At 36.6% G+C, this 57671-nt stretch carries 54 protein-coding genes (1 of these 54 running past the window's edge); 36 read left to right on the forward strand and 18 right to left on the reverse strand.

What is annotated here, in order from left to right; genetic code table 11:
• The 14 genes from dnaA to IGK77_RS00070 all read left to right on the forward strand — a co-directional run.
• Window positions 1-1335, forward strand: a 1335-nt coding sequence (gene dnaA, locus IGK77_RS00005; RefSeq protein WP_023518857.1) for a chromosomal replication initiator protein DnaA, incomplete at its 5' end; no start/stop codon positions are given.
• Window positions 1336-1532: 197 nt separating this feature from the next.
• Window positions 1533-2663 carry a DNA polymerase III subunit beta gene (dnaN, locus tag IGK77_RS00010; RefSeq protein ID WP_019723042.1) on the forward strand — a complete coding sequence of 377 codons (1131 nt, stop codon included), beginning with the start codon at window positions 1533-1535 and terminating at the stop codon, window positions 2661-2663.
• Between the two features lie 207 nt (window positions 2664-2870).
• Window positions 2871-3113 (forward strand): S4 domain-containing protein YaaA, encoded by a 243-nt coding sequence (gene yaaA, locus IGK77_RS00015; RefSeq protein WP_019723041.1) that lies wholly within the window; start codon window positions 2871-2873, stop codon window positions 3111-3113.
• Window positions 3100-4215 carry a DNA replication/repair protein RecF gene (gene recF / locus IGK77_RS00020; RefSeq protein ID WP_071867654.1) on the forward strand — a complete coding sequence of 372 codons (1116 nt, stop codon included), beginning with the start codon at window positions 3100-3102 and terminating at the stop codon, window positions 4213-4215. The genes yaaA and recF overlap by 14 nt, the downstream gene beginning before the upstream one ends.
• 6 nt (window positions 4216-4221) lie before the next feature.
• Window positions 4222-6168 (forward strand): DNA topoisomerase (ATP-hydrolyzing) subunit B, encoded by a 1947-nt coding sequence (gene gyrB, locus IGK77_RS00025; protein ID WP_071867653.1) that lies wholly within the window; start codon window positions 4222-4224, stop codon window positions 6166-6168.
• A 19-nt stretch (window positions 6169-6187) separates the two neighbouring features.
• Window positions 6188-8683, forward strand: coding sequence for a DNA gyrase subunit A (gene gyrA, locus IGK77_RS00030; protein WP_074801125.1), 2496 nt, complete (start codon window positions 6188-6190; stop codon window positions 8681-8683).
• 239 nt (window positions 8684-8922) lie between these two features.
• On the forward strand, window positions 8923-9222 hold the full coding sequence (gene rpsF, locus IGK77_RS00035) for a 30S ribosomal protein S6 (protein ID WP_019723039.1): 300 nt from the start codon (window positions 8923-8925) through the stop codon (window positions 9220-9222).
• Window positions 9223-9269: 47 nt separating this feature from the next.
• Entirely contained in the window at window positions 9270-9791 is a 522-nt protein-coding gene (gene ssb / locus IGK77_RS00040) for a single-stranded DNA-binding protein (RefSeq protein WP_010734556.1), read from the forward strand.
• Between the two features lie 25 nt (window positions 9792-9816).
• The gene (gene rpsR, locus IGK77_RS00045; protein WP_010734555.1) at window positions 9817-10053 is read left to right on the forward strand and encodes a 30S ribosomal protein S18; all 237 of its coding nucleotides are present in this window, start codon (window positions 9817-9819) and stop codon (window positions 10051-10053) included.
• Window positions 10054-10219: 166 nt separating this feature from the next.
• The gene (locus tag IGK77_RS00050; protein ID WP_074801123.1) at window positions 10220-12193 is read left to right on the forward strand and encodes a DHH family phosphoesterase; all 1974 of its coding nucleotides are present in this window, start codon (window positions 10220-10222) and stop codon (window positions 12191-12193) included.
• A 5-nt stretch (window positions 12194-12198) separates the two neighbouring features.
• Window positions 12199-12651 (forward strand): 50S ribosomal protein L9, encoded by a 453-nt coding sequence (rplI, locus tag IGK77_RS00055; protein WP_010734553.1) that lies wholly within the window; start codon window positions 12199-12201, stop codon window positions 12649-12651.
• 189 nt (window positions 12652-12840) lie between these two features.
• Window positions 12841-14208, forward strand: a complete 1368-nt coding sequence (dnaB, locus tag IGK77_RS00060) for a replicative DNA helicase (protein WP_010734552.1) — start codon at window positions 12841-12843, stop codon at window positions 14206-14208.
• Between the two features lie 376 nt (window positions 14209-14584).
• On the forward strand, window positions 14585-15877 hold the full coding sequence (locus IGK77_RS00065; RefSeq protein WP_071867650.1) for an adenylosuccinate synthase: 1293 nt from the start codon (window positions 14585-14587) through the stop codon (window positions 15875-15877).
• Window positions 15878-16257: 380 nt separating this feature from the next.
• Complete coding sequence (locus IGK77_RS00070; RefSeq protein ID WP_010734550.1) at window positions 16258-17121, forward strand: DegV family protein; 864 nt, start codon at window positions 16258-16260, stop codon at window positions 17119-17121.
• Between the two features lie 71 nt (window positions 17122-17192).
• Here the strand turns inward: IGK77_RS00070 and IGK77_RS00075 are convergent, their stop codons facing one another.
• Window positions 17193-18815: an ABC-F family ATP-binding cassette domain-containing protein gene (locus tag IGK77_RS00075; protein WP_010734549.1), complete on the reverse strand. Its 1623-nt coding sequence runs from the start codon at window positions 18813-18815 to the stop codon at window positions 17193-17195.
• A 235-nt stretch (window positions 18816-19050) separates the two neighbouring features.
• Here IGK77_RS00075 and IGK77_RS00080 point away from each other — a divergent pair, with 235 nt between their 5' ends.
• Window positions 19051-19572 carry an HdeD family acid-resistance protein gene (locus IGK77_RS00080; RefSeq protein ID WP_074801120.1) on the forward strand — a complete coding sequence of 174 codons (522 nt, stop codon included), beginning with the start codon at window positions 19051-19053 and terminating at the stop codon, window positions 19570-19572.
• Between the two features lie 100 nt (window positions 19573-19672).
• On the opposite strand, the gene spxB is transcribed toward IGK77_RS00080, so the two are convergent.
• Window positions 19673-21415, reverse strand: coding sequence for a pyruvate oxidase (gene spxB / locus IGK77_RS00085; RefSeq protein WP_074801118.1), 1743 nt, complete (start codon window positions 21413-21415; stop codon window positions 19673-19675).
• A 159-nt stretch (window positions 21416-21574) separates the two neighbouring features.
• Here spxB and IGK77_RS00090 point away from each other — a divergent pair, with 159 nt between their 5' ends.
• The gene (locus tag IGK77_RS00090; RefSeq protein ID WP_074801116.1) at window positions 21575-22552 is read left to right on the forward strand and encodes a Gfo/Idh/MocA family protein; all 978 of its coding nucleotides are present in this window, start codon (window positions 21575-21577) and stop codon (window positions 22550-22552) included.
• 97 nt (window positions 22553-22649) lie between these two features.
• The gene (locus IGK77_RS00095; protein WP_019722681.1) at window positions 22650-23468 is read left to right on the forward strand and encodes a ZIP family metal transporter; all 819 of its coding nucleotides are present in this window, start codon (window positions 22650-22652) and stop codon (window positions 23466-23468) included.
• 79 nt (window positions 23469-23547) lie between these two features.
• Here the strand turns inward: IGK77_RS00095 and IGK77_RS00100 are convergent, their stop codons facing one another.
• Entirely contained in the window at window positions 23548-23745 is a 198-nt protein-coding gene (locus IGK77_RS00100; protein ID WP_065096712.1) for a hypothetical protein, read from the reverse strand.
• Window positions 23746-23939: 194 nt separating this feature from the next.
• On the opposite strand from IGK77_RS00100, the gene IGK77_RS00105 reads away from it, so the two are divergent.
• Window positions 23940-24518 (forward strand): TMEM175 family protein, encoded by a 579-nt coding sequence (locus IGK77_RS00105; RefSeq protein WP_071867646.1) that lies wholly within the window; start codon window positions 23940-23942, stop codon window positions 24516-24518.
• A 637-nt stretch (window positions 24519-25155) separates the two neighbouring features.
• On the opposite strand, the gene IGK77_RS00110 is transcribed toward IGK77_RS00105, so the two are convergent.
• Window positions 25156-25605 (reverse strand): hypothetical protein, encoded by a 450-nt coding sequence (locus IGK77_RS00110; protein WP_019722679.1) that lies wholly within the window; start codon window positions 25603-25605, stop codon window positions 25156-25158.
• A 471-nt stretch (window positions 25606-26076) separates the two neighbouring features.
• Here IGK77_RS00110 and IGK77_RS00115 point away from each other — a divergent pair, with 471 nt between their 5' ends.
• The gene (locus IGK77_RS00115; RefSeq protein ID WP_071867644.1) at window positions 26077-27105 is read left to right on the forward strand and encodes an FUSC family protein; all 1029 of its coding nucleotides are present in this window, start codon (window positions 26077-26079) and stop codon (window positions 27103-27105) included.
• Window positions 27106-27157: 52 nt separating this feature from the next.
• Here IGK77_RS00115 and IGK77_RS00120 read toward each other — a convergent pair whose 3' ends face one another.
• From IGK77_RS00120 to IGK77_RS00135, 4 genes are all read right to left on the reverse strand, one after another.
• Complete coding sequence (locus IGK77_RS00120; RefSeq protein WP_019722677.1) at window positions 27158-28597, reverse strand: 6-phospho-beta-glucosidase; 1440 nt, start codon at window positions 28595-28597, stop codon at window positions 27158-27160.
• A 33-nt stretch (window positions 28598-28630) separates the two neighbouring features.
• Window positions 28631-29941 (reverse strand): PTS sugar transporter subunit IIC, encoded by a 1311-nt coding sequence (locus IGK77_RS00125; protein WP_019722676.1) that lies wholly within the window; start codon window positions 29939-29941, stop codon window positions 28631-28633.
• 145 nt (window positions 29942-30086) lie between these two features.
• On the reverse strand, window positions 30087-30833 hold the full coding sequence (locus tag IGK77_RS00130; RefSeq protein ID WP_019722675.1) for a MurR/RpiR family transcriptional regulator: 747 nt from the start codon (window positions 30831-30833) through the stop codon (window positions 30087-30089).
• Between the two features lie 87 nt (window positions 30834-30920).
• Window positions 30921-31238: a MazG nucleotide pyrophosphohydrolase domain-containing protein gene (locus tag IGK77_RS00135; protein WP_074801112.1), complete on the reverse strand. Its 318-nt coding sequence runs from the start codon at window positions 31236-31238 to the stop codon at window positions 30921-30923.
• 68 nt (window positions 31239-31306) lie between these two features.
• Between IGK77_RS00135 and IGK77_RS00140 the strand changes: the two genes are divergently transcribed.
• Both IGK77_RS00140 and IGK77_RS00145 read left to right on the forward strand, forming a co-directional pair.
• Complete coding sequence (locus IGK77_RS00140; RefSeq protein ID WP_074801110.1) at window positions 31307-31870, forward strand: TIGR00730 family Rossman fold protein; 564 nt, start codon at window positions 31307-31309, stop codon at window positions 31868-31870.
• A 449-nt stretch (window positions 31871-32319) separates the two neighbouring features.
• On the forward strand, window positions 32320-33147 hold the full coding sequence (locus tag IGK77_RS00145; protein ID WP_074801107.1) for a class I SAM-dependent methyltransferase: 828 nt from the start codon (window positions 32320-32322) through the stop codon (window positions 33145-33147).
• 169 nt (window positions 33148-33316) lie between these two features.
• Here the strand turns inward: IGK77_RS00145 and IGK77_RS00150 are convergent, their stop codons facing one another.
• Complete coding sequence (locus IGK77_RS00150) at window positions 33317-33781, reverse strand: helix-turn-helix domain-containing protein (protein WP_071867639.1); 465 nt, start codon at window positions 33779-33781, stop codon at window positions 33317-33319.
• A gap of 21 nt (window positions 33782-33802) precedes the next feature.
• Window positions 33803-34873: an ATP-binding cassette domain-containing protein gene (locus tag IGK77_RS00155; protein WP_229078051.1), complete on the reverse strand. Its 1071-nt coding sequence runs from the start codon at window positions 34871-34873 to the stop codon at window positions 33803-33805.
• Between the two features lie 1176 nt (window positions 34874-36049).
• Here IGK77_RS00155 and IGK77_RS00160 point away from each other — a divergent pair.
• From IGK77_RS00160 to IGK77_RS00185, 6 genes are all read left to right on the forward strand, one after another.
• Window positions 36050-37102: a radical SAM protein gene (locus IGK77_RS00160; protein ID WP_438712845.1), complete on the forward strand. Its 1053-nt coding sequence runs from the start codon at window positions 36050-36052 to the stop codon at window positions 37100-37102.
• 17 nt (window positions 37103-37119) lie between these two features.
• A complete protein-coding gene (locus tag IGK77_RS00165) occupies window positions 37120-37383 on the forward strand; it encodes a hypothetical protein (RefSeq protein WP_071867635.1) in 264 nt (87 codons plus the stop codon).
• A gap of 698 nt (window positions 37384-38081) precedes the next feature.
• Entirely contained in the window at window positions 38082-38825 is a 744-nt protein-coding gene (locus IGK77_RS00170) for an ATP-binding cassette domain-containing protein (protein WP_074801101.1), read from the forward strand.
• On the forward strand, window positions 38800-39471 hold the full coding sequence (locus tag IGK77_RS00175) for a methionine ABC transporter permease (RefSeq protein WP_062805922.1): 672 nt from the start codon (window positions 38800-38802) through the stop codon (window positions 39469-39471). Before IGK77_RS00170 ends, IGK77_RS00175 begins: the two co-directional genes overlap by 26 nt.
• A gap of 10 nt (window positions 39472-39481) precedes the next feature.
• Window positions 39482-40297 carry a MetQ/NlpA family ABC transporter substrate-binding protein gene (locus tag IGK77_RS00180; protein WP_074801098.1) on the forward strand — a complete coding sequence of 272 codons (816 nt, stop codon included), beginning with the start codon at window positions 39482-39484 and terminating at the stop codon, window positions 40295-40297.
• Between the two features lie 375 nt (window positions 40298-40672).
• The gene (locus IGK77_RS00185) at window positions 40673-41839 is read left to right on the forward strand and encodes a carbohydrate binding domain-containing protein (protein WP_074801096.1); all 1167 of its coding nucleotides are present in this window, start codon (window positions 40673-40675) and stop codon (window positions 41837-41839) included.
• Window positions 41840-42055: 216 nt separating this feature from the next.
• Here the strand turns inward: IGK77_RS00185 and IGK77_RS00190 are convergent, their stop codons facing one another.
• The 6 genes from IGK77_RS00190 to IGK77_RS00215 all read right to left on the reverse strand — a co-directional run bounded on the left by IGK77_RS00190 (window position 42056) and on the right by IGK77_RS00215 (window position 48255).
• Entirely contained in the window at window positions 42056-42709 is a 654-nt protein-coding gene (locus IGK77_RS00190) for a hypothetical protein (protein WP_074801093.1), read from the reverse strand.
• Window positions 42710-43822: 1113 nt separating this feature from the next.
• A complete protein-coding gene (locus IGK77_RS00195; RefSeq protein WP_074801090.1) occupies window positions 43823-44353 on the reverse strand; it encodes a DUF6568 family protein in 531 nt (176 codons plus the stop codon).
• Window positions 44340-44759 (reverse strand): thioredoxin family protein, encoded by a 420-nt coding sequence (locus IGK77_RS00200; RefSeq protein ID WP_074801087.1) that lies wholly within the window; start codon window positions 44757-44759, stop codon window positions 44340-44342. Before IGK77_RS00200 ends, IGK77_RS00195 begins: the two co-directional genes overlap by 14 nt.
• Before the next feature lie 8 nt (window positions 44760-44767).
• Window positions 44768-46843, reverse strand: a complete 2076-nt coding sequence (locus tag IGK77_RS00205) for a peptidase domain-containing ABC transporter (protein WP_438712846.1) — start codon at window positions 46841-46843, stop codon at window positions 44768-44770.
• A 2-nt stretch (window positions 46844-46845) separates the two neighbouring features.
• Window positions 46846-47979 carry a glycosyltransferase gene (locus IGK77_RS00210; protein ID WP_074801083.1) on the reverse strand — a complete coding sequence of 378 codons (1134 nt, stop codon included), beginning with the start codon at window positions 47977-47979 and terminating at the stop codon, window positions 46846-46848.
• A gap of 84 nt (window positions 47980-48063) precedes the next feature.
• On the reverse strand, window positions 48064-48255 hold the full coding sequence (locus IGK77_RS00215) for a hypothetical protein (protein WP_074801080.1): 192 nt from the start codon (window positions 48253-48255) through the stop codon (window positions 48064-48066).
• Between the two features lie 278 nt (window positions 48256-48533).
• On the opposite strand from IGK77_RS00215, the gene IGK77_RS00220 reads away from it, so the two are divergent.
• The 5 genes from IGK77_RS00220 (at window position 48534) to IGK77_RS00240 (ending at window position 52328) form a co-directional block, all read left to right on the forward strand.
• Window positions 48534-49376 (forward strand): hypothetical protein, encoded by an 843-nt coding sequence (locus IGK77_RS00220; RefSeq protein ID WP_074801078.1) that lies wholly within the window; start codon window positions 48534-48536, stop codon window positions 49374-49376.
• A 137-nt stretch (window positions 49377-49513) separates the two neighbouring features.
• Window positions 49514-50143, forward strand: coding sequence for a helix-turn-helix domain-containing protein (locus IGK77_RS00225; protein WP_074801075.1), 630 nt, complete (start codon window positions 49514-49516; stop codon window positions 50141-50143).
• A gap of 300 nt (window positions 50144-50443) precedes the next feature.
• Window positions 50444-51034 carry an RICIN domain-containing protein gene (locus IGK77_RS00230; RefSeq protein WP_074801072.1) on the forward strand — a complete coding sequence of 197 codons (591 nt, stop codon included), beginning with the start codon at window positions 50444-50446 and terminating at the stop codon, window positions 51032-51034.
• A 203-nt stretch (window positions 51035-51237) separates the two neighbouring features.
• Window positions 51238-51429 (forward strand): helix-turn-helix domain-containing protein, encoded by a 192-nt coding sequence (locus tag IGK77_RS00235; RefSeq protein ID WP_074801070.1) that lies wholly within the window; start codon window positions 51238-51240, stop codon window positions 51427-51429.
• Window positions 51430-51596: 167 nt separating this feature from the next.
• Entirely contained in the window at window positions 51597-52328 is a 732-nt protein-coding gene (locus tag IGK77_RS00240) for a hypothetical protein (protein WP_074801068.1), read from the forward strand.
• A gap of 115 nt (window positions 52329-52443) precedes the next feature.
• Here the strand turns inward: IGK77_RS00240 and IGK77_RS00245 are convergent, their stop codons facing one another.
• A complete protein-coding gene (locus IGK77_RS00245) occupies window positions 52444-53097 on the reverse strand; it encodes a hypothetical protein (protein WP_074801065.1) in 654 nt (217 codons plus the stop codon).
• A gap of 287 nt (window positions 53098-53384) precedes the next feature.
• Complete coding sequence (locus tag IGK77_RS00250) at window positions 53385-54329, reverse strand: helix-turn-helix transcriptional regulator (RefSeq protein WP_074801063.1); 945 nt, start codon at window positions 54327-54329, stop codon at window positions 53385-53387.
• A 110-nt stretch (window positions 54330-54439) separates the two neighbouring features.
• On the opposite strand from IGK77_RS00250, the gene IGK77_RS00255 reads away from it, so the two are divergent.
• The 4 genes in view from IGK77_RS00255 to yicI are tightly spaced (at most 47 nt apart) and all read left to right on the forward strand, a layout consistent with a single transcriptional unit that may run on beyond the window.
• Entirely contained in the window at window positions 54440-55720 is a 1281-nt protein-coding gene (locus tag IGK77_RS00255) for an ABC transporter substrate-binding protein (RefSeq protein ID WP_074801060.1), read from the forward strand.
• A gap of 47 nt (window positions 55721-55767) precedes the next feature.
• Entirely contained in the window at window positions 55768-56634 is an 867-nt protein-coding gene (locus IGK77_RS00260; protein WP_074801054.1) for a carbohydrate ABC transporter permease, read from the forward strand.
• Window positions 56631-57470 (forward strand): carbohydrate ABC transporter permease, encoded by an 840-nt coding sequence (locus IGK77_RS00265; protein WP_074801051.1) that lies wholly within the window; start codon window positions 56631-56633, stop codon window positions 57468-57470. The genes IGK77_RS00260 and IGK77_RS00265 overlap by 4 nt, the downstream gene beginning before the upstream one ends.
• 11 nt (window positions 57471-57481) lie before the next feature.
• Window positions 57482-57671: the 5' end (the start) of an alpha-xylosidase gene (yicI, locus tag IGK77_RS00270; protein ID WP_074801048.1), read on the forward strand. 2072 nt of this gene lie beyond the right edge of the window; only the first 190 of its 2262 coding nucleotides appear in the window; the start codon lies at window positions 57482-57484; its stop codon lies off the right edge, out of view.

Genomic DNA, 57671 nt, shown 5'->3' on the forward strand with positions numbered 1-57671 from the left:
ATGGTATCCCTCGATGCTTTATGGACTGAATTAAAAACGACTTATCAAAAAGAACTGTCTCCAGCAAGTTACAATACTTGGATCGAGACAGCACAACCTAAATCCTTAGAACAAAGCCAATTAGTGGTGACTGTTCCAAGCAAGATCCATAAGGAATATTGGGAAAAAAATCTCGCAACAAAGATTGTTGAGGTCGGCTACATGTTAACGGGAAAAGAAATCATTCCACGTTTTGTGACCGGTGAAGAAGCGGAACAAGAAGAAGTTGAAGAAATCAAAACAATGAAAGTTCCCCCAATCACACCAATCAAAAAAGCGATGTTGAATCCTAAGTATACCTTCGATACATTTGTAATCGGAAAAGGTAACCAGATGGCTCATGCCGCTGCCTTGGTCGTCGCTGAAGATCCTGGTTCGATCTATAATCCATTGTTCTTCTACGGTGGGGTCGGACTTGGTAAGACTCACTTGATGCACGCGATTGGTCATCAAATGTTGTTAAGTCAACCAAATGCGAAGGTCAAATATGTAAGCAGTGAGACGTTTGCCAATGATTTTATCAATTCGATCCAAAATAAAACGGCCGAAGAATTTCGCCAAGAATATCGAAATGTCGACTTACTATTAGTCGATGATATTCAATTTTTTGCTGAAAAAGAAGCAACTCAAGAAGAATTTTTCCATACCTTCAATGCGCTCTACAATGAAGGAAAACAAATCGTCCTAACGAGTGATCGTTTACCAAACGAAATCCCAAAATTGCAGGAACGTCTCGTTTCTCGCTTTGCTTGGGGACTTTCAGTAGATATCACGCCACCTGACCTTGAAACAAGAACAGCTATTTTGAGAAAAAAAGCCGCAGCAGAACGCCTAGAAATCCCTGATGATACTTTAAGTTATATTGCGGGACAAATCGATTCCAACATTCGTGAACTAGAAGGCGCTCTTGTACGTGTTCAAGCATTTGCTACGATGAACAGTGAAGATATATCAACTAGTTTAGCTGCTGATGCTTTAAAGACATTGAAATCTGGCAAAGGTCACCCGCAACTCTCGATTTTGCAGATCCAAGAAGAAGTTGCAAAGTATTACCATATTCAATTAAAGGATCTAAAAGGAAAGAAACGCGTCAAATCGATCGTTGTTCCTCGTCAAATCGCTATGTACTTGGCGCGGGAATTAACCGATAGCTCTCTTCCTAAAATCGGCGCTGAATTTGGTGGAAAAGATCACACAACTGTCATCCATGCGCACGAAAAAATCCAGCAGCTGATCGATTCAAGTGTCAGCATGCAAAATGAAGTATCAGAAATCAAAAATTTCCTATTAAACTAAAAAGATGCTTGATAGAAAGAAAAACACCTTGTGGATAAAATTAGAAATCATTCAAAAGTTATACACATATTTTCCACAGCTGTTTTTTCTTTTCTCTTCTGGCATTTTTATAGTTTTCCACAGTATCAACAGTACCTAATACTTTTATTACTTTATTTACTAATAATAAAATAAATATATGGCAAAGGAGATCTACAATGAAAGTAACCTTAAACCGCGCAACATTTATGCAAGAATTGCAAACTGTTCAGCGTGCGATTTCAAGTAAAACGACAATTCCTATTTTGACAGGGGTTAAAATCACCCTCAATCAAGAAGGACTGACTTTAACAGGTAGTAATGCAGATATTTCAATTGAGACGTTTCTATCTGTTGAAAATGAAAAAGCGCAAATGCAAATTGAAGCAACAGGAGCCATTGTTCTACAAGCTCGCTTCTTCAGTGAAATCATTCGTCGATTGCCCGAAGAAACCTTTACGCTAGAAGTGTTAGAAAACAAACAAGTGGCCATTACTTCAGGGAAAGCGAATTTCTTAGTGAATGGGTTAGATGCGGATAATTACCCTCATCTTCCTGTTGTAGAGAGTCACAACCAGATGAAATTGCCTGTACATGTATTGACCAAATTGATCAATGAAACAGTGTTTGCTGTTTCTCAACATGAAAGTCGCCCAATCCTTACAGGTGTTCATTTCATTTTGAAAGACAACTCGTTATTAGCAGTAGCAACTGACTCACATCGTTTGAGTCAACGAGTGATCCCGATCGAACAATCAGCTGATCAATTCGATATCGTGATTCCTGGAAAAAGTTTGACTGAATTATCACGTTCATTGACAAATGAAGAAGAAATCGTAGAAATCAGTATTATGGAAAACCAAGTATTGTTCAAAACTGAAAATATGTATTTTTATTCACGCTTGTTAGAAGGGAATTATCCCGATACGAATCGTTTGATTCCTTCAAGTTTCAATACCGAAGTTGAATTTTCTGTCCCAAGCTTTTTAGCAGCGATCGAGCGTGCCTCTTTGCTCTCACATGAAGGACGCAACAATATCGTTCGTTTGTCGATCCAGCCTGATTCTGTTGTTCTATACGGTAATTCTCCTGAAATCGGAAAAGTAGAAGAAAGCTTGAACTATACGACTAGCACCGGTGATCCGCTGGATATTTCCTTTAATCCGGACTATATGAAAGCTGCTTTGCGTGCATTTGGCGATATGAGTATCAAAGTAAAATTCATTTCTGCCATTCGTCCATTTACGTTAGAACCAACGGAAGATGGGGTACAATTCATCCAATTGATCACTCCAGTACGCACAAACTAAAATACTAATTGAAAATAAACTGAAAAATAAACCATTTTAAACAGAAGGCCCTAAAATCAATTTTAAGGCTTTCTGTTTCTTTTTGTTCAAATCACCTTTTTTCATTTAAATCCGCTCATATGGAAAAATATATGGATAAATTTGTTTTCTTGCGAAAAAAAGGGTATAATAAAGTATACTTTTAATAATGAAAATGAGGGATGAAGAGTGAAACAACAAGTCATTCTAAAAACTGAGTTTATGACGTTGGGTCAAATGCTGAAAGAAGTCACAGTCATCGGCAGTGGTGGACAAGCAAAATGGTATTTAGCAGAAAACACGGTTTTGGTTGATGGCGAGCCAGAAAATCGTCGTGGACGAAAGCTTTATCCCGGTATGATGATCGAAGTTCCAGAAGCAGGAACTTTTTTTATGGTAAAAAAAGGGAATAACGATAATGAGGCTGAATAAGCTGCACCTCAAAAATTATCGAAACTATCAAGAATTGCAAATTGATTTTTCCAAAAACCTCGTGATTTTTTTAGGAGAAAATGCCCAAGGAAAAACGAATCTTTTGGAAAGTATTTATGTGCTTGCAATGACAAGAAGTCATCGTACAAATAGTGAACAAGAGTTGATTGGATGGAACGATGAGCAGTCGATGATCCAAGGGGAGATCACCAGAGGAACCTCTAAGATTCCGTTAGAGATCCAACTGTCTAAAAAAGGACGAAAAACAAAGATCAATCATATCGAACAAAAGAAGTTGAGTAGTTATGTTGGACAATTGAATGTCATTTTATTTGCTCCTGAAGATCTTTCTTTAGTGAAAGGAAGCCCACAGATCCGACGCAAATTTTTAGATATGGAATTAGGTCAGATCAATCCAATCTATCTTTACGATCTTGTCCAATATCAAGCAGTCCTAAAGCAGAGAAATCAATATTTGAAGCAATTGAATGAGAAAAAACAAACGGATTTACTTTATCTTGATATTTTATCTGAACAACTAGCAGAATTTGGTAGCAAAGTACTAAAGGCAAGAGCGCAGTTTATCAAGCGTTTAGAATATTGGGCAAATTCTTTACATCAACAAATCACGCATCAAAGAGAACAGTTGGCAATCGAATATGTGACCGCCCTCTCTTCTTTAGACACTATGACAGTTCAAGAGATCCAGTCACAATTTTTAACGTTGCTCGAACAAAACAAAAAGAAAGATCTCTTTCGAGGGACAACGACTGTAGGTCCCCATCGAGATGACCTTTCTTTTTTTGTCAATGAAAAAAACGTGCAAAATTTTGGTTCTCAAGGTCAACAGCGAACAACGGCATTAAGTGTCAAATTAGCAGAGATCGATTTAATCAAAGAAGAAACAGGCGAGTATCCGATCCTATTACTGGATGATGTAATGAGTGAGTTAGACGACCAACGTCAACTCCATTTACTTGAAACGATTGAAGGGAAAGTACAGACATTCTTAACTACTACCTCCCTAGATCACGTTAAAAATAAAATGACTGTTGAACCTGAGATTTTTTATGTTCAGCAGGGAGAAATAAAAGGAGAATAAACATACATGACAGAAGAAAGAAGTTTAGTCGAGCGCGCAAAAGAATATGATGCCAGTCAGATTCAAGTGCTTGAAGGTCTTGAAGCCGTTCGGAAACGTCCGGGGATGTACATTGGTTCAACAAGTTCAGAAGGACTTCACCACTTAGTATGGGAAATCGTCGATAATTCGATCGATGAAGTCTTGGCAGGATTTGCGACAAAGATCCAAGTCATCATTGAGGAAGACAACAGTATCACTGTCATCGATGATGGTCGTGGGATTCCGGTCGATATCCAAGCGAAGACCGGTCGTCCAGCTGTAGAAACAGTTTTTACTGTCTTGCATGCGGGTGGTAAATTTGGCGGTGGCGGCTACAAAGTATCCGGTGGTCTTCATGGGGTTGGTTCGTCCGTTGTGAATGCACTATCGACACTATTAGATGTCAAAGTGTACAAAGATGGTAAGATCTATTACCAAGAATATCGTCGTGGGGCGGTAGTCGATGATTTGAAAGTCATCGGTGACACTGATTTAAGTGGAACGACCGTTCACTTCATCCCAGACCCAGAAATTTTTACAGAAACGACAACTTTCGACTTTAATAAATTAGCGACTCGTATTCGTGAGCTGGCTTTCTTGAATCGTGGGATGAAAATCTCAATTGAAGATCGTCGCGAAGAAAAGCCTGTCGTGAAAGAATACCATTATGACGGTGGAATCAAAAGCTACGTCGAATATTTAAATGCGAGCAAAACAGTGATTTTCCCAGAACCTGTTTATTTAGAAGGGGAACAACAAGAAATCACTGTCGAAGTTTCGATGCAATATACAGACGGTTATCATTCTAATATCATGAGTTTTGCCAACAATATCCATACGTATGAAGGCGGAACACATGAATCAGGATTTAAGACAGCTTTGACACGGGTCATCAATGATTATGCACGCAAGCAAAAATTGATGAAAGAAAATGATGATAATTTGACAGGTGAAGATGTGCGTGAAGGCTTGACAGCAGTCATTTCGATCAAGCATCCAGATCCTCAGTTTGAAGGACAAACGAAAACAAAATTAGGAAACTCAGAAGTACGTACGGTCACTGATCGTTTGTTCAGTGAGCATTTCATGAAATTCTTATTGGAAAACCCAAGTGTGGGCCGTCAGATTATCGAAAAAGGACTACTTGCCTCTAGAGCCCGCTTAGCGGCTAAACGCGCGCGTGAAGTGACGCGGAGAAAAGGGGCATTGGAAATCAGTAATCTACCTGGTAAATTAGCCGATTGTTCCAGCAATGATCCTGAAAAAAGTGAATTGTTCATCGTCGAAGGAGATTCAGCTGGTGGTTCAGCAAAACAAGGACGAAGCCGTGAATTTCAAGCGATTTTACCGATCCGTGGGAAAATCTTGAACGTTGAAAAAGCAAGTATGGATAAAATTTTAGCCAACGAAGAAATTCGCTCACTGTTTACAGCGATGGGTACAGGGTTTGGTGAAGATTTCGACGTGTCCAAAGCACGTTACCATAAATTAGTCATCATGACCGATGCCGATGTCGATGGTGCCCACATTCGTACGTTGCTATTGACGCTCTTTTATCGTTATATGCGCCCAATCGTGGAAGCTGGTTATGTTTATATCGCGCAACCACCGCTATACGGCGTTAAACAAGGAAAGAAAATCACGTATGTCCAACCAGGGAAAAATGCCGAAGAAGAGTTGAGAAAAGTCATCGAATCACTACCAGCAACACCAAAACCAAGTGTTCAACGATACAAAGGGCTTGGTGAAATGGATGATCATCAACTATGGGAAACGACGATGGACCCAAGCAAACGTATGATGGCTCGTGTCAGTGTAGATGATGCGATTGCTGCCGATGAAGTGTTTGAAATGTTGATGGGTGATCGAGTAGAACCTCGTCGTGCATTCATTGAAGAAAATGCTCACTATGTTAAAAATCTAGATATTTAATCATGAAGGAGGAAGAAAAATGAGTGAAGAAATCAGAGAAAACATCCATGATGTCAATCTAACCAGCGAAATGAAAGACTCCTTCATAGATTACGCCATGAGTGTCATTGTCGCTCGGGCTCTACCAGATGTTAGAGATGGATTAAAACCAGTTCACCGCCGTATTTTATATGGGATGAATGAACTAGGTGTCACACCAGACAAAGCACACAAGAAATCAGCCAGAATCGTGGGGGACGTCATGGGTAAATACCATCCCCATGGTGATAGTGCGATCTATGAGTCAATGGTTCGGATGGCGCAGCCTTTTAGCTATCGCTACATGTTAGTAGATGGTCATGGAAACTTTGGGTCAGTTGATGGAGATGGCGCAGCTGCGATGCGTTATACTGAAGCCAGAATGAGTAAGATCGCGACAGAAATGTTACGTGATATCAATAAAAATACGGTGGATTTCCAAAGCAACTATGATGATACGGAAAAAGAACCAGTTGTCTTACCTGCACGTTTTCCTAACTTATTAGTCAATGGTACGACAGGGATCGCAGTCGGAATGGCGACGAATATCCCCCCACATAATCTGACAGAAGTTGTAGCAGCGATTGATCTATTGATGGAAAATCCAGATGTGACAACCAATGAATTGATGGAAGTCTTACCTGGGCCTGATTTTCCTACAGGCGGATTAGTCATGGGGAAATCCGGCATTCGTCGAGCGTATGAAACAGGGAAAGGTTCAATCACTGTTCGAGCAAAAGTAGAAATCACGGAAATGCCAAATGGAAAAGAGCGGATCTTAGTCACTGAATTGCCATACATGGTCAATAAAGCGAAATTAATTGAGCGAATTTCAGAATTGCACCGTGACAAACGAATTGAAGGTATCACGGATCTAAGAGATGAATCTTCTCGTGAAGGAATGCGTATCGTGATCGATGTGCGTCGTGACGCGAGTGCCTCTGTTATTTTGAACAATCTCTACAAATTGACATCCTTACAAAACTCATTTGGTTTCAATATGTTAGCGATCGAAAAAGGCGTACCGAAAGTTCTAAGCTTGAAGCAGATCCTTGAAAATTATATCGAACACCAACGCGAAGTTATTACACGTCGTACGGTCTTTGAAAAGGATAAAGCAGAAGCAAGAGCACATATCTTAGAAGGACTACGAATCGCCTTAGATCATATTGATGAAATCATTGCGATCATTCGTGGGTCCAAATCAGATGAAGAAGCGAAAAACGCGATGATCGAACGCTTCGATCTTTCTGACCGTCAATCGCAAGCAATCTTAGATATGCGTTTGCGCCGTTTGACTGGTTTGGAAAGAGAAAAAATCGAAAATGAATACCAAGAATTATTGAAACTCATTGAAGATTTAGCTGATATTCTTGCTCGCCCTGAACGGGTAACAGAAATCATCCAAACCGAACTTGCTGAATTGAGTCAACGATTTGGCGACAAACGTCGTACAGAATTACTGGTCGGTGAAGTCTTGAGTTTAGAAGACGAAGATTTAATCGAAGAAGAAGAAATCGTGATCACATTGACGAATAATGGCTATATCAAACGTTTAGCCAACAACGAATTCCGCGCACAACGTCGTGGGGGTCGAGGCATCCAAGGAATGGGTGTTCATAACGATGATTTCGTGAAAAATCTTGTTTCTTGCTCTACACATGATACATTGCTGTTCTTTACCAATAACGGAAAAGTGTATCGTGCGAAAGGATACGAGATCCCAGAGTACGGACGTACAGCAAAAGGGATTCCGATCATCAACTTACTTGGCATTGATTCAAGTGAGAAGATCCAAGCAATCATCGCAGTAACTGGTGAAGCACAGGAAGGACATTACTTGTTCTTTACTACGCGACAAGGAACAGTCAAACGTACGACTGTCACTGCTTTTGCCAATATCCGTAGCAATGGGTTGATTGCGATTGGTTTGAAAGAAAATGATGAATTGGTCAACGTCTTATTGACTGATGGCAAATCAAACATCATTATTGGTACACACGATGGATATTCTGTGACTTTTGCAGAAGATGCCGTTCGTGATATGGGACGTACAGCCTCTGGGGTTCGTGGGGTTCGTTTGAGAGAAGACGATTACGTCGTTGGAGCAGCCTTGATGAGTGAGGATCATGAAGTCTTGATCATCACAGAAAAAGGTTATGGAAAACGTACCAAGGTTTCTGAGTACCCTGTCAAAGGACGTGGGGGTAAAGGGATCAAAACTGCGAATATCACTGAGAAAAATGGTCCATTAGCTGGATTGACGACGGTGACAGGCGAAGAGGACATCATGTTGATCACAGACAAAGGCGTCATCATCCGCTTCAACGTTTCAACGGTTTCTCAGACAGGTCGGGCAACGCTAGGCGTGCGCTTGATCAAGATGGAAGCAGAAACGAAAGTAGTGACCATGGCAGCAGTAGAACCAGAACCTGCGGAAGAAACGACTGTCGAAGCAGAGACAGTTGATGTGGAAACTGATACTACAGAAGAATAGAAAATAGGCGTAAAACAAAAGTGAACGTCCTAAAATCAAAACTCCCAAGAATAGGTAAAACTATCTTTGGGAGTTTTTGGTCGTCTCAAAAGAAAAATTTAGAAAACAAAGAACAGCAGCTTGCTTTTTTAGTGCGTTGCGTGTATAATTGAGGATTGTGAGTAGTCTAATTTATTAGAAAACTCTCCTTGCTCTTGGGAAAGCTGAGAGCCGAAAGTCCATAGGGAGGTGAAAAATCAATGGAAAACACGAAATATGAAATCATGTATATTATTCGTCCAAACATTGATGAAGAAGCAAAAACTGCTTTAATCGAACGTTTCGATTCAATCTTGAAAGATAACGGAGCTGAAGTTATCGAATCAAAAGATTGGGAAAAACGCCGTTTAGCATACGAAATGAACGGTTACCGTGAAGGTATCTATCACATCGTTAAAGTATCTTCTCCATCATCAGCAGATGCAATCAACGAGTTTGATCGTCTTGCTAAAATCAATGACGATATCGTTCGTCACATGATCGTAAAAGAAGAAGCTTAATTATTGTTTCACATGGAACAATCAAACGATGAGAGGAGATGACCATTTTGATTAATAACGTTGTACTAGTTGGACGTCTGACAAAAGATCCAGATTTACGATATACATCAAGTGGCACTGCTGTAGCAACGTTCACTTTAGCTGTCAATCGTAACTTCACGAGCCAAAACGGCAACCGTGAGGCGGATTTTATTAATTGTGTGATTTGGCGAAAATCAGCAGAAACACTAGCAAACTATGCACATAAAGGAACTCTTTTAGGTGTAACTGGTCGTATTCAAACGCGTTCTTATGATAATCAACAAGGACAACGTGTGTACGTAACAGAAGTAGTTGCTGAAAACTTCCAATTATTGGAAAGTCGTGCAGCATCTGAAAACCGTCAACAAAGCGGTGGCTACCAAGACACTGGTCAATCGACAAATAATTTTGGCGGAAACGGCGGAAACAATAACTATAATCAAACATCTCAATCATCCAACGGTATGCCTGATTTTGATCGTGATTCTTCTGATCCATTCGGATCAAGCTCAACGATCGACATTTCAGACGATGATTTACCATTCTAAACGAATTTGATAGGAGGGAAATAGAATGGCACAACAAAGAAGAGGCGGACGTAAACGTCGTAAAGTAGACTACATCGCTGCTAACCATATTGAATATATCGATTATAAAGATATCGAATTACTAAAAAGATTTATCTCAGAACGCGGCAAAATTTTGCCACGTCGTGTAACAGGTACAGGCGCTAAAAACCAACGTAAAATTACGATTGCAATCAAACGCGCACGTATCATGGGATTACTACCATTCGTTGGCGAAGAATAATTCGCTTTAGGAATGATTCTGTAGGAATACCCAATCGTTTCAAACCATTACAGAGGAAGTTATGACTACTGTCGTGACTTCCTCTTTTTGTTCCATTTAGGTGTTTAGTCGCTTACATGACATGAGTTATGGTAAAATTAGGCTAATCAGTTACGGGAGGAAAGACATGGATAAAGAAAAAATAAAAGTAAGCCCGAGCCCTCTGCTCATTCTTTTATTGATCCTTGCAGAAGTTTTGGTTGTATTATTGATGCCATTTCGATTGATCAGTGCGTTGTTCATCCTGATCGTGAATCTATTTTGTATTCGTTATGGTTTAAAGATGAAACGGTGGTTGACTCTAAGGAATCGTGACAAGATCCAACAAGCTTCCACAGTTGCGGAATCCAATTTGAATTATGTTTCTGAGATCATGCCAGTCGGAATCATCTCTTACCAACCAGCGACACAAACCATTGATTGGCTGAATCCTTTCGCATTGAATGTGAAAGACCAAAGCTCTTTATTGGAAGCAGACTTGTTAGAAACTTTTTTTTCAGCAAAAGAAAAAAAGAAAAATCAAGTCTATTTAGCTGACAAAACGTTTCAATTTGAATTGGATACGGTGAAAGGGGTCGTTTACTTTATTGACGTGACCCAGAACCAATTACTGAAGATCCATCAAGTGAATAGCCAGCCAATCATTGGTATTCTTTCAATCGATAACTATGCAGATACGGTCGATAAATTGGATGAAAAAGAAGTTTCTTATTTGAATTCCTTCATTACGACACTGATTTCTGACTGGATGAATGAATATCATGTGTTTTTTAAACGAATCAATTCAGAGCGCTTTTTCTTTTTTGGACAGATGAGTGACTTAAAGAAAATGATGGATAAGAAATTTGATCTTTTAGATCGCTTACGAGCAGAAGCTGAAAGACAAAACCATCCGTTGACCCTTAGTATGGGCATTGCCTATGGACAACAAACACTAGAAGAAATCGGTAGCGAAGCTCAAAATAACTTAGATATCGCTTTGGTTCGTGGTGGGGATCAGGTCGTGGTGAAAGAAGTTCGTGAAGGAGCGAAACCTACTTACTATGGTGGGAAATCAGCAACGACCATCAAACGTACGCGCGTTCGTTCACGGGCGATGAGTACAGCTTTACGCAAAATTTTTGATGAAACCGGCGATGTATTTATTATGGGGCATCGCTTCCCTGATATGGACGCTATCGGTTCAGCCGTTGGAGTCAGTTGTCTGGCACGCTTCAATCAGAAAAAAGCCTATATCGTCATCGATGAAAAAGAAATCATTCCAGATGTGGAACGCTGTTTAACAGAAATCCATAAAGAACCAGAGTTGGAGATGCAATTGATTACGCCAGAACGTGCAATGGAGCTTAAGAAAGCCAAGGATCTACTCGTAATGGTCGATTACCATAAACCATCGCTATCGATCTCTCAGAGCCTTTACGAGCAATTTGATAAGATCGTGATCATTGACCATCATCGTCGAGGCGAAGAGTTTCCAAGCAAACCGCTCTTAACGTATATTGAATCTTCTGCGTCTTCTGCCTCTGAATTAGTCACAGAATTGATCCAATACCAAAGTAGCCGAACCAATCGGATCAGCCGTTTAGAGGCGACATTGTTGTTAGCTGGCATGACCGTTGATACGAATAACTTCAATGTGCGAACGACAGCACGTACGTTTGATGTTGCAAGCTATTTAAAGACTTGTAGTGCGGACGCATCCTTAGTACAATATTTATTGAGCTCTGATTTAGCCACTTATTTAGAAATCAGCCACTTGATCGCCCACAATGAACAAGTGACGGAGGATATTGTGGTGGCAGCAGGGACGGATGAAAAAGAGTATAATAGTGTTATTGCAGCAAAAACAGCAGATACGTTGCTCTCAATGGTCAATATCAACGGCGCTTTCGTCATTACAAAACGGACGGATGGCTTAGTTGGTATCAGTGCTCGCAGCACAGGAACGATCAATGTCCAATTGATCATGGAATCCCTAGGTGGTGGCGGACATTTCACCAATGCGGCAACACAACTGGAAAATGTGACTGTAGAAGAAGCAAAACAACAACTGCTCGCTGCTATCCAAGAAAATATGAATCAATTATATAAAAAGGAGTAGATGAGATGAAAGTCATTTTCTTACAAGATGTTAAAGGCAAAGGCAAAAAAGGCGATGTCAAGGAAGTTCCTACAGGCTATGCGCAAAATTATTTGATCAAAAACAATCTGGCAAAAGAAGCAAATAAAAGCAGTATCAGTCAGTTAGAAGGACAGAAAAAAGCCCAAGAAAAGCAAGAAGCAGAAATTCTTGAAGAAGCCAAAAAATTAAAAGAGTTTCTTGAAAAAGAAGAAACAGTCGTGGAATTAAAAGCCAAAGCAGGAGAAGATAGCCGTTTGTTTGGCTCGATTCCATCAAAACAAATCGCTGAAGGCTTAAATAAGCAATACAAAGTAAAATTAGACAAACGTAAAATCGAGTTGAATAACCCAATTCGTACGCTAGGCTATACTAACGTACCTGTGAAACTACACCATGAAGTAACTGCAACGATCAAGGTACACGTTGTCTCTGAATAAACGAAAAGAACATGTGACGAAATCACTTCGATAAATCAGCCGCAGAGGACAAAAATCGCTTTCGATTATTTTTGACTTTTGCGGTCTATTTTCGAAGGAAGAGCTTTTGGAACAGATGTTCATTTTAGGGATGACTTTTCTGCCATTTTCTTGTAAAATGAAGCAATTGAAAGCAAGGAGCGATAGAATATGAGTGAAGTGTGGCAGGATCGAATTCCACCGCAAAATATTGAAGCTGAGCAAGCGGTTCTAGGTTCTGTTTTTCTAGACGCTGAAACGATCATCGATGCCATGGAGTACATAGAACCGAAAGATTTTTATCGTCGGGGACATCAAATCATTTTTGAAATCATGATCGAATTGAATGACCGTAGTGAAGCGATTGATGTCGTGACCGTCAAAGATCGTTTGGAGCAACGAAATCTCTTGGAAGATGCTGGTGGAGTCAGTTACTTATCTGATTTAGCTTTAGCTGTACCAACGGCAGCAAACATTGTCTACTACGCAAAAATCGTGGAAGAAAAATCATTACTCCGTAATTTGATCCAAACAGCAACAGGGATCGTGACTAGAGGTTTTGAACAAGGAGAAGAAGTCCAATCCATCTTAGATGATGCGGAACGTAGTATTCTTGAAGTATCGGAAAAACGTAATCGTAGCGGGTTCTTATCCATTGCGGAAGTCTTGAATTCTACGATTGAAAATATTGACCAACTCGCGCAAAACAATGAAGAGATCACAGGTTTGCCAACTGGTTACCAAGGATTAGATAAAATGACTGCTGGCTTCCAAGCAGAAGAGCTGATTATTTTGGCTGCACGTCCGGCGGTAGGGAAAACCGCCTTTGCCTTGAATATTGCCCAAAATGTCGGTACAAAGACAGATCGTTCCGTAGCGATCTTCAGTCTAGAGATGGGGGCAGAATCATTAGTCAACCGGATGCTTTGTGCGGAAGGTTCGATTGAAGCGAGTCACTTACGTACGGGACAGCTTTCAGAAGAAGAATGGTCCAATTTGATCGTTGCGATGGGTAGTTTATCCAAAGCAAATATCTTCATTGATGATACACCAGGGATCAAAATCTCTGAGATACGAGCAAAATGTCGGAAACTTGCACAAGAAAAAGGGAATCTAGGTTTGATACTCATCGATTACTTGCAGTTGATCGAAGGAAATGGGAAAGAAAACCGCCAACAAGAAGTATCCGATATCTCACGTCAATTGAAAAAGCTAGCGAAAGAATTAAAAGTTCCCGTCATTGCTCTTTCCCAGCTTTCTCGTGGAGTGGAACAACGCCAAGATAAACGACCTGTCTTAAGTGATATCCGTGAGTCTGGTTCGATCGAGCAGGATGCAGATATCGTAGCATTCTTATATCGTGATGATTACTATGAACGTGAAGGTGGCGAAGATGGCGATGCGCCAGAACCACAAAATGATAATGTGATCGAAGTCATCATTGAAAAAAACCGGAGTGGAGCAAGGGGAACGGTCGAATTGCTCTTTATCAAAGAATACAATAAATTTTCCTCGCTTTCTCCGCGAGAAGAATATTAGAACGAATAAATCTGAATAAATCAAACATCGAGGTCGGGACAGAAGTGTTTAGCCTCGAGAAATAAGGTGCCAGCCACGAAAATTGTTCTTCAAATTTTTGTGGCTGGCGCTTTATTTCTCGAAGAGGTTACTTCTATTCCCGCCGTTTATTCGATTTTAGGTGGTGCGAGAGGACGAATGTCCGGACATGTTTTTTTCAAACTCAGTCAGGTCAGGCGCCTACTTGTTAGTGACCAATGGAACGTAGCAAATTATAATGTTCGCTTTTTAAACGTTTTCTCTAAAATATATTAAATATCATTCGATTTTAGTTGAATAAAGTTTGAAGTATTGTTACAATAATTCAGGATTAAATAATATTAAATGAGGTGTTCAAATGTCATCTGTAGTAGTAGTGGGTACACAATGGGGCGACGAAGGGAAAGGAAAAATTACTGACTTTCTTAGTGAAAATGCTGAAGTGATCGCACGGTACCAAGGTGGCGACAATGCGGGACACACAATTAAATTCGATGGTGTTACGTATAAACTGCACTTGATTCCTTCGGGGATTTTTTACAAAGATAAAATCAGCGTGATCGGGAACGGTGTGGTAGTCAATCCGAAATCTTTAGTCAAAGAATTGGCTTATTTACATGAAAAAAATGTGACGACAGATAATTTACGTATTTCTGATCGTGCGCATGTGATTTTACCGTATCATATCAAATTAGACCAATTGCAAGAAGATGCAAAAGGAGAAAATAAAATCGGTACGACCATCAAAGGGATCGGACCTGCTTATATGGACAAAGCCGCTCGTGTCGGTATCCGTGTAGCCGATTTATTGGATAAAGAAATTTTTGAAGAGCGTTTACGAGTGAATTTAGATGATAAAAACCGTCAATTTGTGAAGATGTTCGATTCAGAGCCAATCGACTTTGAAGAAATCTTTGAAGAATACTACGAATATGGCCAACAAATCAAACAGTACGTGACGGATACATCAGTTATCTTAAATGATGCGTTAGATGCAGGAAAACGTGTTTTATTTGAAGGCGCACAAGGTGTGATGTTGGATATCGATCAAGGAACGTATCCATTTGTTACCTCATCGAATCCAGTGGCTGGTGGTGTAACGATCGGTAGTGGGGTCGGACCTTCTAAAATCAATAAAGTGGTCGGTGTATGTAAAGCTTACACATCACGTGTGGGAGATGGCCCATTCCCTACTGAATTGTTTGATGAAACAGGTCAACAAATTCGTGAAGTCGGTCGCGAATATGGTACAACGACTGGACGTCCACGTCGTGTCGGCTGGTTTGATACAGTCGTGATGCGTCACTCAAAACGTGTGTCAGGTATCACGAATCTATCATTGAATTCGATCGATGTCTTGAGCGGTTTAGAAACAGTGAAAATCTGTACAGCATACGAATTAGACGGCGAACGAATCTATCATTATCCAGCGAGTTTGAAAGAATTGAACCGTTGCAAACCAATCTACGAAGAATTGCCAGGTTGGTCAGAAGACATTACTGCTTGTCGTACACTAGCTGAATTACCAGAAAATGCACGTAACTATGTAAGACGTATCTCAGAGCTTGTAGGCGTGCGTATTTCAACATTTTCAGTAGGTCCTGACCGAAACCAAACAAATATCTTAGAAAGCGTGTGGGCGCAAATCTAAGCCTTTCAGTGATGATTCGCTAACAGGAACATTCTTTTAAGAATGAGTGGACCACTGAAATCACGTGAAATAAATGAAATCGGGACAGAAGTGTTTAGCCTCGAGAAATACGGCGACAACCACGAAAATTGTTTTTCTAATTTTTGTGGTTGTCGCTTTATTTTCCAAGAGATTACTCCTGTTGCCATTATTTATCGGTTTTAGGGCGACACACAAAAATGAATGTGACTTTTGTTTTAGACTGATCGTGTTCATTTAAGCGTTCGCTTGATTGGCTTGTACCAAGTACAACGAATATAAGAGCTGAAGTTATTTAAAATTAAAGGAGTTTGCTATAATAGACTGCGATGAAAAGTGGAGAAAAAAAGGAGTTGGAACGAATGTATCAAATAGTCACAGATTCATGTTGCGATCTGCCCTATCAAGTGTTGGCAAATGCAAATGTTGATTTTTTATCCATGGAGATCCAGATTGGTGAGGAAATACGAATCGATGATCTGGGAAAAACATTTGATTATGAAGGGTACATCCAACAGTTACGTGAAGGAGCAATGCCTACGACCTCACAAATCAATGTGGGTCGCTATTTGGAGTTCTTCCGTAGCTATGTGGAGAAAGGTATCCCAGTCTTGTACGTTGCTTTTTCGAGTGGCATGAGTGGTTCTTACAGCAGTGCCTTACAAGCAGTCGAATTATTGAAAGAAACCTATGAGGACCCGCAAGTTCATGTGTTTGATACGAAAGCCGCAAGTATCGGGGAAGGACTACTTGTATTAGAAGCGGTTCGTTTGAAAGAATCGGGTTATTCTTTGGAAGAAACATTGGCTTGGTTACAAAATAATTATCTCAAAGTTCATTCTTGGGTAACCGTTGACGATTTAAAGCATTTAGAACGAGGAGGACGCATCTCTAAAGCAAGTGCTGCTATTGGTAGTCTGTTAAGCGTGAAACCGATCATTACCGTTGAACCAAGTGGTCATTTGAAGAATGTCGATAAAGTGCGTGGCAGAAACAAATCCATTCAGAAAATCGTGGAGGAAACAGTCAAAACGATCGTAGCTCCATTGGAACAAACGGTGTATATCGCTTATGCCGGAGACCTAGAAAGTGCTGAGAAAGCCAAAAAATTATTAGAAGAAAATATCAAAACAAAAGAAATCAAACTCTATCCCTTAGGACCAACGATCGCCAGTCATACAGGCTACGGGTGTATCGCCATCTTTTCAATGGGTGTGAGTCGATAAAAAAGAAAAACAGCTGTACAACGTAAGAGTACTCACGTTGTACAGCTGTTTTTATAGTTATTTTGGAATATTTAGTTCCACAATTGTTCTAATTGTTTTTGGATGTCTTTGTTCTCTAAGAATTCATCATACGTCGTATCTGCACGATCGATCACGCCTTTATCAGAAACAGCAATGATACGATTTGCTAACGTTTGGATGAATTGGTGGTCATGAGAAGCAAATAGGATCGAACCTGAAAATGCCATCAAACCATCATTCAATGCAGTAATTGATTCTAAATCTAAATGATTCGTTGGGTCGTCCAAGACAAGGACGTTTGCTTTTGAAAGCATCAATTTAGAAAGCATACAACGAACTTTTTCGCCCCCAGAAAGAACATTCACAGGTTTTAATACTTCCTCACCAGAAAACAACATACGACCTAAGAAGCTACGTAAGAACGTATTGTCGTCTTCTTCTTTACTTGCATATTGACGTAACCAATCAAGAATCGTTAAGTCCGTATCGAATTCCTTCGTTGTATCCTTTGGTAGATAAGCATTGCTAGTTGTTACACCCCAACGGACAGTACCGGTATCTGGTGTTAGATCGCCCATGATAACTTTAAACAGGGTTGTAGTTGTTATATCGTTTTCAGCAACGAATGCTACCTTGTCTTCTTTGTTTAATGTAAATGATATATCATCTAAAATCTTTTTACCATCTATTGTGACACTAACGTTTTCTACTTGTAGTAAGTCATTTCCAATTTCACGTTCTGGTTTGAATCCAACGAAAGGATAGCGACGTGAAGAAGGTTGGATATCATCCAATGTGATTTTTTCTAACATTTTTTTACGGGATGTTGCTTGTTTTGATTTTGACGCATTTGCACTGAAACGTGCGATAAAGTCTTGTAATTCTTTGATTTGTTCTTCTTTTTTCGCATTGGCATTTGCTTGTAACTTAGTTGCTAATTGGCTTGATTCTAACCAGAAATCGTAGTTTCCTACATAAAGTTTGATTTTTCCAAAGTCTAAATCTGCCATGTGGGTACATACTTTATTCAAGAAATGACGGTCATGGGAAACAACGATCACTGTATTCTCAAATTCGATCAAAAATTCTTCTAACCAGTTGATCGATTGGATATCTAGTCCGTTTGTCGGCTCATCTAGAAGTAAAACATCTGGTTTACCGAATAGCGTTTGCGCAAGCAACACTTTCACTTTTTGGCCACCAGTTAGTTCGCTCATCAATTGATGATGTAATTCTTCAGGAATGTTCAATCCTTGAAGTAGAACTGCTGCTTCTGGCTCTGCTTCCCAACCGTTTAATTCTGCAAATTCGCCTTCTAATTCTGCCGCACGAATCCCATCTTCATCTGTGAAATCTTCTTTCATATAGATGGCATCTTTTTCTTTCATTACTTCATATAAACGTTTATGGCCCATGATTACTGTTTCCATCACAGTATATTCTTCATAGTCATAGTGGTTTTGTTTCAAAACAGCCATACGTTCATCTGGACCTAATGTGACAGAGCCTGTTGAAGGTTGCAAGTCACCTGATAACACTTTAAGGAATGTTGATTTACCTGCACCATTTGCTCCAATTAAGCCATAACAATTGCCGGGAGTGAATTTTATATTAACATCATCAAATAGTTTGCGATCTGAAAAGTGCAAACTTACATCATTTACAGTAATCAATTTTTTTCCTCACTTTATGTTTATAATATTTGCCAAGTCTTCTAGAATTATATAGGGGAATGTTGAAAGTTTCAAGGAAATCAGTAATTCTTTACGTTTCACGTGAAACAATCAGAGGAAGAAAAGAGATAAACCGTTTTTTTACAACTAAAGCATTTTCATAAATGCTAAATTTTTGAAGTTATTTAAATGGGAGCGTAAGATAGAAATAGATTAGAAGAAAGTAGGGATTAAAATGAAAGAAAGTAGAAAAATTGATTGGGGTTCACTCGTTTTAGGGATATTATTTGTTTTAGTTTCCTTGATTTCTTTTCGCGATCCAGTAGGTAACTTAGTTGCTATCGTTATTGTATTTGCTATTTTTGCGATCCTAAAAGGATTATTTGAGTTATTTCTACGTAGTCGAGTAAAAGAACTGACAGGATATAAAGGGAAGATGCCGATAGTGATTGGGGTCATTGATTTATTGATTGGGATCTTTTTCATTTTCAATATTGGTGCTGGGGTAGTTGCACTACCATTTGTCTTCGCTGTTTGGTTTATTATTGATTCTGTTTTGGCTTTATTTACTGCTGATTTATTCAGAGGAATAAGTGAAGGACATTATTGGTTTACGGTGGTCATCAATGTATTGGGTATCTTACTAGGTATTATTTTATTATTCAATCCTTTATCCTCTGCGTTGACGCTAAGTTTTTTAGTTGGTTTTTACTTTATGGTCGTTGGAATCAATCAGATTGTTTATGCGTTTAAATGATTAGTAATAAAATAAGTGTATGAAATTTGAAAAAGATCCACCTCAAATCCTATCAATTTGAGGTGGATCTTTTCTCACTAACTTGTGGTTTACTGGATTTTTACAACTGTTTAGAAAGATGATGCGTATATATTTCATGAAGCACCGGCATATCATGTACTTCGTATTTTTCTTTGAAGCGCTCAATTTCTTCTTCGCTATACTTTCTTGGGTCTAAGTGTAAGTCTTCGACAGGTAAGGGCCGTTTGTTGGGGATCTTGACGTCGATCACGACTGGTCGATCAGATTTCGCCGCAGCATCGAAGGCAGGGCGTAATTGTTCGTAGTGTGTGATCGTGAAGCCATCGGCACCTAAGGCTTCGCAGGCTTTCCCAAAATCAGCTTGTTCAAGGGAAACACCAAATTTTTGTTGTTCAGTATCTTCTTGTTCTGCTTCGATAAATCCGAATGAATCATTTGAGAAAACGACATTGATGATTGGCAACTGATAGCTGACTTGAGTCAAGATATCTTGCATCACCATGGCAAAACCGCCGTCTCCGCTCAAAGTAAAGACTTGTCTCTCCGGAAAACTTAATTTAGCAGCAATGCCTCCTGGTACACCGTTGCCCATCGTTGCAAACCAACCAGAAGTAGTGTGTAACTGCTCACCAGTCATGTTCAGCAAACGGATCGAATGAATGGTCGTATTTCCAACATCTGTCACAAAAATAGCATCACGCTCAGCAATCCGGTTGATTTCTTTATAGATTGCTTCTGGTCGAATCGATTGCTCTGTGGGTTCTTCAAACGATGTTAACCAACGCCGCCAATTGCGAAGATTTTCTTGATTGGCTAGATACCAAGCATCTTCTGAGCGCTCTTTCCCCCATTCAACTAGGTTTTCTAACGTTGTTTTACCATCACCTAAGATAGCTAAATCGGTGTGGTGGCGGCGGCCGAATTTGGCGGCATCAATATCGACTTGGATAAAGGCAGCTTCTGGATTGAAGAACGTCCGCCCAAAAGGGAAGTCACTTCCTACAAATAAAATCAAATCGGCTTCTGCCAACGCTTCATTCGCAGGTTTTGTCGCTACCCGACCTGCAAATCCAAGAAAATTTTTGTCTTCATCTGGCACGATCCCTTTTGCTAAAACAGAGGCAACCACTGGCATTTTGAAATATTCGGTAAATTTCTTGATCTGATCATAGCCATGACGAACACCTTGACCGATGAACAAGACAGGCTTTTGAGCTTGTTCGAGATAAGGAAGGGCTGCTTTCACGTCTTCCATCTCAGGGAGGATCACCCCTGTTTTGTACGTAGAAGCATTAGAAACATCCTGCCACTCGATTTCTTCAAAACCAAAATCAACTGGGATCGTCACAACAGCGACTCCTTGATGTGCATAAGCTGCCTTGATCGCTTCGTCAACGACATAAGGTAAACTTTCTGGTGTCATGACTGTCCGATTATAAACACTAACATCAGCGAAAATTGGATTTTCATTTAATTCTTGAAAGGCAGTATAATTCATAGAAGTCGAAGCCACTTGTCCTAAAAGGGCGACAACTGGGACGTGATCCATTTGGGCATCATAAAGTCCGTTGATCAAATGGGTGGCTCCAGGACCAGCTGAGCCAAAGACAGCTCCGACTTTTCCTGTTAATTTGGCATCCGCTGCGGCAGCTAACGCGCCCACTTCTTCATGACGTACTTGGATATAATCGATTTGGTCTTTTTCATGGTACAACGCATCCATAATGGAATTGAACGAACCACCCGGAATCCCATAAATATGATCAACTCCCCAGCTTTCAAGCACTTTTACCATGGCAATACCGGCATTTATCGTTGACATTTTGATCCACTCCTTAAAAAAACAAATTATATTTATTGTCTAAAGTATAAATCTTCCTTATCAAAAGCCCAACTAAAGCGACTTTCAACCAAGTAGAGTGAATTGCCAGTAATGTGTGAAACTATGTTATAGTGGATTCAAAATGTTAGGAGGAAGAGTATGCTGAAAATCGGGATTATGAGCGGTGCCTCGATCGTACCTCGTTTTGTGGAGGGAATCAAAGAAAGTGGCGTGGCACAAGCTGTAGCGATTGCGACACGTCGCTTAGAAAAGGCGCAACAGTTAGCCACAGAGTTAGGTATTCCAAAAGCGTATGGCAGTTACGCAGCGTTACTTTCTGATAACGAGATAGAACTGATTTATATTCCATTGATCAATCACTTGCATTTTTCAGCTGCGAAAGCCGCGATCCAAGCAAAGAAACATGTGCTTTTGGAGAAGCCTTTTACGCTACATTCGGAGCAAGCACAAGAACTCTATGCCTTGGCTAAGGAACACAAGGTTTTTCTCATGGAAGCACAAAAAGCCCTATTTCTACCTGCGATCGAAGATGTGAAAAAAACCATTGAGACCGGAAAAATCGGAAACGTTCAATTAGTGGAGATACGTGATGCAAGACCAGGTTCAGAGAAGATTCCTTGGTTCTGGAAGATGGAACAAGGAGGTGGCGTATTAATTTCCAACGCCTCTTACCCATTAAGTGTCAGTCAATATTTATTTGGTACAGGATTTGATGAATATAACGGCTTATGTGTAGAACATGGAGAAGGTCTGACGGACGAAGAGTGTATGGTCAACCTGAAGAAGAAAGACCTTTTAATCAGTTTATTCCTTACGACAAAAATGGATTTTACTAGTACGTATACCATCGTTGGAGAAAAAGGGACGATCATTATCCCTAACTATTGGAAAACAGACCATTATACGATCCAGATGAACAACGGAGAAGTGTTAACAAAAGATTTTCCAATGGATAGTGAATTTGTCTTTGAGATCCGTCATGTCGCCAATTTACTTTCCTCAGGTAAGAAGCAAGATACGGTGGTCGATCCAAACATGACGATTACAAATGTTCAAGTCGTTGATGATCTTTACCATAAGTGGTTTGGGAATGATTGGAAAAGCGTGAGGGGATAACCGCTTAGAATAAAGGATCATCAGATTAATAGTAGAATAGTAGTCACATTTTTGGCAATATGCTAGAGTAAGAATAAAAAGGTGAAAGGGGAATTGTATGGTTGATTGGTTACTGAAGCTAGAACCTTGGCAGCAAGCGTTGACGGGTACGGCATTTACTTATTTTATGACTGCGCTTGGGGCTGGCTTAGTATTTTTCTTTAAAGAAATCAAAAAAGATGTACTCAATTTGATGTTAGGTTTCGCTTCGGGTGTGATGATCGCCGCCAGTTTTTGGTCTTTATTAGATCCGGCAATCACAAAAGCAGAAGAAAATGGTGATATTGCTTGGCTTGTGGTGAGTATTGGTTTTGGGCTAGGGGGATTATTTTTATACATTGCCGACAAAACCTTACCACACATGCATTTTGGTCCAGCACACGAAAAAGAAGGCTTACCAACACATTTAAAACGCACGATTTTGCTTGTCTTTTCCATTACCTTGCATAATATTCCAGAAGGATTAGCAGTAGGTGTTGCATTTGGTGCAGCGGCAACTGCAGATAATCCAACGACTGCGGTGCTAGCAGCGATCTCTGTTGCGCTAGGTATTGGTATTCAAAACTTTCCAGAAGGTGCGGCTGTTTCGATTCCTCTCCGACAAGAAGGATTAAGTCGAACAAAAGCTTTTGTCTATGGGCAAGCTTCAGGAGTGGTTGAACCGATTGCTGGAGTCATCGGGGCAATCTTAGTGACAAAAGTTGCAGTCTTACTACCTTATGCCTTAGCTTTTGCTGCGGGTGCAATGATTTACGTCGTCGTGGAGGAACTGATTCCTGAAGCGCAACAAACACTTTCAAGTAAACGACACTATGCAGTTTTTGGTGTTATGACTGGTTTTATTATCATGATGATCTTAGATGTAGCATTAGGTTAAATGATATATCATTTAAAAGAAGTAAAAAAAGAGGCAGAAATTTTCTGCCTCTTTTTGTTTTTCATTTAGGAAAATAGTATTAGTAGTATTTTCTTTGTTGCGTGGTGCGAGTGATCCAACGGACTAACCAAATTGCAATGGCTGCTGGAATCAACAATTTAATACCTAACCATAATAAACCACTGATCACGCCAACGAATAGATTGAGGACAAAGCTAGCTACGACGAAACCTACCACTAATAGGATGATTGTTTGAAACGTATTTCTTTTTTGCATGATGATCGCCTCTTTTCTCGTTTGATAAACTTCTCAATAGAAGTTACGCTTGCTGTTTTCTATATAGTAAGTATAGCAAGGATTGATTGACTTAACCTCCACCCAGAGCCCGATTTCTACTTGCTACTTTGGTGTGAAAAGGTTGCTTTTTTGCCCTTATTACGAATAAAATGAAGCGAAAGGAGAGGAAAGTCATGCCGAAAAATCGACTAGAAGCCTTTACAGACGCCGTGATCGCTATTATTATGACGATTTTAGTGTTGGAGCTACATGAACCACACTCAGATACCTTGGAAGCGCTAGTTGCACTTGCGCCACGTTTTCTTATTTATATCATTAGTTTCTTTACCCTAGGCATTTATTGGAATAACCACCATCATTTGTTTCAAGCCGTCCACAAAGTGAATGGGCGAGTGCTCTGGGTGAATAGCTTTTTTATTTTTTTCCTGTCGCTGTTTCCTTTCGTTACTTCATGGATCAGCGAATACAGTAACAGTCTTGTCCCTGAAATGACCTATGGTATAGTGATATTAGGAGCGAATCTCACGTATTATTTGTTAGCAAGGACATTAGTTGCCTCAGAAGAAGACGAGAATGCATCTATTAAAGAGTTGTTTGGCAATTATCGTAAATCCTACGTATCTATTGGTTTGAATGTCGTGGGATTGATTTTGGGATATTTGATTGCGCCCATCGCCGTGTTAATAGTCAATGTCTTGATTTTGGTTACTTGGTTGATCCCAAGTCGTAAAATTGAAGCGTACTATCGCTAGATACTTGAATAACATAGTCAATCAAAAGACACAGAATAGTTAGGGAATACTCCTTTCCTGTTCTGTGTTTTTTTGTATGCTCTTGACTCGTTTAACGATTATAAAAAAATTTAACAGAAACATAAGTAAAAAATAAAAAAACAGTCGAATTTTTTAGGCACAATGATAGTTAAAGAGGGATGCATATGAGAAAACGAAAAAAATTTTATCCAGCAATCATTACAAGTTTTATTACCGTACTTATTTATGTAGAGCAATCGAGGTGTAATTTGCTCGTTCTCCTGTTATCAGTTTTACTTACTGTCATCGTCACGCTTAAAGGATAGACGATACAAAGAAGTAAACAAACCTGAGCTCGATCGATCACAAGGTCAAAGATGACGGATTTTGTGGACAAATAGAAAGAGCTAATGAGTTATCCACTGTGGATAACTCATTATTAGATCAAAAATTTGGATAACAAGCGTATTTATTTTTTATTGTTATTTTAAATAACATAGATAAATCGATACTAAAGGATGGACAGATATTCGTTGGATCTCAAAAAAAAACAAACTGAAAGGAAGAGGAATTTCTTCGTTTCAGTTTGCTTTTTTATAGTCTAAATGTAAATTTATATTTACCCCCGTAGGGTATGTCAGCGTGTGTTGTAAGGTTCTCCTTCAATGGATACATTGTTTTTATAGGCAAAGTAACGATCATTTTTTTTCGCAATGCCAAATGTATCAGAAACATGAATGTTTTGTGGAGAGAATTTTATTGCTGGAATCGAGAATGATTGCTCTTTTGGATCAGTCACTCTGATTTCAAACGATAGTTCATTTTCATCTTCTTTTGTTAGTACGATATGGGGTGTATCATTAAAATTGATTTCTGTTACTTCGTAGATGCCTAAAAAATCGACCGAGTCACCAATGCTTTTCAATAATTGATTTTTTGTAGGAACATATTCCATTTTAATTTCGTCTGTTTGGATCATTTCAGCTTTGGAGGTAACATCTCGAACAGGAGAATTCAAAAAATGAATAAAAGAAAATAAACCGACACATGCAAACAAGCTACTGATAATTAAAATAATTTTCTTCATTTTCCTTACTTTTTGTCCTTTCTGTGTTCTCCAACGTATATGTCTGATGTTAAAATCAAAAAAACTTTATGTAACAATAAATTTTAATTTTTTTTTGTTATTAAAAATGATTTCTTTCATAGTATAAATTTAAAATACAAAAAAATAAAGCAGATTTCACAAATTCTTTGACTAGATGAAAAGCTTTTAATTTTAGATAGCTAAAACTATCTATATTATTACAAATAATGGTGGTTATTATTAATTAATTATAATATTTAATTAGTTATTTAATGATTGGTGGGAATTTCTGGCTGTTTAAGCGATGAAAATTGGTGTTATACTAGATAAAGTAAATTCGTTTAAATTTTTCTCTGGAAAACTCTCCTTTTACTTCTAATAGTTGATTTCTTTGATACTTCTTATAAATAGACAAGACATCCTTAAGGCGAAAACGATTTTTATATACATTTCAAAATAAGGAGGTTTTTTATGGTTAAATCTTATTTTACATTTAACAAAATTCAAGAAAATCCATTTCGTATCATGAATCTGATGGTGATGATCTTTCTCGTTTTATGGATCGGTTACATCAATCATAATTTTTTGATTTCAAGTTTCTCTTCTCTAGGTATCTTTACCTTCTTTTACTACCAGAACATTCCGATGAAGCAATTATTAAAGCGCCTATTTTTGATTGGTTGCGGTCTATTACTGGCTTTTACATTAGGGCTATTGTCGACGTATGTCATCTGGCTTGAACCATTTGCTGTTGGAGCAGTTGCTTTTTTCAGTCGATTTATTTTGCGTTTGTTCCATATTTCTAAACCAGGGGGCTTATTCTTTGCGATGTTAGCGGCTATGGGAACGAGTATGTCCGTTCCATTTTCCCATTTGCCGACAGTAGCTTCTTTTTTCTTTATGGGTGTTGTGTTTGCTTTGATTGCTGCATTTCTAACGAAAAAAATGGATTCGCGCCCGGAACAGGAAGTAATAAAGGTATCTTTGAAGGAGCGTTTTCACCAAGAACCTTTAGTGATCATTGATTCGATTTTTTACAGCGCTGCATTATTCCTTTCCGTTTATGTGAGCCATGGCTTGAACATGAAAAATCCTTATTGGCTTACACTGTCTTGTGCCTCGATTTTATTGGCTGAGAATTTAGATGCGATGAAACATCGGCAAGTGCAATATTTGATTGGTTCGATGTTAGGGTTGTGTTTATCGGCTGTCTTATCACTGATTCCTTTTTCCCAACTTGAAACGATTTTTTTAATTACGTTTCTTTATGGTATTTCTCAGTTTTTAGTTGCCCGAAATTATGCAGTGGCGAATATTTTCTTGAACCCCATGGCATTGATGCTTTCGACATTGGTCAGGAACACGTACTTGATCTCATTGATCGAGTATCGTTTTATTGGTATCGTCATCGGTAGTTTCATTGGTCTAGGTGTAGCCTGGGTAATGAATATCGGTCTGCAACATTACTTAGCAGTTGTGAAAGAAAAATATGAAACATAACAAAGAAAGGCGGTCACGACAATGAAGTCGGATCGCCTTTCTTTGTTCGTTACTAAAGCTGTTCCCCATTGGTTTCAATCACTTGTTGGTACCAAGCAAAGGAATCTTTTTTCAAACGTTGTAAGGTTCCTTTACCGGTATTATCCTTATCGACATAGATCATGCCATAGCGTTTTTCCATTTCACCACTGCCAAAGCTGACGATATCGATGATTCCCCAAGGTGTGTAACCAATTAATGGTACACCATCTTCAACTACTGCTTTTTTCATTTGTTCGATGTGTTCTCTTAAATAATTGATCCGGTAGTCATCATGGATCTCATTTGAATCAGTTAACTGATCGTAGGCACCAAAACCATTTTCAACGATAAACAGGGGGAGATCATAACGCTGGTACACCGTATTCAATACATAACGTAACCCAACAGGATCAATCGGCCAGCCCCAGTCAGAAGCAGTAATATAAGGATTTTTAACTAGTTTTGCTGAAGGAATATCTTCTGTTTGTCTGCCCTCAACATCGGGAAGAGTTGTGATCGTTCCCGACATATAATAGCTAAAACCGATATAGTCAACAGTTCCTTGACGTAAAATTTGTCGTTCTTTCTCGCTAATATCGATTGTGAGCCCTTTTTGTTCCCAATACTTTTCTGTGTAGGTAGGGATTTCTCCGCGTACATGGACATCACTGTAGAAGAAACGACGTTCATTTGCTTTGACTGAAGCAATCATATCTTCTGGCGCACAGGAGTAGGGATAGATTGGAACGTAAGCCATCATACAACCAATCTGAAAATTGGGATTGATCTTTTTCCCTTCATTGACAGCCCAAGCACTGGCAATCAGTTCGTTGACCCCTGCTTGGAATACTAAGGCCTCTTTCTCTTGGTCATCTTCAATGATCATGGCTGAATTGGTCCAAACATGAACGGGCTCTTGTCCGTCCGCCTGATTATTGATTTCATTGAAGGTCATCCAGTAAGTTACTTTGTCTTTGTAACGGTCAAATACGCACTGAGCAAATTTAACAAATAAAGGAATGACCGCTTTATTGGCAAAGCCACCAAAATCTTCATAAATGGCATAAGGAATCTCAAAATGAGACAACGTAACTACCGGTTCGATCCCGTTTTTTAAGCATTCATCAAAAAGATCATCGTAAAATTTTAATCCTTGTTCATTCGGTGTTTCTTCTTGACCAGTAGGAAAGATCCGACTCCATGAAATGGAAGTGCGTAGACATTTTAAGCCTAGTTCTTTAAATAATTGGATGTCTTCTTTGTAACGATGGTAAAAATCAATGGCCTCGTGGTTTGGGTAATATTCACCTTCGACGACTCCTTTAGTGATCTTCCGCGGAATCCCATTTCCGCCAGCAGTCATAACATCAGCGATACTCGGACCTCGTCCATCAATATTCCAAGCACCTTCTGCTTGATGAGCAGCAATTGCGCCTCCCCATAAAAAATCTTTGGGTAACTCTCTATTCATACAAATTCCTCCTAAGTTTCAGTGATTCTCAAGTTATATCTCTGTGCGTTGTGCGCGGTTGGAAGCCATGACAAAAGGTAGGTAAATCAAAACGGAAATCGCTAAACAAAGTACGCCTATTACAATTCCCATGATATTCCCACCAGTTCCTAAAAACAAATTGATGATCCCTGGTGTGGTCCAAGGTAAACCAATCGCTGGTGATGGCATGATTGGCCAGACGACTGTGACGAAGTAACCGACCAGAATATTGACCATCGGTGTTAAAACAAAAGGAATGATCATAATTGGATTTAAGACGATCGGTAGTCCAAAAATCATCGGTTCATTGATTTGGAAAATACCTGGTACAAAAGATAGTTTGGCAATTTCGCGATATTCAGGGCGTCGTGAAGCAATAAAAATCGCAATGATCAAGCCTAAGGTCATACCCGTTCCACCCATGTTTGCAAACATATCATTCAAGATGCCCCAGGTTTCTTTGTAAGGGACATCCCACAGCGAACCACCATCATTGATGAATTGGAGATTGGCTAAGTCCTGCTCGGTAAAAATCGCTGAACGAACAGCATTCAATGTGTTTGGCCCATGAATACCAATAGAAAATAGCAGTGTCTGAATAAAAGCTAAGAGTAGGACACCAAACACATTTCCACCTAAGTCACGTAAAGGTGCTTGGATACCGGCATAAATCAACTCGTTGATTCCTTCAGGCGCGATCATCAAGACGAAGAAGTTGATCAAAGCTGACATAGAAACAACGATAATGATTGGGATCATCCCAGAAAAAGAGCGAGAAACAGCTGGTGGAACGAGTTCAGGCATCTTGATTTGCAATTTCTTGACTTTGAATAATTTCGGTAGGAATTCTCCAACCAAGCAAGCGACAATCATCGCAACGAATAACCCTTGAGCACCCAAATATTGCGTCGAGATGACATTCATTTCATCGACTGCAAAAGAAGTAGGGTAAAAGATCATAAAGCAAGCGACACTAGTTAGCCCAACTAAGGTTGCATCAGCTTCGAAATGTTTTGCCAAAAGCTGAGCGACTAAAAAAGCAATAAACAAACTCATGATATTGATTGTGCCATTTGCTACAGAAGCAAGGACTTGTTGCGCACTTTCTAAATTTGGAAAGATACGTGAAAGTTGAAATAATTGCACGATAAAACTGTCTTTTGAAAATAAAATATTATTGACTAGGATGACTAATGAAGAAGAAATCGTTAATGGAAAAATAAGCATGAATGCATCTCGAACGGCTGCAATATGTCGTTGGTTGTTTAACCGTGTTGCAATAGGAACAAGACTTCGATCTAATAAATCATTGAATTTTTGCATAAGAATAACACCTTTCGCTATATGATGGATTCATTATAGCGAAAGGTGTGAAAGAAAAGTAAGCGCATTCTTATTTAGGATAAAAATTTGGAACAATGAAAATTATTTCGTGGTAGGAACATAGTGTTCCAAATTGAGTGGTGAATCATTCATCCTCTAAATAACCGATCAGTGTTTCAAGGATCGCCATGGAAGGTAGCTGACTAGTCAAATCAAGAAAGATGTCTTTCCGTTCTTCTTTAATGGCATAGTCAATCGAGTAATCACACAATTGAGCCAATGAACTTTCTTTATGTGCGGTAATACAATACTTATGCACGCTATCAGCATGAGCTAAACCTGAAATTACTTCGATTAGTTCTTTTGTTTCACCTGAAACACTCAAAAAGACTAACGCATTTTTTTGATCTGGACGCAAAAAACTACGAATCGGATAAGTCAGTTCATCTAAGCTAATACAAAAGTAACCGATATTCGCTAATTTTCGTGCCACATATTGTGCTAATGCTCCCGAAGCCCCCATGCCCATAAATAGGATAAAATCAGCTTGACGCAATGTTTTTGCCATTTTTTTGATTTGGTATTCAATATCGGGATGAAAAATAGTCATGTTCAACTGATTGATTCGTTCTTCTAACATTAATTGCTTGTCATCTGTTTCATAATGGGCTTTTTCCAAATGGTTTTTAATATAAAAACGAAATTCCGGAAATGAATCAAAGCCGACTTTTTGGATAAAACGAAAGACAGAAGTTGAAGAAACATGCGCATCCGTCGCTATATCTCGTACCCGCATATAAGGTATTTTCTCAAGGTTATTAACGATAAAGCGGTAAATCTCTTGTTCAACGGCAGACAATTTATTTAAGTTAAGACTTTCAAAGATAGCCATGTGTTTACCTCAAGATTCTTTTTCTTTAGAGTATAGCACGATGGAAAGGGTTTTTCTAAAAAAATTGGAAATGGCATCGTGAGAAGACTACATATTGAACCGGTTCTCTAGTTTTTGTTTGTGGTGATGAATGATTTCTTCGAATGTTAAGTCATATTTATCAGCAAGAATCAGAACATTATCTAAGACATCACCCAATTCCTCCATCAGATTTTCCTTGTAAAAATCAATTGTTTGTATAGATTCATCCGGACGATCCCGACCGATTTCGAGACTTCGAACCGCTCTTGAAACTTCGCCAACTTCTTCAGTTAAAAAGCCGATACGGATAAATGGATCGTAGTCGTACCAATTTCTTTTTTTATAAAAATCAACTACCCAATCATTGTATTCTTTCATGTTCATGTTGAGGTTAACCACCTTTCAATTATATAATAGCATAAGCTGAAAAAAATTTGGAAGGGGTTGCGGAAATGAACATTGCAGTCTATTGCGGAGCAAGTAAAGGGAATTCTCCAGAATTTGAACGAGTAACGAGAAGCTTAGGTGAGTGGATCGGGAAGAATGAATATCAGTTGGTTTATGGTGGTGGAAATGCTAGTTTAATGGGGATTATTGCTGATTCAGTACTAGGATCTGGAGGGAAAGTGACAGGTATCATGCCTGACTTTTTGGCAAAACGAGAACTAGCAAAAAAAGATGTCACCTCTTTGATGATCGTGTCGTCGATGCACGAACGGAAACAAAAAATGATTGAATTATCAGATGTCTATATTGCACTGCCCGGCGGTCCTGGAACCATCGAAGAAATTACTGAAGTGATTTCTTGGGGAAGAATCGGCCAGCATGTCAATCCATGTGTGTTAATGAATCACCAAGGATTCTTTGATCCATTAAAGCAGCAGTATCAAGCCATGGTCGATCAAGGCTTTTTAACAAGAGAAGACTTCGATAAAATTTTGTTTGCGGATGCACTGACAGAGATCCAGCCTTTTGTTGAACAGTATATCCCACCTAAAATCAGGGAGTATAAATAAAAGCAATTACATGAAGGCTCCCCTTTCAAAACGACTAAAATAGTTGACTGCGCCATCCACGAATATTTCTCCCGTTTAGAAAAAATTACTTTGGTGTACCATTATTTTATAGATATGCTTCTTTTACGATCGTTTTATATTTACCAGAGAAAAATTGACAATTACAGGTATTCTCTATAGAATGAAACTATAAATTTAACAGAAAAAGGTGATGAATCCGGCATATCAGATGTTATATAATCAGTAACATGGGTATGATTGGAAGCGAGTAAATAAAATCAATTCAATAGGTTAAAAAATTAGCTGAGACACAGCTTTATTTAGCGTACCTATGTATTTGATTTTATTTTACTCGCATCTTCGCCTTATGTAGGGAAGCCGTAGAGTAAAATCTACGGCTTTTTTCTTTTGTTCAAATTTATAAAAAGAAAATGAGGAGATGGAAAACAATGATTGAAACACTTTTAAACCAACCAACACTTTATCAACAAACGAAAGGCGCATTTTGGGATGATCGTCACATCTCAAAACAAATTTTACAAGCACATCTTGACCCTGAATTTGAAGGTGCAAGTCGAAAAGCTGGGTTTATTGATGAATCTGTTCGTTGGATCAATACAGTAATCCCGCCGAAAACCTATCCAATGGTATTAGATATTGGCTGTGGTCCGGGAATCTATGCAGAAAAATTTAGTCGATTGGGGTATGAAGTAACGGGGCTTGATTTTTCTAAGCGTTCGATAGCATATGCCAAAAAATCTGCGGAAGACCAACAGTTACCGATTACGTACCATTATGCAGATTATCTGACAATGGATCTAGATAAACAATACGATATCATCACGATGATCTATTGTGACTTTGGGGCGTTATCAGCGAGTGATAGAAAACGATTATTGGAAAAAATTTATCAGCATCTAAAACCAACAGGAAAAGTTCTATTGGATGTTTTTTCGATGGCAAGTCATCAATCATTTGAAGAAAAGCGAGTTTGGGATACTTGTCCAGATGGAGGATTTTGGACAGATGAACCCCATGTGGCCTTGCAATATAATACAAAATACAACGAACGTGTAACTTTAGAACAAACGACGATCCTTACTGCGAACGAAACCAAAACTTATTATTTATGGATGACGTATTTTACAAAAGCAACTCTGCAAAAAGAAATGGAAGCGGCTGGTTTTGTTGTTAGTGGGTTTTACGGGGATGTAAAAGGAAGTCCTTATGATGGGAACTCGCCAACAATAGCTGTCTGGTTAACAAAAAAAGAGTAATAATTGCTTCTTGAATTTGAAGTAAAGGTGTTCAACCTTAAAAGATAAGAAGAGAGCTACAAGAACCTGTTGCTAGGTTTTGTGGCTCTTTTCTTGTTTTTTGATTTTACATATTGTGTGATTACGTCTGTCTACTTAATTTTTAAGAAGATAGGATCAGATACACAATTTAATCGTCTGTATAAGTTACTTCATAGATGTCCGTTTGTTGTTGCAACAAATGATTGATCCATTTGCCAAAATTGATGACATAGTCAAAACTTCCACTTAAAAGTAATTCTGCATGTTTTTCCTTATATATTTGGTAATAAAATAATCGGTCTTGATCATTAGCATAAACATCTTGATGGTAGTCAAGAATGTTATCTTTAAATGTTTGTATAGAGCTAACATGTTCAAAATACAGATTGAATCTTAGTGTATAAGGTAATTTGTTGATAGCAGAATCATTCTTGTCCATAAAAAAAACAAGTTGATGGCCCGCAATAAAGTCTAAAATATTATCCGTTGAAAAATACCATTTTCCTCCTATTTTCAAACCTGTCAGTTTTCCAGACTTAATGTAGTTGCGGATAGAACGTGTGGTAACATCTAACATATCAGCGACCTCATTGACAGAGTAATAATTTTCCATTGAAAATACCTTCCTTAAACGTTAATCTATCGTCTCTACATGAGAGGACAGTTGAATGATTTTATTCGCAAAAGCTTTATTCTCTTTATCATGGGAGGTGAATAAAATAATTTTATTTTGGTGCATCTTAATAAGTGTATTAAATATGGCATCCGCAGAGTCTTTGTCGATACTACTAGTACTTTCATCTAGAATCCATATCTTGCTGTCTTGGAGCATCATGCGAGCAATAAACACACGTTGCTTTTCTCCTCCTGAGAGATTGGCGCCATTGTCAACGATCAAAGAATCCCAGTTTTTGTTTTTAAAAATCGGTGCAAGAAGTGATGATTGTTTCAACGCTTCTTTTTTCTCGTCAGAAATCGTCTGACCGAGAGTGATATTGTATTCAAGAGTATTTGAAAAGAGTAGAGTCGCTTGAGAGAGATAAGTCATCTGTTCCCTGACTAACCTTGTGTCTAATTGTTCAATAGGAAGATCATTGATATATAGACCATTGCTTTCATAAAACCCCAATATTGATTTTATCAAGGTTGATTTTCCAGAACCAGAAGGACCTTCGATGTAACAAATATCTCCTAAATTCAATGTTTCAGTCAATGATAGATGGATTCTTTTTGCATTTGATGTCATCGTGATTTGCGGATCTTCAAATTTAATGCTAGTGATTTGGCCAATTGGTGTGCCAGATAAATCTTCTTGATGAAGTTCTAAGTTTTCTTGAACAAATTGTTGGTTTGCCACGACCGTTCGATAATCGACATTGATTTTGGATAAATCAGAAAGGGAAGTGAAGAAAATAGGCATTAGTATACTGACTACCATCATATTATTCAACTGGAGCTGTTGATTATACACCAAGTAGCTGATCGTTATAAAAATAATATTTTGAGAAAGTTGGTTGATGAATGAGACAGTATAACTAGTGATCTGGGCAAATTTATTTGTTGATGCCAAACTTGAATACATATTTTTGATGGTTGAGAAAGTTAACTGCTTCACGAAATCAAAATTCGGCAACATTTTAAATTGTTCTGGGTTTCCTAGTAGTAGAATCAAGTCTTTCTGAGCTTGAGCATTTTCGTCTTGCATTGTCTTGATTCTTAAATTAAGTGTTTTATTGATAAAAATATAAGAAAAAAGATTGATTGGGATCAGGATGAGTGTGATTAAAAAAATTACTGAATTAAGTGAAAAAAATATACTTAAGACGATGAGAATAGAGATGGTCGATTTTAGTACTAAAAAGAAGCTAGTTGTCATAAATGTGTAGGTTGTATCCACGATTCGAAAAATTCGAGAAACTAAATTCCCGGATTCTAAATTGATATATTTCTCAAATTTTAATGTATATATTTTAGATAATAGAGTGGAAAAGGAAGTTAAATTGAACTTTTCTGCAAAGTTTTCCCGATAAATGATCAGACAGACTTGGAAAATATATGAAAGTGTCATAGCACCAATTATTAGGAAAATAATAGAAAATATAGAGGAAGCTTGGTAGCTTTGGATACTGTTCAGTATAAATGGTGCAATCAAGGTGGTTAGTACAGTTACTAAGACTAACAACGTTGATATAAAGATATAAATATAGCTTTTCTTTGTAAGGAAGTTCATTTTTTTCCGCCCCTTAAGTAAATGTTTGACAAAATTTTATAAAACATATTATACTTTAGTTAGGAAAAAAAGTGAACTATATTTTCATTTTTTTTCTTAAAGCAGAAGGTAAGTGGTAGATTAGAAATTTAATCTGAAAAAGAAGATAGTTTCTGTTACTCCTTATTCTTGTGTTTATTGTATGTCACTAGTTCATAACATAAAGGAGGGGTGCAAATGTTTAAAAAACCTGAATTGAAAAAAATTGTGGGAGCATATACAGCTCCATGTGCTTGTGGTGTTATTTCTGGTCAAGGATCATAAGTGAAAAAGAGAACATGACAGTGATGTCTCTTCCCGACAAGCAAGCTGAGGTCTGCGAAATTTTTTGTGGATTTCAGCTTTTTGAAAGGGCTTTTATCAACACTTCCTACTTATTTTTGGTGCAGAAAGTGGGCGCTCCCTTCGGTTTACCCTGCGAAAACGAACTTGTGGTTTAAAAAATGAGGTGATTTTATCCGAATCAAAGAGAATCTTCATGCCTATCGATTCAATGAACAATTTATCGTACATAATGTCCTGCGTAGTACATGGATATTAGTTGATCAAGAAGAATTAAACAAAATAAAAAAGCAAGATTACAACCATCTACCAATGGCGACCCAGAAAAAAATGGATCTGTTTCAAATCCTTTTAGAGGACTCGATTGAAGTAGAAAAAGCGGAGCATGGAATACCAGAGACAGCTTATTTAGTTATGACCCATCAATGTAATTTGAAGTGTGTTTACTGCTATGCAGAAGCCAGTCCTGAAAAGGAATATGAGGATAGTTTAAACTTTGTCGAATGGATTGACGTTCTCAATCAATTGAAGGATTGTGGTGTAAAGAAAATTATCTTTACTGGCGGTGAGGTTGGGTTAAGTAAGGATGCGCTAAAATATATCGATTATGCCAAAAAAATTGGTTTAACTATTGGTTTGATCACGAATGGGACTTTAGTACGGAATGCAAAAGATGCAGCATTTCTAGCTGAAAGATGTGATTCGATCACCATCAGCTTAGATTCGATCGACCAAGTCGCAAATGATAAAAATAGAGGAAAAGGTTGTTATCGCATAGCAATGAGAGGGATTCAAAATCTATTAGACTTGAATTATCCAAATATTGCAGTCAATACGATTATTACCAATAATAATTTCAATAATATTGATGAAACGGTTGAATTTTTAAAGAAGAATAACATCAATTATAAATTAGGCGGATTCAGTGAACTAGGACGTGCAAAAATGGCAGAGATTTCTTTAACTGAGAGTGAGAGAACGGAAATCGAGTTAAAACAAAAGAACAAAAATCGGTCGCCATTTTTAAAACCCTTCGCCATCAAAGAATCCTGTGGACTTGGTGTTGGAGAATTTGCAATCAATCCTGTTGGTGATATATTTGCCTGTAAACTGTTAGAAACTGCTGACTACAAACTGGGAAATATTAGAGAAAAGCAACTTAGCAAGGTTTTTGGCGAAGAGAATATTGCTTTTATTCGCTCTCAAAGCATCAATCATTTAACAAAATGTAACGATTGTTCATTCCGCTACTTATGCGGTGGAGGATGTCGTGCACATCATTATTATGCCACCAATGATACCCAAGGTGTAGACGAAGCCGAGTGTAATTTGATCAAGGAAATCCTAAAGCATCAAATGGTTCGTAGCTGTACAAATGAATAACGAAAAGAGTGGAAGACATGAAACTCAATGAGAACATTACTTATGAAAAAATGGGGAATGACTTATACATCATGGTTGAGAGTGAACGTTTTGTTTTAGACAATGACGTAGCAATTGATATATTTGATTTGTTAAAGGCTGAATCGACGAAAGAAAACATAAAAGCCTTTGTGCGAAACAAGTATCGTTTAGATAAAGAATTTACAGATGAAGAAAAAGATGCTTATGTAGAGGAATTTTTGACCGTACTTAAAATTAATGGAATTATGACTGGATCTTGACGATCGTTGAATCTAGCAAAATAAGCAGCAGCCTATCAAATTTGACGGGCTGCTGCTTTTTTTCGAGAGTAAACAGTTTTGTTCTGCTCTCGTTTTTAGTGTTGCTAAAAGTGGCACATCATTAACACTGTATGGACGAAAAGTACTAAAAACTACTTCCCCAAACAATTTTCAGTCCCGATTATTTCATCCATAATAATTGTATCCAGGATAGCTGTCATTCGTTCATGTATCAATAATCTAATTTTTGATACCATATAAGATAACGAACCAATCTATAGTGTATCATTAAATAAGCCATCCAATATCCAAATTATAACATCTTTTTACTTTCGCTCTATTTATTATTTTTTCTCAAATTAAAAAAAATAGTATACTAAATCAATTTGTTTTTAGATTTGATAAATTATGGAGTTCACCCATAAAAAATATATTTTAATCTCAAGATAGACTGGTCGAAAATGAATAAGTAAGCTATCTTTTATGAGCTTACTAGTACAGAAATAAAAACAGTACATATTTATTGGTGAGTAAAAAAGTTGCTTTTTGCTTTCTTTTAATAGATTATAAAAATAGAAGTTTTTGTACTTTATTTACTCTTTTAAAAATTCAGATAAATCTTTGGTTAACAATAAAATTAATACAGTTTTTTTCTTTGTGTTAATCTTTTAATTGCATTTATAGACTGGAGGAAAAATGTGATCGAGCTAGTAAATGTGTCGAAGCAGTATGAAAAGACCAAGTCGTTGCATAAGATTAGTTTTACGGTGAAACAAGGGGAAGTGATCGGGATTGTTGGGAAAAGTGGTTCTGGGAAATCGACCTTGTTACGTTTATTGAATTTGATGGAAACGCCTACTGAAGGTACGATCAAACTAAATGGTGTAGATGTTCAGTCATTATCAAAAAAAGAGCGCCGACAGCAACAACAGAAAATAGGTATGATTTTTCAACATCATAACCTACTTGAAAATTTACGTGTTTACGAAAATATTGCATTACCTTTAAAGTTACAAAGGAAGAAAGAGCCTAAAAAAATCAATGATCTACTCGATTTTGTTGGCATGAGTCATAAAGCAGAAAGCTATCCAGTCAAACTTTCTGGAGGTGAAAGACAACGGGTTTCTATTGCAAGAGCGTTAAGTAGGGATCCACATTTGTTACTTTGTGATGAAGCAACGAGTTCTTTAGACGAAGAAAATACAGAAAGTGTAGTTCGTTTATTACATAAAACACATGCCGAGTTTCAACCGACTATTTTTTTTGTTAGTCATGAACTGGAAACCGTCAAACGCTTATGTAAACGGATCTTAGTCATGGAAAATGGGCATCTGATCGGTGAATTGACGAATGACCCAAAACAGTACGAGGAAGAGGAACTAACCTATTTTGAAAAAATAAAAAGGAGTTTGACTGATGAACTTGCCCACAGCATTGATTGAATATTGGCCGTCTCTAATCAATAGTTTGAAAGAAACGGGCATCATGATGGCGATTTCCATGTTCGTTTGTGTGTTGGGAGGTTTGCCAGTAGGATTAGGTCTATATTTGACAAATCCTAAGGTTAGAGGGACCCATCCTTGGTTATACTGGTTGCTCAACTTCATCGTGACGGTCGTTCGCTCGTTTCCATATCTTTTATTAGTGATTGCGTTGATCCCAGTGACGCGATCGATTTTAGGAAAGGCCTTTGGACCTGTTCCTTCATCTATACCACTTAGTATTGTGGCAGTCGCAATTTTTGCTCGTTTAGTGGAGCAAGTGTTGTTAGATGTACCGGAAGAGATCTATGCCTTATCAAATTCATTAGGCGCTTCCCGATTTCAATACATCTGGCACTTCTTATTTGTTGAAGCGCGAAGCGGCTTAGTGTTGGCTTATACCACGACAACAGTTAGTATGATCTCTTATTCTACCGTCATGGGCGTCGTAGGTGGGGGCGGGATCGGTGATTTTGCTGTCCGTGTCGGCTATCAACGGTATGAGTATGGAGTCATGTATGTTGCTATTGTGATCATGATCGCTTTGGTCTTTATTTTACAAATGTTTGGAAACTTTGTCGCACAATCATTAGATAAACGAAAGTAGGAGAAAAGTTATGAAAAAGTTTTATTTATTTGCATTTGCTGTAGTTGGTGTTCTAGTCTTAGCAGCCTGTGGTGGAAGTAATGAAACCGCAGAAAGTAAAAAAGAAATCACTGTAGCGGTTCAATTGGAATCCTCAAAAGATATTCTAGAAATTGCTAAAAAAGAAGTAGAAAAATCAGGCTACACGATCAATATCATGGAAGTCAGTGATAATGTTGCTTATAATGATGCCGTCCAACATAAGGAAGCAGATGCAAACTTTGCGCAACACGAACCCTTTATGGAACGATTCAATCAAGAAAAAGACGCTGATTTAGTAGCTGTCCAACCAATCTATTATTTTGCTGGCGGATTTTATTCAAAAGAATATCATGATGTCAATGATTTACCAGAAAACGCTAAAGTGGGCATTCCTAGTGATCCAACAAATGAAGGTCGTGCGTTAGCGATTTTGAATGAGAATGGAGTCATTCAATTGAAAGACGGAATCGGTTTTGATGGTACAGTCGCAGATATTGTAGAGAATCCTAAAAATCTTACCTTTGAAAGTATTGATCTTTTGAATCTAGTAAAAGCTTATGATGAAAGTGACATTGCGATGGTCTTTTGTTATCCAGCATATTTGGAACCAGCAAACTTGACGACAGAAGATGCCTTGTTACTCGAAGACGAAGCAGCAAGCAAACATTATGCGTTGCAATTAGTTACTCGAGAGGAAGAAAAAGATAGCGAGAAAATCAAGGTGTTGAAAGAAGCGATGACTACACCAGAAGTCGCTGACTACATCAAAAATAATTCAAAAGGCTCAAATATCCCAGCATTTTAAACAACGTACTCACCATAACAAATAATATTATGAGTGACACCTTCATGCGTTATGTTCTGATAGATGACCTTCTTGAATGATCTCTAAAATAAAATTCAAAAAAATACAGCTTTGTGCTGTATTTTTTTATTTTATCCAAGAAAAAGAATAATTGAAATCATTCGATAAATCTATTGTACTATTGATTTTTTTGCAATTATTATCCATTACATATTTTTGTTCAGTGTTATGTTTCCATAAAAATATTTTTCCGGAAAAAAGTGTTTTCTTGTTGAGATATTTATCAGTTATTCTTTTTAGAGAGCGAGATAGATTATGTTTTATGGTTCGCTGTATAACGAATTATCCGCTAAAAAAATAAATAAGGAGCTTGAGATGAAAAAAAATAACTTGAAAAAAATTGCAGCAACAAGCATGTTACTTCTTACGTTAGGAGGACCGGTCGTGACATCTGCGGCAAGTCAATCAACAGGTGATTCGGCGAATGTTAGTAATCAGGTAGAAGAACAGTTGACGATCAAAAACGGTGATTTCAATGAGGGTTTGAACCATTGGATCGTTTCTAGTCCAGGTACACAGAATCCAACAATCGAAGAGTTGAGCGGGAATAAATATGCAGTTGCTACTTATGGAGAAAACATTCATCAATATTTGGCACTGAAACCAAGCACGACCTATACATTCGGCTATGATGTAGCAGGTAGCGCTGATTTTCCAGCAAAAGTTGAATTTGGTACGATGAATCATGATGAAGGTTTTATTTCGTTAGAAGAAACATCACACAACAATGAAAACTGGACACGTAGAGAATTTACATTTACTACCCCTGATACAGAGAATACATACATCATTCGTTTTTCTTCGACAGGAAATGGTTGGGCGAAATTTGACAATATTCAAGTAGAACCAGAAAAAACAGAAACGAGTTTATTGACTGTAGGAACACAAGATCGTGAAGCTTATGCGTATTTAAATCTAGATGCAGAACGTTTCAACAGTTCAGAACGATTGATGGTCTATGTTGATGGTCGTTATCATTTTGAAACCTATAAAGGTAAAACTTACTATTCATTTACAAGCAAAACCGATGAAGGTACTCAAGTACGTCGTAGCATTTCCGGTGTCAAAGGACAAGTAATCGAAGTCTATACCGCACCAAATTCACCTGGTCACAGCTCAACAGGCAAGCGCTTGTTAGAATCGATCACATTAGAAGAAGATTTAGCAGTGGACACTTCTTTATTAGAACATGCGGTGAAGAATATTCAATTAACAGGAAACAGATTAGACGTTGATTTTGATCGTGCAAGTTTCGAAGGAAACAACCGAATGTTCATTCGTAAAAATGGTGCCTATGTCGCAGAAATCTATAAAGGTAAAGTTTATTATGGATCAGTTCGTGAAAGAGCAGAGGACAACGTAAAAGTTAGTAAAACAATTGATTATAAATCTGGCGATGTAATCTCAGTTGAATTAAGCAGTGGAACACCTGGTGGTTCATCGAATGTGTTGCAAGTATTAGCAACGTATGAAGTAGCATAAATCGATCAGAAGCTGAAACAATAGGAGGTATCCTCCAAACATCAGGCGGCAACTACAAAGCTTTCGTAGTTGCCGCCTTATTTCTCGGGAAATGTGAACAATTGTAATGATATAGATAGCTTATAAAAAGTGTCCAATGGATTTACTGTCATTATTTTGTCGGAAAATCAATCAATGACACAAATCAAACTAAAAAATTAAGGAATAAATCGAAGACTAATGCGTAATTGGAAGTTTAAATTTTATTGAACGAAAATCTTGGCTATTTGGGTTAAGTAAATCACGTAGATAATAGTATTCAATATTAATTGTTTGAACGTTAGTGTTTTTCATATCTTCATCTAATACAAAGTATGACTCGACTACTCCTGTTGCACCAATTTCTAAAGGATCAGTTTCCGGTTGATTGTCTGGTTGGGATTGCACTGTAGGATCGACATGGATGTTATCTTCTGTAGTAATCTCAAAGTTTCTGTAGAACTTCGATCCATTGTTAAAATCTTTTATTGAATGATTTTTCATGCGAATGTCAAGTCTAATGATAGTATCTATAGGATAAGCCAAGTACTCTTGTTCTTGAATGATATCATTAGGGTGGGCACTGGATTTAATAATTTCGATAGTAACTGCAGGTTCTCCATTTAAGTAGATTGTGGCCGGATCGTTTAATCCATGAAGTGTTGTCGTATCATTTGATGATTCGCTCTCTGAATCTGAGTGATCAGAGGGTGTTGCGGATGATTCATTATCTGTAGTTACTGTACTAGCGATTACCGAAGAGTCTGTGTTTGTGGTACTTGTAGATTTGCAGCTTGTTAATGTAACCAAAAAAAATAAGCTACTCATTGTTAAAAAAACCTTGTTTTTCATATACTCGTGAACTCCTAAGTGATAGATATAGTTTGAATACATATTATTATAACATCAGTATTTTAACTTAGTACAGGCATCTATCACTCATCCAGCAGAAAGCTTACTAAAGGGCTGAAAATGGTATTTAGTCGCAGATGGAGTAGAAGATTTAAAAGATCCAGAAGGTCAAACGCAATATGAAATTGATGCGAGAATTAATGTTGCTTATGTAAGTTTTACAAGTAGCGAGGGCTATTTATACGATGCAAACTCATTTATAAAAGCTCAAAAGGAAATCGTCATTATGGATTTGAAATTCAATGTCAAGGCGTGTAGTATAAAGATGCTTATACGAGTTTTTGGAATTGGACAAATCAATTTACCGATGTATTTTTAAGTTAAATAAAAAAGATTGTAGATGAATTAGACAAGGTAAATTACGCAGCAGCAATCCAGCATTTTAAGGTTATACGATTGGTAATTTCCTTGACTATGTACCTGATCAAGATTGGTTAGAAAAAATTCGTCCTAAATTGATTGCTAAACGATGCAAGAAGATGTAGTAAATGAGGTGACTATATTTAATAGATACAAAGATACAAGATTTATCTAGTTCATCAGATATATGAAGAGTCTTAATTGTAGTGGGATGTATATTCTGGTAGTAATAGTCATTGTTTCTTTTTTGAGTTTTAATTTTTTGTAATCTATGGAGTTCACTTATTTAAAATTTTCAGTTGGTTTTGTGATGAGACTTATCAATATCGAAAATTCTACTGCAAATCATCTATAGATTTGGATAGAGAACTGACTCGAGATAGTAAATAGAGTCAAGATCAGGAAAAATTGGAGAAGAGTAAATCGTTAAGTTAAAAGATTTTATCTTAATAATAAAGATAAAGCTGTTCAATGAGGTATATAATATATACTCTGTTGTGCATGGCTAAAAAATAAATATTTTACGGGTTAGTTTTTTTGATTGTTATTGAAAAATTTTGTCAAGTAAGAACACGTGGATTTGACAGTACGAACATACTGAGATCAGTGGGTAAGGTATTCGACGGAATATCTTACCCACTAAACTTAGTATGTTTTTATCAAAAATATTAGTTGAATTAATGCTTTAAAGTATCATAATGAGATAGAATCAATAATCTTTTTGTTTTCAGATAGCCAGGTACTAAATGATACTTCATTGAGTCCGTTATTATTATCCCACTCTATATTTGATAAAATTTTTGAATTTTTATAAATGATGAATGCTGGTGTTTGTGAGAATCCATACTTCTCTTTGAATTTTAGCCATTCACTTTTATTAGTTCTTAAATAGCTACATTCGATATAAGATAACTTGTTTTCTAAATTGAATTCTTTGAATTTTTCTTTGAAAATAGGGTAAAATGCGGAGCAATCAGAACATTCTAAATTCCCCATGTAAACGAACATCAAATCTCCATTTGAGACTTTATTCTCAAATGTATTAATAGGGTATGAAATAATATCTTGATATATTTGTACATTGTTTTTTTCTATTTGCAATGATTTATCAATTTGATTTAGCTTGTCTTGTTGTATTTTGAAAATTGTTACTAACAACAAAATTATGAATATACCTATTAAGCAAAGTACAATTTTTGTTTTATCAAACTTATTTAGGCTCATATTTAAGTTCTCCAATCATTTTTTGTAATTCTTGATTATCAAACTCACCAACTATTCTTGCTCTTTCAATACCTTTTTTAAAAAAAATAATAGTTGGATAGAGAGAAATTTCAAACTTATTAACTAATGAATTCTGTTCTTTTTCTTTATTTGCAGTTATTGCTAGAATATCGATATTTGTCATCTTAGCAGCTTCATTTATAATTGGTTCAACATTTTCACAATGTATACAACCATCTTTTTTTATGAAAAGAATGAAATCTCTTTGATCCTTGGTTTTCGAAATAACTTCGTCGTATGAAATTGGTTCATAGTTTTTTATTGTTTCTTCAGTAATTTTATTAAATGCAACGTAAAAGCCTGCAATTCCAATAAAAATTAGAAATAATGTAACCATTTTTTTCATATTACACCTCACTTACTTGTTAACTTATCTACATTTATTTCTTTGTGACAACTTTGCACAAGTTCTGTATCATGAGTAATAAAGATTTTAATTCCTGGTAATCCTATCAAATAATTGATTAATTTTGATTTATTAGCTTTATCTAGTCCGTTAGTTATTTCGTCAAATATATATATTCTTTTTTCTTCAACTGTAGCCCTAGCAATTTTGATAAGTTGTTTTTGTCCTAAGCTTAGATTTATCCCATCAATACCTATAGGTGTATCATAACCCATTGGAAGATTTTGTATGAGATCGTGTAAACCAGTAGATTCAGATATTTGTTTTAATTTTTCGCTATCTATAATTCGACCTAAACAAATGTTTTCTAGAATTGTTGCTGACATTATCTTTTCTTCACTGTCAATATAAATCAAATTTTTTACTAATTCAGATTCACTTATACAATTTATATTAGTTCTGTTTAGTAATATTTCTCCTTTGTCTGGTAAATACAATCTAGCTAGTAACTTTCCAAGTGTTGTTTTACCTGAACCATTACTTCCGGTAAAAGCTATGGACGTTTTATCTTCGATTTTTAAGTTAATATTTTTTAGAAGAGGTTTTCTACCGTCAAATGCAAACCCTAAATTTTTTACTATAATTGCGTTTTTAGTTTCCAGGTTAGGAAAAGAACTTGAGCCAAAATGATTAAGTTCACTACTAAGTAAATTAAATAGCAATTCTTCAGCCACTTTACCTTGTGTTATTAAAGACTGAGAATTTATAAGCATTAAAATAGGATTGATAGTAAAACCAATTATCGAATTATACATTAACAATGTGCCTGTTACAAAAGTCCCTTTAATTATTAAATAAGAACCTAGTGAGAACAAAATCACATTAAACATATCTAAAACCATTGCTTTAATACCTTCAAGTTTAGCATCAAAATTAAGTAGCGAATTTCTTATTGAAATATTCTCTACTAATTTATTTTTACCTCTATCTACAAAATAGGTTTCTTGTTGATACTGTTTAATTGTATTTATATTTGAAAAGGTATCAATTATATTGTCATTAAATTCTTTATTTGACTGAATTAATTTTTTGCTAAATGACAGATATTTTTCATTTGAGTAGATGATAATAAGCAAAAATATAATAATAAGAGATAGCAAAAGAAATGCTAAATATAGATTTATTCTAGTTAAAATATAAAAACTACTTAGTACTAAGATAACATTTAGTGGTACGGCAATAATTAAAGTAAAGAACCGCTGTCTAATCATAATTATGTTTGATAGAGTCGCAATGATATCACCCATACCAAAATACTCTAGAGAGGCTGTTGACTTTCTAAATAGCGTCTGGAAAAATTCTGTACTTAAAACAGCATCTATTGTTTTGTTAAGTGAATTTGTTACAATAGTAGTTAAAAAATTTAATATGAACTTGAATAGTGCTGCAATCAAATAGACTATCATAATGGAAAATATCAAACCAATTAAGGAATTAGGAACAATTATATCAAAATATGTAGTATACATAGATGCTATAAAGAGTCCTAACATGTAGCTGAGAAGCGATAAAATAATTATAAGTGTGACCTTACCTTTAACGTTTCTGAGCAAACCTCTATAATTTAATTTTTGGAGATTTTCAATTATATCTAAATCAAGGGCGGAGTTTTTTAGGTCAATTTGTATGATATAGGGTATCCAAGATTTTATAAAAACATCAATAGTTTTTTTTTGTATCTTAGATAACTCAGGATCTGCGTAATAAACATGTTTGTTTGTAATTTTGATTAGTAGCAAATAATGATACGAATTATCCGTTTTTTTTATTTGTGTTAATAGAGGTGCTTTCATTTCATTAAATGCCGCTTTGTCTTTTTCTGCTTTGAAAATTGTTGCTTTAATTCCAATTTTCGTTAACCCTTCTTTTAAATCACCAAAAGAGGTTCCAGTATGAGTATTTTTTATTATAGGTCTAATTTCACATAATGATACTACTTTATTAAAATAATTGGTCAATAGCATACTTACGCAAGCTGCTCCACAATCAGCTTCTCCACTCTGAGGGGTAATTTTAAAGTTCATTTTCATCCCCCCTTATTCCAAGGTAACAACTGGAATAATTCGTTTAGCATACCTTTATAGTTAACTTCTTCTAATTTTTGTTCAAGTTTTATTGCTCTTGAAATATCACCTAACGACCAATATAAAAATCCGATGATATCGTCAAAATTATACCCATTTTCAACGGTCCTATAAGAATCGTTTTCTATATTATTTTTTGTGTTAATCATAATTCTTAGCAATTCTTGCTGAGTTGCCATTATTTTTTGGATTTCATTAAGTACTGTTAAGTAGACTAAACCCGTGTTTGAAAATGTCTCGCTGTTCTTTAAATCTTCCCAATATTCTTTTATATATGTTTCTGCCAAATCAGTCTTACCTTGCTCAATTAAGCAACTAATTAAATCTAAATAGACTTCGTTTTTAAATCTGCTAGTAGGAAACAGATCAAAAAAATTTATTAGTGAAAGTTCATAGTCGGTTATACTCAACAATGGTTTAGCATCTCTACAATAAAAATAATAGTACCTATCATTATCAGGATACTTTTTAAGCATTTTTTCATTCAAAAAAGTATTTCTTTTTGATTTTCTTTTTTCTTCCATAATATTTTCTTCGTAACCATCATGAACCATTACTACTTCTTCAAGAATAATTGTCTTAATGTTATCTGTATTTATATTATCTTCACATACTGGGAATTCATGGACACACCCGCAAAATTTATATAATCCATTGTTTTTAATTATTCTGCCAGTATTATAAACGATGCTATCATTTGTATTGAGAACTTTTGGACAAAAAACGACAGCTTCATCTGATAATTTCTCTATTTCTTTAATATATTTTTTTGCATTATTTAATCCCTCAGATTGAATTACCTCATCTGCATCAATAAAGAAAATCCACTCTTTTTTAGATAGAGTAATAATGAAATTACGAATTTCTGAAAAATCATTCCTCCAGTCTTTAAAATAAAGCCTAACTTCTGAAAATTTTTCTTTTATTATATTTATGGTTTGGTCTGTAGATCCTGTGTCGACAATAATAATTTCATCGGTGTTTTCTATTTGCAATTGTATAGCGTTTATACATCTTTCAATACTTCTTTCTTCGTTCTTGCACATTATCCCTATAGAAATTGAAGGGCTATTCATTTTTTTCCTCCTTCACAAAAAAATTGCTATATATTTGTGTGTATTCAAAAAGCGAGTTAGAATCAACTCGCTTTTTGAACTAAATTAACGACAATATTTTGATAAGTAAGAAGACATAGTTTGATAATCTCTGCAACCACATTTGTTTCCTGCAGCACAAAGCGCTGCCGCAATAGGTAATTGCGCAGCATAAATTGCGCACCATCCGCTAGCTCCACCGTTTTTAGTTTCATTATTAACTTCTGTGACACTGATCTTTTTTAAAAATGAACTCATAGTATTATACCTCTTTCTTATTTTTTCAGTTTTTTAAGGGAACTTAAACCCTGGATCCCAATGGAAATAATAAATATAAATTAATAAAGTATTAGTAGTAAGTACCACATATGATTACTCCTATACATATTTTTTAATTCTTTAATGTGATTATATTATATATTTTAATGTGTTATAAAAAACTCGCATATTTGGGAGGTCAATATTGGTTTAAAAAAAGTTAAACTTATATTGTTATAAAATAAATTATTTTCATAAGATAAGGAGAGATAAATAATATGTACTCAAGAAAATCAATCGGAAAAACAATCTCTATCATTCAAAAAAAGAAAAATATTAAAATAAAAAATATCTGCACAGATTATTTTTCAGAGTCAACATATTTCAGAATAGTCAATGATATGGTAGAAACATCAATAATAAATTTTGATCACATAATTGAAAAACTAAATGTGTCATATGATGAATTCTTTTTTTTATGCAATGAAAAAACTGCTCAAACACATGAAACACTAATGCATGATATAAAAATTGCATATTTAAAAAAAGATGTTTCTGAATTACAAAACATAAAAAAAGCAATGGTTAATATAGAGAAAAATTCTAAGATCCTGCATTTAAAGTGGATATGTGATTTATTAATTAAGCGATTAGAAAATAGAGTAACTCTAAACAATGAAAATAAACTGGCCCAATATCTTTTATCTATTGAGGAATGGACTAGATATGAATTGATGTTATTTAATAATAGTATTTTTTCTTTTGATATTGATGCTGTAAATTTGGTAATCCAAAATACTCTAACAAAAAACTCTTTTCAAAATTCTTACAAAAAAAACAATAAAGAACTATTTAAATTACTAATTAACGTAACTTGTTGCAATATTCAAAATAATAATTATAACAAAGCAAAAGAAATATTTTTTAGAGCAAAAGAAATATTTTTAGAAGAAGAGGCTCTCTTTGAAAAAACGATTATCCTTTTTTGGGATGGTTTTTTTGAATTTCATGATGGAAATGAAGTTGGAAAGAAAGATATAGAAAGTGCATTAAATATTTTCCAATTACTTGGATCAACAAATTTATTGAATATGCATAATGAGCTATATGAATTTTTTTAAAGAAATAATGTTCATTTAATAAGGAGATAAAATCGTTTTAAAATATGATAAAATAGAATTCAACTAATAGTTTAGGTATCATTACCTCTATTCAACAATCAGTTCATTGAAAAGTTACCCTAATGGGAGGTATATTAATGTTAGATATAGGAAAAAAAATCAAAGAATTAAGACAATCTAAAAAGATGACCCAAAAAAGCTTAGCAAAAATTTTGAATGTTACTCCACAAGCTGTATCAAAGTGGGAAAGAAATGAGAGTAATCCAGATATTCAGACTCTTATAGCTTTGAGTAACTACTTCAATGTTTCTGTTGACGAGATTTTGGGGAAGAAACGACCCACTTTTTTTGAGACTCTTTTTTCTAAAAAGAAAGGATACCAGCAAATGGAAAAAACAGGAGATTTAATTAAAACAAATGATTCAGTAGAAGAAAAGAAACGGAAAAAAGTAATTATTTTTGATATCGTTTTCAGTTTTATTACGGATCGAGGGATTTTACAAACCCAAGCTTTAAATAGGAAGCTGGAGTTGTTAATGCAGAAAAAAGGGCAGCAAGTTTTAATTGAGACATATAATTCGAATAAGGTAGATCAACATGGGGGTGAAGCTGATCTTATTTTGTTGACACCTACTTTTGGATATGCCAAAAATGATATCGAAAAAAAATTTCCTACAACACCAGTCAGGGTCATTTCAAAACAAGATTACGGGATGCTTAATGTTGAAAAATTATACAAAGAGATAGAAAGTGTATTGGAACTATAAGTGATCACAAGATTTTTTACTTTCTAAGATAAAAGCTATACGTGAGAGAGGGTACCTATAAATAAGTACCCTTTTTTCTTTGTTCCCTATTGAGGTACGAATATTATTATTTGTTAAATATGTCATTACTATCTTCATGTCAAATATCTGTTCTTCATAAAAGGAGTCCAACAGAGTACACCCTATTGTTACATTTTTCAGAGATTTTATTATTTCAATTTTAAGTAATGTATATAATGTTGCAATAGTATACAAATTGTAATAATTAAAATGGACTGATACATAGGAATGGGGAAAAAAATGAAAGTAATGTCTAAATTATTATTAGGTGCGGTGGTTGGAGTAAGTTTATTCGCAGGAGGTAATTCTGTAGCTGCAGGTTCTATTGATGATGGAACTGACCATGGAGGCGTTTTTGATAATATACCAGTTTATGTTAAAAGTTATGAGGATAAGTCATATGCTCTTACTTGGAGTAAAGTAGCAAATATGGATGAAGTTAGCATGCAAAAGACTACTAACGATGACTCTCAAAAATGGGTTATGAAGTATGATAAAGCTACAAATACCTACAAACTTCAAACTTATTCACAATACTTCACTAGTACTGGTATGCAATACGGATATTTACATTCATCGTCTGGTTTTGATGTGAATAGTGATAGAATCGTAGGAGCAATTCCGTCATCGAAACCAGTGGAAGCACAACAATGGAAAATTCGTCATCTAGGGATGGTTTCGGGAAAAGGGAATGTATATCGATTGATTAATAATCATGAACAGCGAGTGTTGAGCCATAGAGGTATTTTATTGGGTGATAATAACTATTTAGTTACCCAAGAATTTAATGATGCTAGCTATCAAACTTTTATTCTTACATCCGCTAGATAATTAGAGGGGATAATTTAGTTCTTTATGTCTTTTCTGATTTATGTCGATTGTACCAAATGATGTAAATTAAAAAAGCACAACGAGAGTAGAACAATAATCTTTCTCGAAATACAATTAAGAGACCAATGTTGATAGATTGATATGCTCCCTATAAAGTAGGTAAGGAAAAAAATTCCAAATCTACTTTATAGGGAGTTTTTTGTATGCCTAAGAAAAGCCTTTATTCTCCAGAAGAAACATATCAGGTCATTTCAGAGGTGATAGATGGTCGTTGCAACGTGAACAGTATCACTAAGAAATATTCTCTTTCCATTGGGATTATAGAAAGTTGGGTGCATAAATATAACGAGAATGGATTTGTGGCGTTAAAAGAGACGAAACCTTGGAATAAGTAATTGATAGTGTAAAAATTTTCCGAAATGAACAAAAGTTCACTTTGGGCCTTTTCATTTCATTACAAAATAGTTAAGTGTACATGTAAATTTCTTCGATTAGTTAAACTGAAAAGTTATTAATAATATGCGTTATAATAATACTGATAAATTAAATAGAGGTGTTCAATATGAAAAAAATAGTACCAATCAGTATCTTATTAATAATTCTTCTCACAGGATGTGGCTCAAAAAATAATGAAACCGTTCAATCCTCCAATGGTCAAATAATTGAAAGTAGTAATAAAAAAGAATCTTCATCTAATACAAGTGAGAATCATTCACAGCAATCAACTGTTCAAAAATCAGAAGAAACAACTTCTACTCTTTCAGAAAGCAAGACAATAGAGTCTACTGTCTCAGAGAGTGAAATAACTGAAAGCGAACATTCAACAACTTTTCCAGAGGATTCAGCAACATCCTCAACAGTACCCTCGGAATCCATAAATGATCCGTTAAGTGTTTACTCAGACGAACAAATTGAATATGCACGCGTCTGGTTAACTACTAATGGTACAGCTTATAAAAATGATTTAGGTAATGCAGGGTTTACATTAAATGTTAACCATTCTCCAGCGGGTACAAAAATCAATCCTTATGACGAAAATAGCATAGTTTATCCTCAAGAGACAGTAACCTTAACCGGAAAATATGGGTATCAAGGTTTAGTTGTTTATTCTAGTAACCATGATGGTTCAATAATGTATTATCCTGTACCAAGTCACTTTCAACAGTCAGATGATCCAGTTACTATGAAGCAGGAAGAACAGAAAATACTCGATAATGCGCAGAGAATAAATATACCTACGGGAAATACAGAAGATATCCAGATCTTGATTAGTGCGATGAACATATTCAACTAAGCAAAAAATAGCCTATATTAACTTTACTGATATATAAACAATAAATAAGTACCATGTTAAGGAACAAGGTACTTATTTATTGTTTGTTAGCTTAAGTGAGATTTTATTCATAATGTCAATGTGTAACTGGAAGTTTAAATTTTATCGAACGAAAATCTTGGCTATTTTGGTTGACTAAATCACGCACGTAATAATATTCAATGTTAATTTCATCAACATTAGTATTCTTCATATCACCGTCTAATAAGAAGTAAGCTTGTACCACACCTGTGCTTCCCAATTTTAAAGGGGCTGTTTCTGGCTGACCGCTGGTTTGGTGTTGTAACGTAGGATAAACATTAATTCCGTCTTCTGTAACTAAATCAAAGTTTCTATAAAATTGTGAACCATCGTTAAAACCATTAATTGAATGGTTTGTCATGCGAATGTCAAGTCTAATGATAGTGTCTGATTTTGGAACTAAGTAGGCTTGTTCCCGAATAACGTCATCTGGTTGGGCACTGGCTTTGATAATTTCGATAGTAACTGCAGGTTCTCCATTTAAGTAGATTGTGGCCGGATCATTTAGTCCGTGAAGTGTTGTCGTATCGTTTGTCGATTCGCTCTCTGAAGTTGAGTTATCAGAGGGTGTTGCGGATGATTTATCTGCTGTAGATACTGTACTAGCGATTACCGAAGAGTTTGTACTTGTGGTACTTGTTGATTTGCAGCTTGTTAATGTAAACAAAAAAAATAAACTAATCATTGCTAAAAAAACCTTATTTTTCATATACTCGTGAACCCCTAAGTGATAAATATAGTTTGAATACATATTATTATAACATCAATAATTTAAAGTAAAGAACAAACTAGGATGCTCACTTCTGGTAATGAAGAGAAAAAAATAAGCATTATCCTAGATTATCTATAAAAGAAATATCGACTAAAAAACTTTCTCCAAGTTTTAAGTCGATATTTCTTTATATTCAGTAACTATCTATGAGAGTTGTCCTAGTCTTTTCCACTATCGCTACTTGATGAGGTGAAAAAGCTACTGGTAATAATCAAGAGATAGGCTCATATATTGGTGAAGGCGCACATTTTTTTCCGATAACCTGTCGGAGTCATTTGCGTTTCGCGTTTAAACAGGCTAGTGAAGTAATTAGGGTCTTCAAAACCGGCTTCCAAGGCAATGTCGATGATTTTCAAATCTGTATGCAGTAACAGGTATTCTGCTTTTTTGATGCGCATTTGATTTAAATACGTGAAAAAAGTCATACGAAAATGTTTTTTAAAAAAACGACAGAAATGCTCTTTGCTATAGCCAATATGACGACTGATTGCTTCAAGAGTGATCGTGTTTTGGTAATTTTCTTCAAGATATAGAATGATTTTTTTACAGCGATACGTGTTGAGTTTGTTTTTACTAGCAACTAACTTTGCAGGATTCACTTGAGTACTGTAGCGCGAAAAATGTTTGATCAGTAAGAACAATTGTGCTTTGATCGTCAGTTCAAAGCGAGATTCTTTCAAGGCAAATGTATCAATGATCGTGATCACCAGTTGTTGGATCTCCGCAATACTTGAGCAATCATTTGTAAAATGGATCGCTACTTGTTCTGGTGAATGGAGCAATGGATCAAGGTAAGTTTGCTGGATATGATCGGAAACGCGACTTTCAATGAATGAAGCATCAAACACGATGGCAAAGAAAGCACAGGCATTCATTTGATGATTGAGTGCTTCATGTAATTGATTCGCAGGAATAAACATAACCTCTCCTTCGTGAACAACGTAAGGTACTCCTTCTATTTTGACTTCCATGAGTCCTTGATAGACATAAAGAATCTCTAGTTCTCGATGCCAATGGGGGTGGATCATATTTTCCAGATGGGCGGGGTGATTCGTATAGTGAACGGCAATTGGAAATAAACTATCCCCATGTTCGGTCATTTCCTTTAGTGTCGTATCAATATCTTGTTGACTGGGATTGGGGGTAAAAATATCGTTTGGTCTAAACATCACATTTCCTCCATTTTGATCAATATTACAAGGTATTTCGATTAAGATAGCGATTACATACCGTTGTAAATATCAATATAATCAATTTGTGAATAAGAGGAGGAATGGTGATGAAGAAACAACGAAGATTTTTGCTACTTGCTTTTGTTATGGTGTTAGGAATTACTGGTTGCGGTACGGCACAAAGCGGGTCTTCAGATGATGGTAGTGTAACATTAGAGATTTTCAATATCAAGACAGAAACAGCCGAGCAAATGGATGCTTTGGTAGAGGATTTTGAAAAAGACCATCCGCAGATCAAGATCAACTTGACGACGGTTGGCGGGGGAACCGATGCGACAGCAGCGTTGCAATCAAAGTTTTCCTCAGGGGATGAACCGGATATCTTTATGTTAGGTGGCTTAGCAGATACGCAGATTTGGCAACATAAACTCTATGATCTTGGGGAAACGACATTAGCAAAACAAGCAATTGAGGGGACATTAGAGGGGGCTACACTCGACGAGACGGTCTATGGGGTACCGATGAATATCGAAGGATATGGCTGGTTGATCAACCAGGATATTTTTAAACAAGCTGGCATCGATAGTGGATCGATCAACTCATTTGAGGCATTTGAAGAAGCCGTTCAATTATTGGATAGTAAAAAAGATGAACTTGGGCTACAAGGCGTATTTGGTTTTAGCGGGGCAGAAACGTGGGTATCCAGTCAATATAGTTCAAATTTTCTTGCTCCGGAGTTTGATAACAGCTTAGAAATGACCTATGAGGCACCGGAATTAAGCGTAGATTATGCCGAGCAAATGAAAAACTACACCGACTTGGTCATTAAGTACAATGCACAACCAATGGAGGCAATGGATTACAGTACATCTGTTGAAGAATTATTTGCCAGTGAAAAGGTGGCTATCATCCATCAAGGAAATTGGATCGTACCGACATTGGATAGCTTAGATGAGACATTCACGAAAGAAAAACTAGGGATTCTTCCTATGCAGATCGAAGCATCGGGAGAAAGCAACATCGTGGCGGGGCCAGCTTGGTATTGGGGGGTCAATAAAGACAAAGACCAAGAAGTCATTGATGCGTCGATCGAATTTTTAACGTGGATGTATACGGATGATCAGGCGATGACAGCAATCATCGATGAGTTTCAATTCATTCCGGCGTATACCAACTTTTCGAGCGAAGCGATCAATGATCCGTTATCTAAGGAAATCTATACGTATTTAAGCGAAGGTAAAACCGTTCCATGGGTCCATAATTCCTATCCAGATGGGTTTGGACAAAATATATTTGGTGTCCAGATCCAAGCGTATGCAGCCGATCGAATCTCTTGGGAGGAATTTATTGATACCTTGCAAACCAATTGGGCACAAGAAAGGAAGTAAGCGGTGAACGGTTGGTTTTTATCTAGTGAGATACAAGGAGGGTTCTCATGTTAACAAATCGCACAAAAGCTTTTTGGTTATTACTTGCACCAGCGTTATTGGCGTTAGCGATCGTTTTGTTCATTCCATTACTGACAGGTAGTTATTATTCACTGACAAACTGGAATGGCAATACAGTAGGTGAATTCGTTGGATTTGAAAACTATCTTCGGGCATTGAATGATCAAGGATTTATCGACAGTTTACTGTTTACCGCAAAATTCTCATTTTTCAGTGTGATTTTGATCAACATCGTGGCTTTAGGTCTAGCGATGTTCGTGACACAAAAATTAGGTAGATGGACGACTTTTTTCCGTACGATCTTTTTCATGCCAAATTTGATTGGAGGGATCATCCTAGGATTTATTTGGCAGTTTATTTTCAATAAAGCATTTGAAAGTCTAGCAACTATGACGGGTATCGATTTTTTTGCCGGTTGGCTGAACACGCCAGAAACGGGGTTTTGGGGGCTCATTATTTTATTTGTTTGGCAAATGAGTGGCTATATGATGCTGATCTATATCTCCTTTCTCAACAATATTCCAGAAGAGATTTTGGAAGCGGCAGATATGGATGGAGCGAATCCTTTGCAAGTCTTTTTCCGTATCAAATTACCCATGTTGATGCCAGCTTTCACCGTCACTTTGTTCTTGACGTTGTCCAACGCATTTAAAATCTATGATCAAAACTTAGCTTTGACACAAGGTGGGCCGTTCAATTCCACACAAATGGTGGCGATGAATATCTACAATGAAGCATTCGGGATGCGAAAAATGGGCTATGCACAGGCTAAAGCGGTGATTTTTCTGGTTATTATCGTGATCATCTCAGTGGTTCAAATCTCGCTGACACGAAAAAAGGAGGTCAGTGCATGAAACAACCAAAAGTAAAACATCCACGACAGTTTAAGAAGCCTGTACTGATTTTTAGCGGATTGGTGCTTGCTAGTCTGTGGTTTTATCCTTTTTTCTTAGTGGTGATCAACTCGTTCAAAACCAAAGCAGAGATATTCCAAAATACACTCACTTTACCAGCTGGGCTAACACTTGATAACTACATCGAGTCGTTCGAACGGTTAGATTTTTTCAAAAGTGCGGTCAATTCGTTACTGATAACGATCGGATCACTAGTGTTGATCGTGTTCGTTTCTTCAATGGCGGCCTACGCGTTATCGAGAAACACGAGTCGCTTAAGTTCATTCCTTTATTTTATTGTAGCAATTGGGTTATTGATTCCTTTTCAAGGAATCATGATCCCCTTGATTTCACTTTTTGGGCAAGTCAGTATGCTGAATCAGCCAGGTTTGATGGTGATGTATCTAGGATTAGCAACAAGTATGTCGACCTTTTTATATTACGGTGCTTTACGAGGGATTCCGAAATCATTAGATGAAGCGGCATTGATCGATGGGGCAAACACCTTCCAAATCTACTGGCAAGTCATTTTTCCTTTGCTGAAGCCTACGACAGTGACAGTGATCGTGTTGAACGCCTTATGGTTTTGGAATGATTATCTGTTGCCTTCATTAAGCATCAACAAAGCAGGGATGTATACGATTCCTTTACGGATGTTTTATTTCTTCGGCGAATTCAATAAGCAATGGCACTTGGCACTGGCTGCGCTAGTGATCGTCGTCTTACCGATTATTATTTTATTTGTTGTCTTGCAAAAACATGTCGTAAAAGGCATTTCAGATGGCGCAGTGAAGTAGGAGGAAAATAAATGAAGTTTACAAACGGTTATTGGTTGGCAAAAGAAGGATTTCATCTTGAACACCCGTACCATGTCTATGAAGCTCAAGTGAATGAGGATAAGTTGACCCTTTTCTTGCCTTATAAACCGATCCAAACACGAGGGGATACGTTAAATCTAGGGATGACGACCTTGTCTTTTGAATCACCAAGAGAAGATA

The sequence above is a fragment of the Enterococcus sp. DIV0806c genome, from assembly GCF_051710905.1.
In the GTDB taxonomy this organism is placed as follows: Bacteria; Bacillota; Bacilli; order Lactobacillales; family Enterococcaceae; genus Enterococcus_B; species Enterococcus_B mundtii.

Coding starts and splice junctions, on each gene's coding strand:
- dnaN (WP_019723042.1), top strand. CDS start 1,533: ATGAAAGTAACCTTAAACCGCGCAACATTTATGCAAGAATTGCAAACT.
- recF (WP_071867654.1), top strand. CDS start 3,100: ATGAGGCTGAATAAGCTGCACCTCAAAAATTATCGAAACTATCAAGAA.
- gyrB (WP_071867653.1), top strand. CDS start 4,222: ATGACAGAAGAAAGAAGTTTAGTCGAGCGCGCAAAAGAATATGATGCC.
- gyrA (WP_074801125.1), top strand. CDS start 6,188: ATGAGTGAAGAAATCAGAGAAAACATCCATGATGTCAATCTAACCAGC.
- rpsF (WP_019723039.1), top strand. CDS start 8,923: ATGGAAAACACGAAATATGAAATCATGTATATTATTCGTCCAAACATT.
- rpsR (WP_010734555.1), top strand. CDS start 9,817: ATGGCACAACAAAGAAGAGGCGGACGTAAACGTCGTAAAGTAGACTAC.
- IGK77_RS00050 (WP_074801123.1), top strand. CDS start 10,220: ATGGATAAAGAAAAAATAAAAGTAAGCCCGAGCCCTCTGCTCATTCTT.
- rplI (WP_010734553.1), top strand. CDS start 12,199: ATGAAAGTCATTTTCTTACAAGATGTTAAAGGCAAAGGCAAAAAAGGC.
- dnaB (WP_010734552.1), top strand. CDS start 12,841: ATGAGTGAAGTGTGGCAGGATCGAATTCCACCGCAAAATATTGAAGCT.
- IGK77_RS00065 (WP_071867650.1), top strand. CDS start 14,585: ATGTCATCTGTAGTAGTAGTGGGTACACAATGGGGCGACGAAGGGAAA.
- IGK77_RS00070 (WP_010734550.1), top strand. CDS start 16,258: ATGTATCAAATAGTCACAGATTCATGTTGCGATCTGCCCTATCAAGTG.
- IGK77_RS00080 (WP_074801120.1), top strand. CDS start 19,051: ATGAAAGAAAGTAGAAAAATTGATTGGGGTTCACTCGTTTTAGGGATA.
- spxB (WP_074801118.1), bottom strand. CDS start 21,415: ATGTCAACGATAAATGCCGGTATTGCCATGGTAAAAGTGCTTGAAAGC.
- IGK77_RS00090 (WP_074801116.1), top strand. CDS start 21,575: ATGCTGAAAATCGGGATTATGAGCGGTGCCTCGATCGTACCTCGTTTT.
- IGK77_RS00095 (WP_019722681.1), top strand. CDS start 22,650: ATGGTTGATTGGTTACTGAAGCTAGAACCTTGGCAGCAAGCGTTGACG.
- IGK77_RS00100 (WP_065096712.1), bottom strand. CDS start 23,745: ATGCAAAAAAGAAATACGTTTCAAACAATCATCCTATTAGTGGTAGGT.
- IGK77_RS00105 (WP_071867646.1), top strand. CDS start 23,940: ATGCCGAAAAATCGACTAGAAGCCTTTACAGACGCCGTGATCGCTATT.
- IGK77_RS00110 (WP_019722679.1), bottom strand. CDS start 25,605: ATGAAGAAAATTATTTTAATTATCAGTAGCTTGTTTGCATGTGTCGGT.
- IGK77_RS00115 (WP_071867644.1), top strand. CDS start 26,077: ATGGTTAAATCTTATTTTACATTTAACAAAATTCAAGAAAATCCATTT.
- IGK77_RS00120 (WP_019722677.1), bottom strand. CDS start 28,597: ATGAATAGAGAGTTACCCAAAGATTTTTTATGGGGAGGCGCAATTGCT.
- IGK77_RS00125 (WP_019722676.1), bottom strand. CDS start 29,941: ATGCAAAAATTCAATGATTTATTAGATCGAAGTCTTGTTCCTATTGCA.
- IGK77_RS00130 (WP_019722675.1), bottom strand. CDS start 30,833: ATGGCTATCTTTGAAAGTCTTAACTTAAATAAATTGTCTGCCGTTGAA.
- IGK77_RS00135 (WP_074801112.1), bottom strand. CDS start 31,238: ATGAACATGAAAGAATACAATGATTGGGTAGTTGATTTTTATAAAAAA.
- IGK77_RS00140 (WP_074801110.1), top strand. CDS start 31,307: ATGAACATTGCAGTCTATTGCGGAGCAAGTAAAGGGAATTCTCCAGAA.
- IGK77_RS00145 (WP_074801107.1), top strand. CDS start 32,320: ATGATTGAAACACTTTTAAACCAACCAACACTTTATCAACAAACGAAA.
- IGK77_RS00150 (WP_071867639.1), bottom strand. CDS start 33,781: ATGGAAAATTATTACTCTGTCAATGAGGTCGCTGATATGTTAGATGTT.
- IGK77_RS00155 (WP_229078051.1), bottom strand. CDS start 34,873: ATGCAAGACGAAAATGCTCAAGCTCAGAAAGACTTGATTCTACTACTA.
- IGK77_RS00160 (WP_438712845.1), top strand. CDS start 36,050: ATGGATCTGTTTCAAATCCTTTTAGAGGACTCGATTGAAGTAGAAAAA.
- IGK77_RS00165 (WP_071867635.1), top strand. CDS start 37,120: ATGAAACTCAATGAGAACATTACTTATGAAAAAATGGGGAATGACTTA.
- IGK77_RS00175 (WP_062805922.1), top strand. CDS start 38,800: ATGAACTTGCCCACAGCATTGATTGAATATTGGCCGTCTCTAATCAAT.
- IGK77_RS00180 (WP_074801098.1), top strand. CDS start 39,482: ATGAAAAAGTTTTATTTATTTGCATTTGCTGTAGTTGGTGTTCTAGTC.
- IGK77_RS00185 (WP_074801096.1), top strand. CDS start 40,673: ATGAAAAAAAATAACTTGAAAAAAATTGCAGCAACAAGCATGTTACTT.
- IGK77_RS00190 (WP_074801093.1), bottom strand. CDS start 42,709: ATGAAAAACAAGGTTTTTTTAACAATGAGTAGCTTATTTTTTTTGGTT.
- IGK77_RS00195 (WP_074801090.1), bottom strand. CDS start 44,353: ATGAGCCTAAATAAGTTTGATAAAACAAAAATTGTACTTTGCTTAATA.
- IGK77_RS00200 (WP_074801087.1), bottom strand. CDS start 44,759: ATGAAAAAAATGGTTACATTATTTCTAATTTTTATTGGAATTGCAGGC.
- IGK77_RS00205 (WP_438712846.1), bottom strand. CDS start 46,843: ATGAACTTTAAAATTACCCCTCAGAGTGGAGAAGCTGATTGTGGAGCA.
- IGK77_RS00210 (WP_074801083.1), bottom strand. CDS start 47,979: ATGAATAGCCCTTCAATTTCTATAGGGATAATGTGCAAGAACGAAGAA.
- IGK77_RS00215 (WP_074801080.1), bottom strand. CDS start 48,255: ATGAGTTCATTTTTAAAAAAGATCAGTGTCACAGAAGTTAATAATGAA.
- IGK77_RS00220 (WP_074801078.1), top strand. CDS start 48,534: ATGTACTCAAGAAAATCAATCGGAAAAACAATCTCTATCATTCAAAAA.
- IGK77_RS00225 (WP_074801075.1), top strand. CDS start 49,514: ATGTTAGATATAGGAAAAAAAATCAAAGAATTAAGACAATCTAAAAAG.
- IGK77_RS00230 (WP_074801072.1), top strand. CDS start 50,444: ATGAAAGTAATGTCTAAATTATTATTAGGTGCGGTGGTTGGAGTAAGT.
- IGK77_RS00235 (WP_074801070.1), top strand. CDS start 51,238: ATGCCTAAGAAAAGCCTTTATTCTCCAGAAGAAACATATCAGGTCATT.
- IGK77_RS00240 (WP_074801068.1), top strand. CDS start 51,597: ATGAAAAAAATAGTACCAATCAGTATCTTATTAATAATTCTTCTCACA.
- IGK77_RS00245 (WP_074801065.1), bottom strand. CDS start 53,097: ATGAAAAATAAGGTTTTTTTAGCAATGATTAGTTTATTTTTTTTGTTT.
- IGK77_RS00250 (WP_074801063.1), bottom strand. CDS start 54,329: ATGTTTAGACCAAACGATATTTTTACCCCCAATCCCAGTCAACAAGAT.
- IGK77_RS00255 (WP_074801060.1), top strand. CDS start 54,440: ATGAAGAAACAACGAAGATTTTTGCTACTTGCTTTTGTTATGGTGTTA.
- IGK77_RS00260 (WP_074801054.1), top strand. CDS start 55,768: ATGTTAACAAATCGCACAAAAGCTTTTTGGTTATTACTTGCACCAGCG.
- IGK77_RS00265 (WP_074801051.1), top strand. CDS start 56,631: ATGAAACAACCAAAAGTAAAACATCCACGACAGTTTAAGAAGCCTGTA.